This is a genomic window from Pseudomonas sp. Leaf434 (assembly GCF_001425545.1).
In the GTDB taxonomy this organism is placed as follows: Bacteria; Pseudomonadota; Gammaproteobacteria; order Pseudomonadales; family Pseudomonadaceae; genus Aquipseudomonas; species Aquipseudomonas siliginis.
On record NZ_LMQZ01000008.1, the window covers coordinates 230687 to 286693 of the forward strand.

52 protein-coding genes, 4 tRNA genes and 1 pseudogene (2 of these 57 only partly in view) are annotated in these 56007 nt (G+C 61.4%); 35 read left to right on the plus strand and 22 right to left on the minus strand.

Annotated features, from left to right (window positions below; all coding sequences use genetic code 11):
• Positions 1-447, plus strand: the end of a protein-coding gene (locus ASG55_RS15855) for an ATP-binding protein (RefSeq protein ID WP_041479566.1). Its footprint begins 1164 nt before the window's first position; 447 of the gene's 1611 nt are visible here — the last part of the coding sequence; its start codon lies off the left edge, out of view; its stop codon occupies positions 445-447.
• A 107-nt stretch (positions 448-554) separates the two neighbouring features.
• On the opposite strand, the gene ASG55_RS15860 is transcribed toward ASG55_RS15855, so the two are convergent.
• Together ASG55_RS15860 and ASG55_RS15865 are read right to left on the minus strand one after the other, a co-directional pair.
• A complete protein-coding gene (locus ASG55_RS15860) occupies positions 555-1280 on the minus strand; it encodes a 4'-phosphopantetheinyl transferase family protein (RefSeq protein ID WP_056788098.1) in 726 nt (241 codons plus the stop codon).
• A gap of 152 nt (positions 1281-1432) precedes the next feature.
• The gene (locus tag ASG55_RS15865; protein ID WP_056788101.1) at positions 1433-2224 is read right to left on the minus strand and encodes a dienelactone hydrolase family protein; all 792 of its coding nucleotides are present in this window, start codon (positions 2222-2224) and stop codon (positions 1433-1435) included.
• A gap of 143 nt (positions 2225-2367) precedes the next feature.
• Between ASG55_RS15865 and ASG55_RS15870 the strand changes: the two genes are divergently transcribed.
• From ASG55_RS15870 to ASG55_RS15880, 3 genes are all read left to right on the plus strand, one after another.
• Entirely contained in the window at positions 2368-2973 is a 606-nt protein-coding gene (locus ASG55_RS15870; protein WP_041479569.1) for a membrane protein, read from the plus strand.
• Between the two features lie 148 nt (positions 2974-3121).
• The gene (locus ASG55_RS15875) at positions 3122-3799 is read left to right on the plus strand and encodes a response regulator transcription factor (protein ID WP_016773623.1); all 678 of its coding nucleotides are present in this window, start codon (positions 3122-3124) and stop codon (positions 3797-3799) included.
• Entirely contained in the window at positions 3796-5142 is a 1347-nt protein-coding gene (locus ASG55_RS15880) for an ATP-binding protein (protein WP_056788103.1), read from the plus strand. The genes ASG55_RS15875 and ASG55_RS15880 overlap by 4 nt, the downstream gene beginning before the upstream one ends.
• A 204-nt stretch (positions 5143-5346) precedes the next feature.
• Here the strand turns inward: ASG55_RS15880 and ASG55_RS15885 are convergent, their stop codons facing one another.
• Positions 5347-6345 carry an AraC family transcriptional regulator gene (locus tag ASG55_RS15885; RefSeq protein ID WP_056788106.1) on the minus strand — a complete coding sequence of 333 codons (999 nt, stop codon included), beginning with the start codon at positions 6343-6345 and terminating at the stop codon, positions 5347-5349.
• Between the two features lie 347 nt (positions 6346-6692).
• Here ASG55_RS15885 and ASG55_RS15890 point away from each other — a divergent pair, with 347 nt between their 5' ends.
• Positions 6693-8027 carry a dicarboxylate/amino acid:cation symporter gene (locus ASG55_RS15890; protein WP_056788109.1) on the plus strand — a complete coding sequence of 445 codons (1335 nt, stop codon included), beginning with the start codon at positions 6693-6695 and terminating at the stop codon, positions 8025-8027.
• Positions 8028-8172: 145 nt separating this feature from the next.
• Positions 8173-9354, plus strand: coding sequence for a CaiB/BaiF CoA transferase family protein (locus ASG55_RS15895; protein ID WP_056788111.1), 1182 nt, complete (start codon positions 8173-8175; stop codon positions 9352-9354).
• A 107-nt stretch (positions 9355-9461) separates the two neighbouring features.
• Here ASG55_RS15895 and ASG55_RS15900 read toward each other — a convergent pair whose 3' ends face one another.
• Entirely contained in the window at positions 9462-9956 is a 495-nt protein-coding gene (locus tag ASG55_RS15900; RefSeq protein WP_024013976.1) for a SprT family zinc-dependent metalloprotease, read from the minus strand.
• A gap of 148 nt (positions 9957-10104) precedes the next feature.
• Entirely contained in the window at positions 10105-10707 is a 603-nt protein-coding gene (locus ASG55_RS15905) for a Yip1 family protein (RefSeq protein WP_016773629.1), read from the minus strand.
• 425 nt (positions 10708-11132) lie between these two features.
• Between ASG55_RS15905 and ttcA the strand changes: the two genes are divergently transcribed.
• Both ttcA and ASG55_RS15915 read left to right on the plus strand, forming a co-directional pair.
• Positions 11133-11957 (plus strand): tRNA 2-thiocytidine(32) synthetase TtcA, encoded by an 825-nt coding sequence (ttcA, locus tag ASG55_RS15910; RefSeq protein ID WP_056788114.1) that lies wholly within the window; start codon positions 11133-11135, stop codon positions 11955-11957.
• Positions 11958-12091: 134 nt separating this feature from the next.
• Positions 12092-12766 carry a DNA-3-methyladenine glycosylase I gene (locus ASG55_RS15915; protein ID WP_056788117.1) on the plus strand — a complete coding sequence of 225 codons (675 nt, stop codon included), beginning with the start codon at positions 12092-12094 and terminating at the stop codon, positions 12764-12766.
• Between the two features lie 88 nt (positions 12767-12854).
• On the opposite strand, the gene ASG55_RS15920 is transcribed toward ASG55_RS15915, so the two are convergent.
• Genes ASG55_RS15920 through arsC form a run of 3 tightly spaced genes read right to left on the minus strand, consistent with a single transcriptional unit; the run spans position 12855 to position 14226 of the window.
• Positions 12855-13280 (minus strand): DUF2069 domain-containing protein, encoded by a 426-nt coding sequence (locus tag ASG55_RS15920; protein WP_056788119.1) that lies wholly within the window; start codon positions 13278-13280, stop codon positions 12855-12857.
• A complete protein-coding gene (wrbA, locus tag ASG55_RS15925; protein WP_041479575.1) occupies positions 13280-13876 on the minus strand; it encodes an NAD(P)H:quinone oxidoreductase in 597 nt (198 codons plus the stop codon). Before wrbA ends, ASG55_RS15920 begins: the two co-directional genes overlap by 1 nt.
• On the minus strand, positions 13873-14226 hold the full coding sequence (gene arsC, locus ASG55_RS15930) for an arsenate reductase (glutaredoxin) (protein ID WP_056788121.1): 354 nt from the start codon (positions 14224-14226) through the stop codon (positions 13873-13875). The genes wrbA and arsC overlap by 4 nt, the downstream gene beginning before the upstream one ends.
• Positions 14227-14339: 113 nt before the next feature.
• Between arsC and ASG55_RS15935 the strand changes: the two genes are divergently transcribed.
• Entirely contained in the window at positions 14340-14807 is a 468-nt protein-coding gene (locus ASG55_RS15935; RefSeq protein ID WP_056788124.1) for a TlpA disulfide reductase family protein, read from the plus strand.
• 238 nt (positions 14808-15045) lie between these two features.
• Here the strand turns inward: ASG55_RS15935 and ASG55_RS15940 are convergent, their stop codons facing one another.
• Both ASG55_RS15940 and ASG55_RS15945 read right to left on the minus strand, forming a co-directional pair.
• Entirely contained in the window at positions 15046-15450 is a 405-nt protein-coding gene (locus ASG55_RS15940; protein ID WP_041479578.1) for an META domain-containing protein, read from the minus strand.
• On the minus strand, positions 15450-15884 hold the full coding sequence (locus ASG55_RS15945) for a hypothetical protein (protein WP_056788127.1): 435 nt from the start codon (positions 15882-15884) through the stop codon (positions 15450-15452). The genes ASG55_RS15940 and ASG55_RS15945 overlap by 1 nt, the downstream gene beginning before the upstream one ends.
• A gap of 134 nt (positions 15885-16018) precedes the next feature.
• Here ASG55_RS15945 and ASG55_RS15950 point away from each other — a divergent pair, with 134 nt between their 5' ends.
• Positions 16019-16477 (plus strand): hypothetical protein, encoded by a 459-nt coding sequence (locus ASG55_RS15950; protein WP_024013970.1) that lies wholly within the window; start codon positions 16019-16021, stop codon positions 16475-16477.
• A gap of 6 nt (positions 16478-16483) precedes the next feature.
• Here ASG55_RS15950 and ASG55_RS15955 read toward each other — a convergent pair whose 3' ends face one another.
• On the minus strand, positions 16484-17473 hold the full coding sequence (locus tag ASG55_RS15955; RefSeq protein WP_056788129.1) for a 2-hydroxyacid dehydrogenase: 990 nt from the start codon (positions 17471-17473) through the stop codon (positions 16484-16486).
• Between the two features lie 81 nt (positions 17474-17554).
• On the minus strand, positions 17555-20308 hold the full coding sequence (locus tag ASG55_RS15960; protein ID WP_056788622.1) for a response regulator: 2754 nt from the start codon (positions 20306-20308) through the stop codon (positions 17555-17557).
• Positions 20309-20514: 206 nt separating this feature from the next.
• On the opposite strand from ASG55_RS15960, the gene ASG55_RS15965 reads away from it, so the two are divergent.
• From ASG55_RS15965 to ASG55_RS15995, 7 genes are all read left to right on the plus strand, one after another.
• Positions 20515-21237, plus strand: a complete 723-nt coding sequence (locus ASG55_RS15965; protein ID WP_056788132.1) for a response regulator transcription factor — start codon at positions 20515-20517, stop codon at positions 21235-21237.
• Positions 21224-22648, plus strand: a complete 1425-nt coding sequence (locus ASG55_RS15970) for a sensor histidine kinase (protein WP_056788135.1) — start codon at positions 21224-21226, stop codon at positions 22646-22648. The genes ASG55_RS15965 and ASG55_RS15970 overlap by 14 nt, the downstream gene beginning before the upstream one ends.
• 209 nt (positions 22649-22857) lie before the next feature.
• Positions 22858-23760 (plus strand): cysteine synthase CysM, encoded by a 903-nt coding sequence (gene cysM, locus ASG55_RS15975; RefSeq protein WP_041479583.1) that lies wholly within the window; start codon positions 22858-22860, stop codon positions 23758-23760.
• Positions 23760-25136, plus strand: coding sequence for a 23S rRNA (uracil(1939)-C(5))-methyltransferase RlmD (gene rlmD / locus ASG55_RS15980; RefSeq protein ID WP_056788138.1), 1377 nt, complete (start codon positions 23760-23762; stop codon positions 25134-25136). Before cysM ends, rlmD begins: the two co-directional genes overlap by 1 nt.
• Positions 25137-25237: 101 nt before the next feature.
• Positions 25238-27481 carry a GTP diphosphokinase gene (relA, locus tag ASG55_RS15985; protein ID WP_041479585.1) on the plus strand — a complete coding sequence of 748 codons (2244 nt, stop codon included), beginning with the start codon at positions 25238-25240 and terminating at the stop codon, positions 27479-27481.
• A 133-nt stretch (positions 27482-27614) separates the two neighbouring features.
• Positions 27615-28448 carry a nucleoside triphosphate pyrophosphohydrolase gene (gene mazG / locus ASG55_RS15990; protein WP_024013963.1) on the plus strand — a complete coding sequence of 278 codons (834 nt, stop codon included), beginning with the start codon at positions 27615-27617 and terminating at the stop codon, positions 28446-28448.
• Positions 28449-28474: 26 nt separating this feature from the next.
• Positions 28475-29017 (plus strand): DUF2058 domain-containing protein, encoded by a 543-nt coding sequence (locus tag ASG55_RS15995; RefSeq protein WP_016773645.1) that lies wholly within the window; start codon positions 28475-28477, stop codon positions 29015-29017.
• Between the two features lie 68 nt (positions 29018-29085).
• Here ASG55_RS15995 and ASG55_RS16000 read toward each other — a convergent pair whose 3' ends face one another.
• The 6 genes from ASG55_RS16000 to ASG55_RS16025 all read right to left on the minus strand — a co-directional run bounded on the left by ASG55_RS16000 (position 29086) and on the right by ASG55_RS16025 (position 36641).
• Positions 29086-29274, minus strand: a complete 189-nt coding sequence (locus tag ASG55_RS16000; RefSeq protein WP_016773646.1) for a hypothetical protein — start codon at positions 29272-29274, stop codon at positions 29086-29088.
• Between the two features lie 461 nt (positions 29275-29735).
• Positions 29736-30956 carry a beta-ketoacyl-ACP synthase I gene (gene fabB, locus ASG55_RS16005; protein WP_016773647.1) on the minus strand — a complete coding sequence of 407 codons (1221 nt, stop codon included), beginning with the start codon at positions 30954-30956 and terminating at the stop codon, positions 29736-29738.
• Positions 30957-30967: 11 nt separating this feature from the next.
• Positions 30968-31483, minus strand: a complete 516-nt coding sequence (fabA, locus tag ASG55_RS16010; protein ID WP_024013962.1) for a 3-hydroxyacyl-[acyl-carrier-protein] dehydratase FabA — start codon at positions 31481-31483, stop codon at positions 30968-30970.
• A 247-nt stretch (positions 31484-31730) separates the two neighbouring features.
• A complete protein-coding gene (locus tag ASG55_RS16015; RefSeq protein WP_056788141.1) occupies positions 31731-33635 on the minus strand; it encodes an ATP-binding protein in 1905 nt (634 codons plus the stop codon).
• Positions 33632-34564: a hypothetical protein gene (locus tag ASG55_RS16020; RefSeq protein WP_056788143.1), complete on the minus strand. Its 933-nt coding sequence runs from the start codon at positions 34562-34564 to the stop codon at positions 33632-33634. Before ASG55_RS16020 ends, ASG55_RS16015 begins: the two co-directional genes overlap by 4 nt.
• A gap of 1 nt (position 34565) precedes the next feature.
• Positions 34566-36641 carry a TonB-dependent receptor plug domain-containing protein gene (locus ASG55_RS16025; RefSeq protein WP_056788146.1) on the minus strand — a complete coding sequence of 692 codons (2076 nt, stop codon included), beginning with the start codon at positions 36639-36641 and terminating at the stop codon, positions 34566-34568.
• A 245-nt stretch (positions 36642-36886) separates the two neighbouring features.
• On the opposite strand from ASG55_RS16025, the gene ASG55_RS16030 reads away from it, so the two are divergent.
• From ASG55_RS16030 to ASG55_RS16070, 9 genes are all read left to right on the plus strand, one after another.
• Entirely contained in the window at positions 36887-37912 is a 1026-nt protein-coding gene (locus ASG55_RS16030) for an NAD(P)H-dependent glycerol-3-phosphate dehydrogenase (RefSeq protein ID WP_024013958.1), read from the plus strand.
• A gap of 30 nt (positions 37913-37942) precedes the next feature.
• Positions 37943-38290 carry a DUF4389 domain-containing protein gene (locus ASG55_RS16035; protein ID WP_016773653.1) on the plus strand — a complete coding sequence of 116 codons (348 nt, stop codon included), beginning with the start codon at positions 37943-37945 and terminating at the stop codon, positions 38288-38290.
• The gene (gene sixA / locus ASG55_RS16040) at positions 38287-38739 is read left to right on the plus strand and encodes a phosphohistidine phosphatase SixA (protein WP_056788149.1); all 453 of its coding nucleotides are present in this window, start codon (positions 38287-38289) and stop codon (positions 38737-38739) included. The genes ASG55_RS16035 and sixA overlap by 4 nt, the downstream gene beginning before the upstream one ends.
• A gap of 203 nt (positions 38740-38942) precedes the next feature.
• Positions 38943-40598, plus strand: a complete 1656-nt coding sequence (locus ASG55_RS16045; RefSeq protein WP_056788151.1) for an AMP-binding protein — start codon at positions 38943-38945, stop codon at positions 40596-40598.
• A gap of 31 nt (positions 40599-40629) precedes the next feature.
• Positions 40630-41073 carry a hotdog fold thioesterase gene (locus ASG55_RS16050; RefSeq protein ID WP_016773655.1) on the plus strand — a complete coding sequence of 148 codons (444 nt, stop codon included), beginning with the start codon at positions 40630-40632 and terminating at the stop codon, positions 41071-41073.
• A 152-nt stretch (positions 41074-41225) separates the two neighbouring features.
• Positions 41226-42032 carry an alpha/beta fold hydrolase gene (locus ASG55_RS16055; protein WP_056788154.1) on the plus strand — a complete coding sequence of 269 codons (807 nt, stop codon included), beginning with the start codon at positions 41226-41228 and terminating at the stop codon, positions 42030-42032.
• On the plus strand, positions 42029-42883 hold the full coding sequence (locus ASG55_RS16060) for an alpha/beta hydrolase (RefSeq protein WP_056788155.1): 855 nt from the start codon (positions 42029-42031) through the stop codon (positions 42881-42883). Before ASG55_RS16055 ends, ASG55_RS16060 begins: the two co-directional genes overlap by 4 nt.
• 115 nt (positions 42884-42998) lie before the next feature.
• Positions 42999-43805, plus strand: a complete 807-nt coding sequence (locus tag ASG55_RS16065; protein WP_056788158.1) for a DUF4892 domain-containing protein — start codon at positions 42999-43001, stop codon at positions 43803-43805.
• A 69-nt stretch (positions 43806-43874) separates the two neighbouring features.
• Positions 43875-44915, plus strand: a complete 1041-nt coding sequence (locus ASG55_RS16070; protein ID WP_056788161.1) for an AI-2E family transporter — start codon at positions 43875-43877, stop codon at positions 44913-44915.
• A gap of 726 nt (positions 44916-45641) precedes the next feature.
• On the opposite strand, the gene ASG55_RS16075 is transcribed toward ASG55_RS16070, so the two are convergent.
• Positions 45642-46724: an ATP-binding protein gene (locus tag ASG55_RS16075; RefSeq protein ID WP_056788162.1), complete on the minus strand. Its 1083-nt coding sequence runs from the start codon at positions 46722-46724 to the stop codon at positions 45642-45644.
• A complete protein-coding gene (locus ASG55_RS16080; protein WP_056788166.1) occupies positions 46724-47473 on the minus strand; it encodes a response regulator in 750 nt (249 codons plus the stop codon). The genes ASG55_RS16075 and ASG55_RS16080 overlap by 1 nt, the downstream gene beginning before the upstream one ends.
• 262 nt (positions 47474-47735) lie before the next feature.
• On the opposite strand from ASG55_RS16080, the gene pyrF reads away from it, so the two are divergent.
• Positions 47736-48434: an orotidine-5'-phosphate decarboxylase gene (gene pyrF / locus ASG55_RS16085; protein ID WP_056788169.1), complete on the plus strand. Its 699-nt coding sequence runs from the start codon at positions 47736-47738 to the stop codon at positions 48432-48434.
• Between the two features lie 126 nt (positions 48435-48560).
• On the opposite strand, the gene ASG55_RS16090 is transcribed toward pyrF, so the two are convergent.
• Positions 48561-49565, minus strand: coding sequence for an NADP-dependent oxidoreductase (locus tag ASG55_RS16090; RefSeq protein ID WP_016773662.1), 1005 nt, complete (start codon positions 49563-49565; stop codon positions 48561-48563).
• Between the two features lie 237 nt (positions 49566-49802).
• Here ASG55_RS16090 and ASG55_RS16095 point away from each other — a divergent pair, with 237 nt between their 5' ends.
• From ASG55_RS16095 to ASG55_RS27710, 4 genes and pseudogenes are all read left to right on the plus strand, one after another.
• Positions 49803-50564 carry an SDR family oxidoreductase gene (locus ASG55_RS16095; RefSeq protein WP_016773663.1) on the plus strand — a complete coding sequence of 254 codons (762 nt, stop codon included), beginning with the start codon at positions 49803-49805 and terminating at the stop codon, positions 50562-50564.
• A 191-nt stretch (positions 50565-50755) separates the two neighbouring features.
• Complete coding sequence (locus ASG55_RS16100) at positions 50756-52156, plus strand: aminotransferase-like domain-containing protein (RefSeq protein WP_056788172.1); 1401 nt, start codon at positions 50756-50758, stop codon at positions 52154-52156.
• Between the two features lie 990 nt (positions 52157-53146).
• Positions 53147-53371: pseudogene (locus ASG55_RS27705) on the plus strand (HAMP domain-containing protein); the annotation flags it as partial.
• Complete coding sequence (locus ASG55_RS27710) at positions 53369-54232, plus strand: methyl-accepting chemotaxis protein (protein ID WP_371699606.1); 864 nt, start codon at positions 53369-53371, stop codon at positions 54230-54232. The pseudogene ASG55_RS27705 and the gene ASG55_RS27710, both read left to right, overlap by 3 nt.
• Before the next feature lie 254 nt (positions 54233-54486).
• Here ASG55_RS27710 and ASG55_RS16110 read toward each other — a convergent pair whose 3' ends face one another.
• A complete protein-coding gene (locus ASG55_RS16110; RefSeq protein WP_039764159.1) occupies positions 54487-55245 on the minus strand; it encodes a hypothetical protein in 759 nt (252 codons plus the stop codon).
• Positions 55246-55629: 384 nt separating this feature from the next.
• Between ASG55_RS16110 and ASG55_RS16115 the strand changes: the two genes are divergently transcribed.
• From ASG55_RS16115 to ASG55_RS16130, 4 genes are all read left to right on the plus strand, one after another.
• Positions 55630-55705: transfer RNA gene (locus ASG55_RS16115), tRNA-Glu, on the plus strand.
• Between the two features lie 2 nt (positions 55706-55707).
• A tRNA-Gly gene (locus ASG55_RS16120) sits at positions 55708-55783 on the plus strand.
• A 104-nt stretch (positions 55784-55887) separates the two neighbouring features.
• Positions 55888-55963, plus strand: a tRNA-Glu gene (locus tag ASG55_RS16125).
• 3 nt (positions 55964-55966) lie between these two features.
• Positions 55967-56007: transfer RNA gene (locus ASG55_RS16130), tRNA-Gly, on the plus strand; it runs 35 nt beyond the window's last position.

The window sequence follows — 56007 nt, forward strand, 5'->3', positions numbered from 1 at the left end:
AATCAGGTGATCGCAGAATTGGCGCCGCTGCGCGCCGAGGTCACGGTGCAGCGCGGTTTGTGTCTTTCATCTGCCGACAATGACGGCGCCTGGGTCGAGGCTGAACCGCGTTATCTGCATCGGGCGCTGCAGAATCTGGTGGGCAACGCGATGCGCCATGCGCATTCGCAGGTGACGGTGAGTTATCAGGTCGGCCAGTTGCGTTGCCGGATCGACGTCGAGGATGACGGGCCGGGCGTGCCGGAAGTGGCGTGGGAGCGGATCTTCACGCCGTTTCTGCGCCTCGACGATAGCCGCACGCGGGCCTCGGGCGGGCATGGTCTGGGGTTGTCGATTGTGCGGCGGATCATTCACTGGCACGACGGCCGCGCGATCATTGGCAAGAGCAAGAGCCTCGGCGGGGCGTGTTTCAGTCTGAGTTGGCCGAGGAATCAGGAGCGCCGCTGAGATTCGGTATACCGCCTTCGCGAGCAGGCTCGCTCCCACATTTGAAATGCAATCCCCTGTGGGAGCGAGCCTGCTCGCGAAGGCGCCATAACAGACAATGCAAATCCTCAGGCTTGAATACTGACCAGGCTCAACAACTGCCCATCCTGCACGCCGAACTGCGCCTCCAGCTCCGATCCATTGCGCCATTCGCTCGACAGATCCGTCAACAACCGCAGCCTGACCTGTCCCGCCTCAGTCCACTCCAGCACTTCGGCATGCTCGAAATAAAAGCGCTGCTGCACGATCGGGTACAGCGCCTTGAACAAACTCTCTTTGACCGAAAACGTCAGGGTCACCCGCAGCGCCAGTTGCTCCTGAGAACCCGCCGCCATGCGTTGCAGTTCCGCTGGCGTGAGGATTTCCCCGGCCAAGCGTTCGGCGCGCTCATGGCTCAACAGGTTTTCCAGATCCATGCCCAAGCCGCGCCAGTGCTGCTTGTTGGCAACAATCGCCGCCGCACGGCCGGTGCTGTGAGTGATCGAACCGCAGATATGCGCCGGCCACACCGGGGCGCGGTCTTCGCCGATCGGCGGGACGATACACAGACCTTCGAGTTGTTGCAGCGCGGCCCGGGCGCAGATGCGTCCAGCGAGAAACTCGGCCTGACGCTTGGCCACCGAGCGCTGGATGCTCAGTGGCGCCAACACAGCGCTGCGCTGGAAGTCATCGCCAAGCAGGCGTGCCGGGTCGAAGTGGGTACTGAGCAGCACGGTATCGGCCAGGACCGTCGGCAACGGCCAGTGGCTGTCGAGCGCGGAGCAGCAGGCGGGCAGGGCGGGGGTGAAGTTCATGGCGGGCATTTTGCCGGTTAGTCGGGGCGAGGTCGAGATCGGCGGTGAAGCCTTCGCGAGCAGGCTCGCTCCCACAAGGGATCTTCTGGGCGACAGATATCCGGTGTGGGAGCGAGCCTGCTCGCGAAAGCCGCGCCTCGGTCGTTACTGACTCAACCGAAAATCTTCTTGAAGAACGCCTGCATATCCGCCCACGACTTTTCATCCGCCGCCTTGTTGTAACCAATGTCCGGCCCGCCATGCTCGCCATGGCTCAAGCGATCGGCATCCGGATTGCTGAAACCATGCTTGGCGCCATCCAGACTGACGAACTTGTAGTCCGCCCCGGCCTTGTCCATTTCTGCCTTGAACGCGGTGACATTGTCCTGAGTGACCATGCTGTCCAGCGCCCCATGCTCGACGAGGATTTTCGCCTTGACGCTGCCCGGAGTCGCCGGGGTCTTGGTTGCCAGCGCGCCATGGAAACTCACCACACCGGCCAGCGGCACACCCTGACGCGCCGCATTCAGCACCACGGCGCCACCGAAGCAATAGCCGACGGCGGCGATTTTGTTCGGGTCGGTCTGCTTTTGCTTCTTCAACAGATCGAGCCCGGCGGCGAAGCGTTTACTGGCGGCATCGGCGTCCTTGGTCGCCGCCTGCATGAAGGCCATGGCGTCTTTCGGGTGCTCGGTGTTCTTGCCTTCGCCATACATGTCGATGGCCAGCGCGCTGTAGCCGAGTTCGGCGAGATCCCGCGCGCGGCGCTTGGCGTAATCGTTCAGCCCCCACCATTCGTGGACCACGACAACGCCGGGGCGTGGGCCTTTGATCGCGTCGTCATAGGCGTAGTAGCCGATCAGTTGGCTGCCGTCGGCGCTTTGGTAGGGGATTTCTTCAGTCTTGATCGCAGCCTGGGTAAGGCTGCTGACTGCCAGCAAAGTGAGGGCGAGGAACAGGCGCATGGTCGGGTGTCCTTATTGAAAGTGGTCAGAACAGCCTAGTCGATCTGGTTCAGGTCAGGTTCAGAGACGGTTCAGGGGCCGTACAGGGGCGGCTCAGTAACCTTGCGCCATACCCAAACAGCACTGTGAAAGAGGAAATACCCATGACTCGTTTAAACAAATTGCTGCTGGCTTTTACCCTGTTAGGCTCCAGCATCGCGGCGAATGCCGACGACACCAGCAACTTCGCCGGCCTGACATTCGGCCAGACCAGCGACAAGATCGACAAGTCCCACGCGCTCAACAACAACCTCGGCAACCCCAACGTCACTGGGGCCATCGACGGCAACAACACCTACGGCATGCGCCTCGGTCAGCAAAACAGCCAGGGCCGCTACTACGCCACCTATGACAACGTTTCCGGCTCGCACAATGGCGTTAAACTGCGCCAGGAAAATCTGCTCGGCAGCTATGACCTGTTCTATCCAGTAGGCGGCAGCACCAAATTGTTCGGTGGCGCCACGGCCGGTCTGACCAAACTGACGCAGGATTCGCCCGGCTTCAGCCGTGACAGCGACATCGGTTACGCCATCGGTGGCCAGGTCGGTGTGTTGCAGCAAGTTTCGCAGAACACCTCGGTGGAACTCGGTTACCGTTACCTTCGCAGCAACGCCAGCACCGAAATGAAAGAAAGCGGCGGCAGCAAACAGGGCTCGCTGGACTTGACCAGCAGCGCGCAGACCTACCTGTCGGCCAACTACTATTTCTAAGCGGTTGTCGCAGTTTGAAGTGTGGGAGCGAGCCTGCTCGCGAAAGGGGTGTATCGGCCGACACTTGCTTGGCTGATCCACCGTATTCGCGAGCAGGCTCGCTCCCACAGGTAGTTGCCTGGAGAGTTCAAGTGATAGGGAGAAAGGCATGAAACTGTTGGTCGTCGAAGACGAGGCGCTGTTGCGTCATCACCTGCAAACCCGTCTGACGGAGAGCGGTCATGTGGTCGAGTCCGTGGCCAATGCCGAGGAGGCGCTGTACCAGACCGGCCAGTACAACTTCGATCTGGCGGTGATTGATCTCGGCCTGCCGGGCATGGGCGGCCTCGACCTGATCCGCCAGTTGCGCTCGGGCGGCAAGACCTTCCCGATCCTGATCCTCACCGCGCGCGGCAACTGGCAGGACAAGGTCGAAGGGCTCGCCGCCGGTGCCGACGATTACGTGGTCAAGCCGTTCCAGTTCGAAGAACTCGATGCGCGCCTGAACGCATTGCTGCGGCGCTCCAGCGGCTTCACCCAGTCGACCATCGTCGCCGGGCCGTTGCTGCTCGACCTCAATCGCAAACAGGCCAGCCTCGATGAACAACCGCTGGCGCTGACCGCTTACGAATACCGCATCCTCGAATACCTCATGCGCCACCATCAGCAGGTGGTGCCCAAGGATCGCTTGATGGAGCAGCTCTATCCGGACGATGACGAGCGCGATCCGAATGTCATCGAAGTGCTGGTCGGCCGTCTGCGCCGCAAGCTCGAAGGCCCGGCCGGGTTCAAGCCGATCGACACCGTGCGCGGCCTCGGCTACCTGTTCAATGAGCGCTGCACTTGATCCGTTCCCTTCGCGTACGCTTGATGCTCGCCGCCACCACGTTGGCGGTGTTGTTCATGCTTGCCTTGCTGCCGGCGATGCAGGGTGCCTTCAGCCTTGCCTTGCAGGACTCGATCGAGCAACGTCTGGCCTCCGATGTCACCACATTGATCTCCGCCGCCCGGGTGGAAAACGGTCGGCTGGTGATGCCGTCGCAATTGCCGGACGAACGCTTCAACCTCACCGACTTCCGTTTGCTCGGCTATATCTACGACCGCGACGGCAAACTGGTGTGGCGCTCGAAAGCCACCCAGGAAGAGCAGATCAACTACAAACCGCGCTACGACGGTCTCGGCAATGAGTTCGCGCGGATTCGTGAAGCCAGCGGTCAGGAGTTCTTCGTCTACGACGTCGAAGTCAAATTGCTCGGCGGCAAAAGCGCGGCATTCAGCATCGTCGCTCTGCAACCGGTGCGTGAATACGAAACCACCCTCGAAGGCCTGCGCGAAAATCTCTATCTGGGCTTCGGTGCGGCGTTGCTGGTATTGCTGGCGCTGCTATGGATCGGCCTGACCTGGGGCCTCAAGGCCTTGCGCCGTTTGAGCCAGGAACTCGACGAAATCGAAGGCGGCACCCGCGAAAGCCTGACGGAAAAACACCCGCGTGAACTGCTGCGCCTGACCGGCTCGCTCAACCGCTTGCTGCTCAGCGAACGCCAGCAACGCAGCCGCTACCGCGACTCCCTCGACGACCTCGCCCACAGCCTGAAAACCCCGTTGGCGGTGCTGCAAGGCGTCAGCGAAGACATGGCCCAGCGTCCCGCAGACCGCGACCAGGCCTGGGTTCTGCAAAGCCAGATCGAACGCATGAGCCAGCAGATCAGCTACCAACTGCAACGGGCCAGCCTGCGCAAAAGCGGTTTGGTGCGCCATCAGGTGCGCCTGCGACCGGTGCTCAAAAGCCTGTGCGATACGCTGGATAAGGTCTACCGCGACAAACACGTGCGCGTGACCTTTGATCTGCCGGAGCACTGCTACGTGCCGATCGAGCAGGGCGCCTTGCTGGAAATGCTCGGCAACCTGCTGGAAAACGCCTATCGCCTGTGCCTCGGCGAAGTGCGGGTCAGCGTGCGCGAATTACTGGCCGGGATCGAGTTATGTGTCGAGGATGATGGCCCGGGTGTTCCACTCGATCAGCGTGCGCGGATTCTCGAACGCGGCGAACGCCTGGATGCCCAGCATCCCGGGCAGGGCATCGGGCTGGCGGTGGTCAAGGACATCATCGAAAGCTACAACGCGCGTTTGGCCTTGGGTGATTCACCGATGGGCGGGGCGGCGTTCAGGATTGATTTTCCTGCGGTGTGATTGCGAGCTGCCCTCACCCTAACCCTCTCCCAGAGGTAGAGGGGACTGACCGAAGTGTCTTTGGAAAATTATCGACCTGAGCGATTTGCAGCGAATATGGATTCAATAGAGAGCTTGCAGGTCGGCGTATTTCTCAAGCATCCCCCAATCAGTCCCCTCTCCCTCCGGGAGAGGGTTAGGGTGAGGGGCTTTTGATTTAGCGCCTCATTGCTCCTGCGACCGATAAGCCCCCGGTGTCAGCCCCGTCCATTTCTTGAACGCCCGATGAAACGCCGAAGGCTCAGAGAACCCGAGCTGCTCGGCAATCTGTTGCAACGACAGCTCCGCCCGGCCCAGATGGTAGATGGCGATATCCCGCCGCAGCTGATCCTTGAGCTCCTGAAAACTGCTGCCTTCCTCGCGCAAGTGCCGGCGCAAGGTCTGCGGGCTGATATGCAGATGCGCCGCAACCGCTTCCAGATCAGGCCAGTGCGCAGCGTCGCGACTGAGCAAGCGGCGCAGGCGGCTGCTCAGGCTGTCGCCGTCGTCCGGGCGCGAGAGCAGGTCGGCGGGGGAGCGTTCGAGAAAATGCTTGAGCGTGCGTTCGTCCTGCAACAGCGGCATGGCCAGATAGCGACTGTGAAACAGCAGACTGCTCTGCTCGGCATCAAAGGTCAGCGGGCAGGGGAACAGCAGGTCGTATTCGCTGCCGTGCTCGGGGCGCGGATAGCTGAAGGTTGCCTGCTCGAGGCGAATGCGCTGGCCGATCAGCCAACTGCCGAGGCGGTGCCAGATCACCAACAGGCTCTCGCTGAGAAAATGATCCGGGTCCCACGACTGCGCGTCGTCCAGGCTCAAACGCACCCATTCGTCTTCGCGACGCAGGGTCAGGCGTGGGGCGTCGGGGAACAGGCTGTAAAACAACAAGCCACGTTGCAGAGCCTTCTCCAGGTTGCGGCAGTGAATCGAGGCGTGGCACATCATGGCGAAGCTGCCGGGCTTGCTCGGGGCGTTACCGAAACCCAGGTATTCGTCGTCCAGCGCCAGCCACAGCCCTTGAATCAGCCGGGTGAACTGCTCAGGGGCAATCCGCGCGCGGGGCTCGTCGAGCAACTCCGGGCTGATCCCCAGTTGCTGCAACAAGCCTGAATAATCCAGGCCGCGCCGGCGCGCACCGCCAAGGGCGGCACGGGCGAAATGGCTGGCGATGGTGCGTTCGCGCATAAGCGGCAATCCTTGTTCAGGCACCGATCGTAATGGCGGGCCGGCAACGCCACAAGGCGGATTTCCGCCAAATTGCAGGACGCTGAACGCTCAGTTGGCGGAAATCCGCCATGACTCAAGTCGCTGATTGGTGACAGGAAAATCCCGCAGCCCCTGATATCAAAAGGCTTGCTGCCATTCGCACCAATCTGGCACGACGTTTGCGATACAAGCGACAGAAGCGTGCACTTCTTCCGCCCGGAAGGATGCCGTTCCAACAACAAATCCCTCCAGTGCAGGAGGGTTCGCAATTAAGGTTCGGCGCTCGACAGATGGATGTTGCCGCTGGACGCTTGAGGAAACCTGCAATGACGACTCGTCAGCCACTGTACAAATCCCTGTATTTCCAGGTGATCGTTGCCATCGCCATCGGCATCCTGCTTGGTCACTTCTATCCGCAGACCGGTGTGGCCCTCAAGCCACTGGGTGACGGCTTCATCAAGCTGATCAAAATGGTCATCGCCCCGATCATCTTCTGTACTGTTGTCAGCGGCATCGCCGGCATGCAGAACATGAAGTCGGTAGGCAAGACCGGCGGCTACGCGCTGCTGTACTTCGAAATCGTTTCGACCATTGCCCTGCTGATCGGTCTGGTCGTGGTCAACGTTGTGCAACCGGGCGCCGGCATGCACATCGACGTCACCACCCTCGACGCCTCGAAAATCGCCACCTACGTGACGGCCAGTAAAGACCAGAGCATTGTCGGTTTCCTTCTCAATGTGATCCCGAACACCATCGTCGGCGCGTTCGCCACCGGTGACATCCTGCAAGTGCTGATGTTCTCGGTGATCTTCGGCTACGCCCTGCATCGCCTGGGCTCGTACGGTCGTCCGCTGCTGGACATGATCGATCGCTTCGCCCACGTGATGTTCAACATCATCAACATGATCATGAAACTGGCGCCACTGGGTGCGTTCGGTGCCATGGCGTTCACCATCGGTGCCTACGGTGTCGGCTCGCTGGTGCAACTGGGCCAGTTGATGATCTGCTTCTACATCACCTGCATCCTGTTCGTCGTGCTGGTGCTGGGTGCGATCTGCCGGGCTCACGGTTTCAGCGTGTTCAAACTGGTGCGTTACATCCGTGAAGAGCTGTTGATCGTACTGGGTACGTCCTCGTCGGAATCGGCACTGCCACGCATGCTGATCAAGATGGAGCGTCTGGGCGCGAAGAAATCCGTCGTGGGTCTGGTGATCCCGACCGGTTACTCGTTCAACCTCGACGGTACTTCGATCTACCTGACCATGGCCGCCGTGTTCATCGCTCAGGCGACTGACACGCACATGGACATCACCCACCAGATCACTCTGCTGCTGGTGCTGCTGCTGTCCTCCAAAGGCGCGGCGGGTGTGACCGGTTCGGGCTTCATCGTGCTGGCCGCGACACTGTCGGCGGTAGGTCACCTGCCGGTTGCCGGTCTGGCGCTGATCCTCGGTATCGACCGTTTCATGTCTGAAGCCCGCGCCCTGACCAACCTGGTCGGTAACGCTGTAGCGACCATCGTCGTGGCCAAGTGGGTCAAGGAGCTGGACACCGATCAACTGCAGACCGAGCTGGCTTCCGGCGGTCGCGGTATCTCCGATGAGCGTGAAGAAGACGACCTGGGTGTGGCTGAAGGCCCAACCCCGAGCAATGTGAAGTAAGCATCGCTTGGACAGAAAAACCCGCTTCGGCGGGTTTTTTCTTGCCCGGAATTTGAGCGCAACGGTCACACCTGCTGACATTTGCGGTGATTGCCGCATCGCCGATGGCTGCCTAGGCTGAGTACATCGCCCAAGGAGTTCGCCCATGTCTGCACCGCTGGCCTCACTGAAGATTCTCGATTTCTCGACCTTGCTGCCGGGGCCGTTCGCCTCGTTGCTGCTGGCGGACATGGGCGCCGAGGTGCTGCGCATCGAATCGCCGACGCGTATGGATCTGCTGCGGGTGCTGCCGCCGCATGATGGCGGGGTCTCGGCCAGCCACGCCTATCTGAACCGCAACAAGCGCAGTCTGGCGCTGGACCTGAAACAGCCCGAAGCGCTGCAGATCATCAAGCAACTGCTGGGCGAATACGACATCGTGCTCGAGCAGTTTCGCCCCGGGGTGATGGAGCGCCTGGGCCTGGGTTATGAAGCGTTGAAAGCGATCAATCCAAAGCTGATTTATGTGTCGATCAGCGGTTACGGCCAGACCGGGCCGTACAAGGAGCGCGCCGGGCATGACATCAACTATCTGGCGCTGGCCGGGCTGGCTAGCTACACCGGTCGCGCCGACAGCGGGCCGTTGCCGCTGGGCATGCAGGTGGCAGACGTGGCGGGCGGCTCGCTACACGGCGTGATCGGCTTGCTGGCAGCGGTGATTGCCCGTCAGCAAACCGGGCAGGGCACCCATCTGGATGTGAGCATGACCGACTGCGCGTTCAGCCTGAACGCCATGGCCGGCGCTGGCTATCTGGCCTGCGGCGCGGAACCGGGCCGCGAAGATCAGATGCTCAATGGCGGCAGCTTTTACGATTATTACCGCACCCGGGATGGGCGCTGGATGTCGGTGGGCAGTCTGGAGCCGGCCTTCATGCAGCAATTGTGCACGGCGCTGGGCCGGCCGGAGCTGGCGGCGCAAGGGTTATCGCCCAGGCCCGAGCAACAACAAGCCTTGAAAGAGGCGTTGCGCATCGAATTCGAGCGGCACGATTTTGCAGAACTGTGTGAATTGTTCGCCGGGGTCGATGCCTGTGTCGAGCCGGTGTTGAGTCTGGGCGAGGCGTTGCGCCATCCGCAGTTACAGGCGCGGGAGCTGGTGACCCAGGTGCCGCGCGGCGATGGCACGACGCAGGCGCAGATGGCCTGTCCGTTGAAATTCTCTGAGGCGTTGCCGGAGCCAAGGCATGTTGGCGCGGGGTTGGGGCAGCATACGGACGAGGTGTTGGGGGAGTTAGGGTTGAGTGCTGAGCGGATCGCCGAGTTGCGTTCGGCCAGGGTGATTCTGTAGCGCTCATGCCGCCGCCTTCGCGAGCAGGCTCGCTCCCACATTGAAATGCATTCCCCTGTGGGAGCGAGCCTGCTCGCGAAGGGGCCCGCCGATACTCTACAAAACTGTCATTCCACCCGCATTTCACCACTGAACACCAGCGTACTGCGGCAGCGCCGGCATAAATACCGCCGCCCTTGCCGCACCAGGCCATGGCGCTGGGCGGTAAACGGGAAATCACTGTCGGGGCACGGGCATTTGTAGATATAGCGGGTCACGCTGCGCCGCTTGATTTCATAGGTGTGGCAGCGATCCGGCGGCAGTTCGTAGACGCCGCGCATGATCAGTTGCCACTCCTCGCCATGGGGCTGGATGCGGTCGCCGAACAGTTGATGAGCGATCAGGTGGGCGACTTCGTGGGCCACGGTCTGCTTGAGGAAGTGTTCGGTGTTTTCCCGGTACAGCTGCGGGTTGAAGCGCAGCAGGTTCTCGTGCAGATGCGCGACACCGGCTTTCTGCCCGCGCAGCTTGAGACTGACCACGGGGCGTTTGAAGGAACGTTTGAAAAAGGATTCAGCGAGTTGGTAACAATCTTCGACGCGGGTATTGAGTTGCTCGGGCATGCTTGATGGATCTCCAGAGACGCCGAGTATGCCGCAACCCCGGCGACTTGCGAATCGCCGACCTGCCGAATGGTCGTCGCCCCAACGAGAAGGCCGCCTTGCGGCGGCCTGTATTGGCAGATGTTGTTTTTCTCAGGGAGGAAACAGGTCAGTTGGTATAGACCGGCCCGACACCCAGGCCCCAGACAATCACAGTGAACGCCATGATCGCCACCAGCACCACCAGCCCAACCGCGAGCACCGAGCTGGAAAACAGAAAGCCTTCATCCGAAGGGATGTTCATGAACGTCGGCAAGCCGACATACAAAAGATAGACCGTGTAGCAGATGGCCGCCGTACCGACGATCATCCCCAGCCACATGTGCGGATACAGCGCCGCCAGACCGCCGACGAACAACGGTGTCGCCGTGTAAGTGGCGAATGCCACGCAGCGGGCCAGGCTTGGATTGGCGTCATAGGTGCGCGCCATCCAGTGCACGAAGGCGCCCATTACCGCGACCCCGCCGAGCATCGCCAGGTAGGACATGATGGTCATCCACAGAGCGCTTTCAAACGTGAGCATTACCGGCGCGCGGTTGCCGATCACCCAGCCGACCTGGGTCGTGCCGATGAACGCCGAAACAGCGGGGATCGCCGCCAGAATCAGCGTATGCGTCAGGTACATGTGGCTGATGCTTTCCTCTTGGTCGCCACGGATCTCCTTCCATTCCTGATCGGGGTGGGTAAACAGTCCCACTACGTGATGGATCATGCCATTCACTCCTCTTGTCATTGCCATCGCCCCCCAACGGAGCGCCTACGGGCCAAGATGGCCGAGCAAATACAGGTCTTCAGATGTGTGCGACCTTATGTCGCAGTATAGAAAGGAGTCCAGCGCACCGGTATGCCGGGCTTAGAGCAAATCGCGCTGTAAACATTGCAGGTAATCGCCTCGGGGTCTTGAGGGGAAGGCATTTTTGGGGTTGAAACACTTTTGTGGCGAGGGGATTTATCCCCGTTCGGCTGCGCAGCAGTCGCCAAGCCATACACCGCGCAGTGTCAGGCAATACGAGTTCTCAGGTTTTGGGGCTGCTTCGCAACCCAGCGGGGATAAATCCCCTCGCCACAGATGCTTCGCGCTACCGGGGTTTTTGCGTAAAATGCCGGCCTTTCGTCACACCTCACGGATTTCGCGTCATGGGCACTCTTACGGTCAACCAGAACAAACTGCAAAAGCGCCTGCGCCGCCTGGCCGGCGAAGCGATCGCCGATTTCAACATGATCGAAGACGGCGACAAGGTCATGGTCTGCCTGTCCGGGGGCAAGGACAGCTACACCATGCTTGACGTGCTGATGCACCTGCAGAAGGTTGCACCGATCAAGTTCGACATCGTCGCGGTGAACATGGACCAGAAACAGCCGGGCTTTCCCGAGCACGTGCTGCCGGCCTACCTGAAAGAACTGGGCATCGAGTATCACATCGTCGAGAAGGACACTTACTCGGTGGTCAAGGAACTGGTGCCGGAAGGCAAGACCACCTGTTCGCTGTGCTCGCGCCTGCGTCGCGGCACGCTGTACACCTTCGCTGACGAAATCGGCGCGACGAAAATGGCCCTCGGTCATCACCGCGACGACATCGTCGAAACGTTCTTCCTCAACATGTTCTTCAACGGCACCCTCAAAGCGATGCCGCCGAAGCTGCGCGCCGACGATGGCCGCAACGTGGTGATCCGCCCGCTGGCGTACTGCAACGAGAAGGACATTCAGGCCTACTCGGACCTCAAGCAATTCCCGATCATCCCGTGCAACCTCTGCGGCTCGCAGGAAAACCTGCAGCGCCAGGTGGTCAAGGAAATGCTTCAGGACTGGGATCGCAAGACCCCGGGCCGTACCGAATCGATTTTCCGCAGCCTGCAGAACGTGGTGCCGTCGCAACTGGCCGACCGCAACCTGTTCGACTTCACCAGCCTGAAGATCGACGAGACTGCAGCTTCGCGCTTCGTTAACGTCGTCAATCTGTAAACACCTTCAAATGTGGGAGCGAGCCTGCTCGCGAAAGCGGTGTGTCATTCAACTGATTGGTTGACTGAGACTCCCTCTTCGCGAGCAGGCTCGCTCCCACATTGGTTTCTTCGCTTCATTCAATAGGAGAGGGCATGCGCGATTACAAGTGGCTGCACGAATACTGTCTGAACCGTTTCGGTTCGGCGGCTGAACTGGAAGCCCATCTGCCCGTTCCCAAGACCCCCACGCAACTGCGCAAGATCCGCGATGACCGCTATCTCTCGACCATGGCCTTGCGGGTTTTTCGCGCCGGGCTCAAGCACAGCCTGGTCGACGCCAAGTGGCCGGCGTTCGAAGAAGTGTTCTTCAAGTTCGATCCGGAAAAAGTCGTGCTGATGAGCGCCGAGCACCTTGAGCGGCTGATGCAGGATGCGCGGATCATCCGCCATCTGGGCAAGCTGAAAAGTGTGCCGCGCAATGCGCAGTTCATTCTCGATGTGGAAAAGGACAAGGGCAGCTTCGGCGCATTGATCGCCGACTGGCCGGTGACCGATATCGTCGGCCTGTGGACGTACCTGAAAAAGCACGGCCACCAACTTGGCGGGCTGTCGGCGCCACGCTTTTTGCGCATGGTCGGCAAGGACACGTTCGTGCCGAGCTACGACGTGGTCGCGGCGCTTAATGCGCAGAAGATCGTCGACAAAGTGCCGACCAGCCAGCGCGATCTGGCGACGGTGCAGAACGCGTTCAACCAGTGGCATGAGCAGAGTGGCGGACGGCCGATGAGCCAGATTTCGATGATGCTCGCCTATACCGTCAACCATTAAAACCGCGTCGCTGCATTCGCGAGCAGGCTCGCTCCCACCTCTGGAATGCATTCCCTGTGGGAGCGAGCCTGCTCGCGAAAGCGGTTGGTCAGGCGACGCTGATCTCGCCTTCGCCAGCCAATTTGCGATTCAACTGATAGCGCCAGCGCACATACAGCAGCGCCGAGCAGAACACCGCCAGGCTCGCGGCCATTTCCAGCAGGCCGAACAGCTGCCGGTTGGGGTCGTACGCCGCCAGAGCGCCTTTGATGAAGTACAGGTTCACCACAAAACACATCCACGAATGGCCACGGGCGCTGCCCATGATCATCGACGGGGCGAGGACCAGCCACGGGATCAGTTCGACCAGCAGAATCACCCAAGGCCGCGCGCCATGCAGATCGGCGAACAGCAGGTAATAAACAGCGAGCAGACCGGCGAGGGCGAAAAAGCTCAGCAGGCTGAGCACGCGCATCGCCTTCACCCGTGGCTCTAGCCACTCTATCGAGGGCAGGACTTTCGGCTTCTTCGCCATCAGCCCACCAGCTTCTGTGCGGTTTTCGCCAGGCGCAGACCAAGTGCGCGACACAGCGCCACTTCGTGCTGATCAAGACCGTTCTTGCCGTCGGCACCGGCGTGATGGCTGGCCCCGTAAGGCGTGCCGCCACCTTCGGTTTCGAGCAGGGCCGATTCGCTGTAGGGCAGGCCAGTGATGAGCATGCCGTGGTGCAGCAACGGCAACATCATCGACAGCAGCGTGGTTTCCTGACCGCCGTGCAGGCTGGCGGTGGAGGTGAACACGCCGGCCGGTTTGCCGACCAGCGCGCCGGTCAGCCAGAGGTTGCTGGTGCCGTCGAGGAAGTACTTGAGCGGCGCGGCCATGTTGCCGAAACGCGTCGGACTGCCCAAGGCGAGGCCGGCGCAGTTCTTCAGATCATCGAGGCTGGCGTAGAGCGCGCCTTCAGCGGGAATCTCCGCCGCTACCGCTTCGCATTCGGTGGAAATCGCCGGCACTGTGCGCAGACGCGCTTCCATTCCGGCCTGCTCGATGCCACGGGCGATTTGCCGGGCCATCTCGTTGGTCGAACCGTTGCGGCTGTAATAGAGAACCAGAATGTACGGCGTGCTCATGGCAACAACTCCAGCACGTTTTCCGGTGGGCGACCGATGACGGCTTTGTCGCCTGCTTCAAGAATCGGCCGCTCCATGAGTTTCGGGTGCGTGGCGATGGCGTCGATCAGCTGCTGCTCGCTGAGGCTGGCGTCGGCCAGGTTCAGGGTTTTGTATTCGTCTTCACCGCTGCGCAGCAGCTGTCGCGCGCTGATCCCGAGCTTGCCGAGCAGGGCCTTGATCTGCGCGGCGCTGAGCGGCGTTTCCAGGTAGCGCACGACATTCGGATGCAAGCCGCGGGCTTCGAGCAGTTCCAGCGCGCCGCGGGATTTCGAGCAGCGCGGATTGTGATAAAGCGTCAGATCGGTCATGGCGGGTCGCTTCTGGCGTAAAGTGGCGGCTATTCTAACTGTGCGGCGCGCAATCCAGAACCGTCAGAGGCGATGGGTCGCAGGCGCTTTCGAATTTTCACAAGGAACACGACATGACACGGCGATTGGCAGCGGCATTGACGATAATCGGGGCGTTGATGCTGGGGGGCTGCGGTAATGATTACGGCATCGACCAGAACGGCCAGAAGGTAGCGTCCGAACGTCTGGACAAGCAGTGGGTGGTGCTCAATTACTGGGCCGAATGGTGTGGCCCGTGCCGCACGGAAATTCCCGAGCTGAATCATTTGGCTGATGAGCTCAAGAGCAAGAATGTCGGGGTGTTCGGGGTCAATTTCGACAACGTGCAGGGCGCGGAGCTGAAAGAGGCGAGCGAGAAACTCGGCATCAAGTTCACCGTGCTGGCGCAGGATCCGGCCGAGCTGTTCGACCTGCCGCGCAGTGAGGCGCTGCCGGTGACGTTCATTATTGATGACAAGGGCAAGGTGCGTGAGCAGTTGCTGGGTGAGCAGACGGCGGCGGGGGTGATGGCGAAGCTGGAGGCGTTGCAGGCTACGAAGTAAACCGCCAGAAGCCCCTCACCCCAGCCCTCTCCCGGGGGGAGAGGGGGCCGACCGAGGTGTCTTTCGTCGTACATCGACCTGAGACACCGAGTTGATTATGGTCCCGTCAGACAGAATCCAGTCGATTATGGATTCGGCGAAGAATTACCACGTCGACATAACTCTTCAATATCCCCCAATCAGTCCCCTCTCCCTCTGGGAGAGGGCTAGGGTGAGGGCCTTGGCGATCCAGGGCGGATCAACCCTCTTCCAGCCACCAGCGCAACGGTTTGCCTTCAGCCGGCCAGAAGCGTATCTGCTCGATTGGCGAAATGTCCCAGCGCTCGACTTTTTCCAGCGCCTGCAAGAAGCGTTGTTCCTGCTCCATCAGCGCCGGGGCGCAGAGCTTGCGGGTCTTGCCGATCTTGCCGAAGCTCAGCTTGTCGCCGTCCTGCGTGTACGGCGCGAACCAATGATTACAGCCGCCGTTGCCGTAGGCGCGGCCGTCATCGCCGAGGGTCACGGTCAAATGGCTGTAATCCATCAGTGGCCGCTCGCCGATCCATTCCAGAATGTAGCTGCGGTTGTGCTGCAGTTGTACCGGCTCTGCGGCGCAACCAGCCAGGCCGACACCGATCAGTGCGGTCAGGGCGAGGCGTTTCATCATGCAGGCTCCTGGCATTTCGGGCACAGGTGCTTGTCGCCAGCGGTTTTCCAGCCGAGCTCGGCGATGCGCGCAGTGGCGGCGGGTTTCTCGGCGGACTTGCCGAGTTTGGCATCCACGGCGAATTCGAAGCTCAGCTCTTTCGCGCAACTGTCGCAGTTGACCTGCCAGGTGTGAATGGCCAGTTCGCCGAACACCGGGCCTGTGGTCATCGCGGTCCATTGGCCTGGCGGATTGATCAGGTGGCGCACCGTGTCGACGGTCAGGCGCATGGACAAATCCTTGCTGCCTTTGAGCGTGACCAACAGGGCATCGCCGATACGGATCGAGCCACCGTTGCCGGTCACCTGATAGCGGCCTGGAACCAGGGCGCGGCATTCGGTGAGGGTGTGTTGCGGGTTCATCAGGGTGTAGCGGAAATCGTGTTCGACCATGGGTCCTCCAAATATGCGCGACATGCTAGCACGGGCTCGATTGCAGAATGATGCACGCGTGCGACCTTCGATCCGGTTCAAATGCGCCGACAGTCATGGCAAACTGCCGGCCCCCGAATCTGAAGGAACGGAACATGGCGCTGATCGAATGTTATGAATGCAAGCGGAGCATCAGTTCCGAAGCGCTGGTGTGCATTCACTGCGGCGCGCCGATGGCCGAGCACGCCGCCATGCAGGCGCAATCGACGGCGGCACCGGTGCAAGCCGCGACTATTTCCTTCGGTAGCCTGCCACGCAACAACGCAGTGCCCGAGGCGGTTGCGGCGCCAGTGTCCGAGCCTTTACCCAAAGTGATGCCGGCAGCGGCGGGGCGCCGACGTCGTCAGCAGGCTGCGGAACAGGCACGCCAGGAACAACAACCGCTCAACGCCGATGGCAGTCGCCCGGTGGAAGGCTGGCTGAAAATCATGGTGTTTCTGTTGCCAGCGTTTTTCGTCTGGTTCCTGCTGCGCAACGGCCATTCGAGCAAGCAGCGCCTGCTCGGTTTTGGCTGGCTGGGCTTGCTGATCCTGGCGTCTTCGCTGTCCAAGTAAAACCGTTCAACCCTCGACCTGGTTCTGCGGCGCACCTGCCGCCCAGGTCGCGATGTTGTGCAGGGTGGTCGCGGCAATCGCGCCCAGCGCCTCGCGGGTCAGAAACGCCTGATGCGCGGTGATGATCACGTTGGGAAACGTCAGCAGACGCGCCAACACATCATCCTGCAACGGCAGGTCGGAGCGATCCTCGAAAAACAGCTGCGCCTCTTCCTCGTAAACATCCAGCCCCAGATAACCGAGTTGGCCGTCCTTCAGCGCGTCGATCAGTGCCGGCGTGTCGACCAGCCCGCCGCGCCCGGTGTTGATCAGCATCGCCCCGGCCTGCATGTGCGCCAGTGAGTCGCGATTGATCAGGTGCTTGCTCTGTTCGTTGAGCGGGCAATGCAGGCTGATGATCCGCGACTGCGCGAGCAATTCCGGCAGGCTCAGATAACGTGCGCCCAACGCCAGCACCTCGGGATTGGGATGCGGATCGTAGGCGAGCAATTCACAGCCGAAGCCGTGCATGATTTTCGCGAACGTTGCACCGATCTGTCCGGTGCCGACGATGCCGACGGTCTTGCCGACCAGATCGAAACCAGTCAGGCCATGCAGGCTGAAATCGCCTTCGCGGGTGCGGTTGTAGGCGCGATGCAAGCGACGATTGAGGGCGAGGATCAGCGCCACGGCATGTTCGGCTACGGCATGCGGCGAGTAGGCCGGCACACGCACGACGGCCAGGCCGAGGCGTTTCGCCGCCGGCAGGTCGACATGGTTGTAACCGGCCGAACGCAGGGCAATCAGCCGCGTACCGCCAGCAGCGAGGCGTTCGAGCACCGGTGCGCTGAGGTCGTCATTGATGAACGCGCAGACCACTTCGTGCTGCTCGGCCAACGCCGCCGTATCGAGGCTCAGTCGCGCCGCTTGAAAATGCAATTCGAGCCCGGCCGGGCAGTCGGCGCCGAGAAAGCTGTCGCGATCGTAGGTCTGACTGCTGAAAAAGATTGTGCGCATGAATCCTCCTGGAACATCGACGCGGGCCGCAATGGCCCGCGACAACTGTAGCGCTTTGCGCGTGCAGCGCCTTGCCGTGGATCAGGCGCTGATGCGCGCCTGCGCTGCGAGTCGATTGATCGAGCGCTCCAGTTCATCCAGCGCGGCGGCGGCTTTCGGATCGTCCTGCTTGAGCAGGGTTTCGCTGCGCTGGCAGGCGGCGCGCAGTTGCGGCACGCCGCAATAACGGGTCGCGCCGTGCAAGCGGTGCACGCGTTCAAGCAGGGCATTCTGGTCGTGGCTGTCACGGGCGGCGCGAATCGCTTCGCGGTCGGCTTCCAGCGACGCCAGCAGCATGGCGAGCATGTCCGCCGCCAGATCCGCCTTGCCGGCCGCCAGACGCAAGCCTTCTTCGTGATCGAGCACCGGCAGTTCCTGCTGACTCGCCGCGCTGTCGCCGTTGCGCTCCGGCGCCTGATTGCGCAGGGCCAGCCCGGTCCACTTCAACACCACCTGCGCCAGTTGCCGCTCGCTGATCGGTTTGGTCAGATAGTCGTCCATGCCGCTTTGCAGCAGCGCGCGTTTTTCGTTGGCCATGGCGTGGGCAGTGAGGGCGACGATCGGCAGCGGCGTGCAATGCCGCTCGCTTTCCCACTGGCGAATGGTTTCAGTGGTCTGGCGACCGTCCATGCCCGGCATCTGCACGTCCATCAGCACCAGGTCGAAAGATTCGCTCTGCACGGCTTTGACGGCCGCGTAACCGCTTTCGACCGCGAGCACTCGAGCGCCCATGTCTTCGAGCAGGGTCTGCACCAGCAACAGATTGGCCGGGTTGTCGTCGACACACAGCACGCGCGGCGCACGGCTGGACAGCGGCTCGCCCGGTTCGCTGCGGGTCTGGCGCGGATTGACCAGATCGGACAACGCTCGGCGCAGCTTGCGCGTACACGCCGGTTTGGCTTGGAGCTGGCTGTGCGGGTTGGGCACCGACAGATGAAACAGCGTCTGTTCGGTGGTCGGGCACAGCACCAGCACTTTGCAGCCCAGATGTTCAAGGTCCCAGATGTGCTGATTCAAACGTTCCGGGAGCATGTCGTTGCTGGTGATGCCGATCACCGCCAGATCGATCGCCTGATCGGTCTGATGCGCGCCGGTAACGCCATTGCTCAGGCTTTCCAGGGTATTGAACGGCGTAACTTGCAGTCCGCAGTCTTCCAGCTGATGTTGCAAGGCCTGACGCGCCAGTTCGTGATTTTCCAGTACTGCCACGCGGCGTCCGAGCAATGGCGCGGCGGGCAGGTCTTCGGCGTCGTCGCGAGTCTTGGGCAGGCTCAGGCTGATCCAGAATTCCGAACCTTCGCCCGGCGTGCTGTCGACGCCGATCTCGCCGCCCATCTGTTCGATCAGACGCTTGGAAATCACCAGCCCCAAGCCGGTGCCGCCGGGTTGACGCGACAGCGAATTGTCGGCCTGACTGAAAGCCTGGAACAGCGCGCGCACATCCTGATTCGACAGGCCGATGCCGGTGTCCTGAATGCTGATGCGCAGTTGCACGCTGTCTTCGTGTTCGTCTTCGAGCATCGCCCGGGCGACGATGGTGCCTTCGCGGGTGAACTTGATCGCGTTGCTGACCAGATTGGTGAGGATCTGCTTCAGGCGCAGCGGATCGCCGACCAGCGACAGCGGCGTGTCGCGATAGACCAGACTGACCAGCTCAAGCTGCTTGGCGTGCGCGGCCGGGGCGAGAATGGTCAGGGTGTCTTGCAGCAGGTCGCGCAGGTTGAACGGAATGTGATCGAGCACCAGTTTGCCGGCCTCGATCTTCGAGAAGTCGAGAATCTCGTTGATGATTCCCAACAGGCTGTCGGCAGACTTTTCGATGGTGCCCAGATAGTCGAGCTGGCGCGGGGTCAGTTCGCTTTTCTGCAACAGGTGAGTGAAACCGAGAATGCCGTTGAGCGGCGTGCGGATCTCGTGGCTCATGTTGGCGAGGAATTCGGATTTGATCCGACTGGCTTCCAGCGCTTCTTTGCGCGCCAGGTCCAGTTCGATGTTCTGGATCTCGATGGTTTCCAGATTCTGCCGCACGTCTTCGGTGGCCTGATCGACGCTGTGCTGCAATTCTTCGCGAGCATTCTGCAGGGTGCCGGCCATGCGGTTGATGCCCGAGGCCAGTTCGTCCAGCTCCTGGCTGCCGAGGGGCGGCAAGCGGGTTTCCAGATGACCGTCCTTGAGTTGCGCGACTGCCTGTTTGATCTGGCTCAGCGGACGGTTGATGGTGCGGCCCATGCGCAACGCGAGGAGGGCGGCGCCGGCAAGTCCGGCGGCGATCAGCAGCAGGCTGGCGAACAGGCTGCGATAGCCGCGCAGCAACATGCCGTTGTGCGACAGCTCCAGCTCGACCCAGCCGAGCAGGCGTTCGGATTCTTCGGGAATGATTTCACCGGCGAGATTGCGGTGCTTGCCGAACACCGGCATCAGGTAGCGCGTCGCGTCATTGCCGCTGCGTCTTTGCAACAGCGCGCTGTCGCCGCTCGGGGCCTGATTGAGCATGGTCGGGCCGGCGTGGGCCAGTGGCGAGCGGTCCGCCGCGAGGAAGGTCACCGCACGCACGTCGGGTTGTTCAAGGGACTGGGTGGCGATGCGTTCGAGCAGATCGGCGTCGCCGTGGCCCATCGCCGGCGCCACCAGCGGCGCCAGTTGCTCGGCGATCATTTCGCCGCGCTGCATCAATTGGCTGTGCAGGTCGGTCTGCTGCGTCCAGGTGAAATAGCCACCCAGCACCAGCGCCATCAGGCTGGTCGGCAACAAGGTCAGCAACAGCACGCGACCTTTGATTCCCAGTTTCTTGAGCACGCCTATCTCCCGCATCCCGCTGATCTGTTGACACATGCGTGCATCCGGCACGCGACATGGGCGCAGTGTAGCGATTTGCAGGCGGGCAATCTTGCGGAAAATGCAGCGCCGCCGACGCACGCGCTCGTCCGACAGGCCAAGCTTGTGTTGCCCGCTGTCGGACAATCTTGAATAATCCGCCAACTGAGAATTACTTGCAGATACTCATGACTCCTGTTTCCGTTGGCCAGCCACGCATCCTTTCCATTGAAGACGACCCGGTCCTCGGCGCGTATGTGCACGAGCATCTGGGCCGCAGCGGTTTTCAGGTGACCTGGTGCCAGAACGGCCAGGAAGGTCTGAACATCGCCCAGCGTCAGCCTTTCGACGTGGTGCTGATGGATATTCTGCTGCCGGGGCTCGATGGTCTGCAGTTGTTGACGCAATTGCGGCAGAGCCATTCGACGCCGGTGCTGCTGATGTCGGCGCTGGGTGCCGAGGCCGATCGCATCAGCGGTTTCCGCCTCGGTGCCGATGACTATCTGCCCAAGCCGTTCAGCATGGCCGAGTTGCATGTGCGCATCGAAGCGATCCTGCGCCGGGTGGCGCTGGATCGGCGCCCGCCTGCGGTTACCGCTGCGGTGGTCAGCGGCACCCTGCGTTTCGATGACGAACACTGCGACGTGTTCTTCGGCGAGCAAGCGGCCGGGTTGACCCGCAGCGAATTCCGTCTGCTGGAAACCCTGCACCGCAACAACGAGGAGGTGCTGAGCAAAGCCTTCCTTTATCAGCATGTCCTGCAACGCGGCTTTGCGGCGCACGACCGCAGCCTCGACATGCACATCAGCCAGATCCGCCGCAAACTCAAAGCCATCGGTTACACCGAGCGCGAAGTGCGCACGGTGTGGGGCAAGGGCTATGTCTTGAGTGGCGCCGATGAAACTGTCTGAGCTGCCGGGGCGGCATTCGCTGTTCTGGAAACTGGCGTGCCTGCTGGTGGCGTTCTGTCTGCTGATGATCTGGCTGAGCTGGTCGTGGGGCCGCTACATGGAGGAGCGCAATCAGTTCCTCTCCAGTGACGCCCGCAGCACCCTCAGCCGTTACGCCGCGCAAGCCGAACAGGCGTGGCAGCGCGGCGCGCGCAGTGGCGTCGATGACTGGTTGCAAAGCATGGAATTGCGCGAGGCCAGTTGGGTCGGCGTGATCGGCGCTGATTTGCAGTCGCTGAGCAGCCAGCCGTTGAACGCCGCGGAGGTGCAGCACCTGACCTTCCTGCGCGGCCTCGACTGGCCGATCCACAAGAAGGGCCGACCTTGGCTGCGGGTGCCGTTCCCGCAGGATCCGGCCGCCGGCATTCTGGTCATCGAGTTGCCCGAGCGCTTTGTTCCGGGCAAGTACCGGGTGTTCTGGCGGGTGATCACCAACGGCGTGATTCCCGGGCTGTTCACCCTGTTGCTCTGTGTCGGCCTGTATCGCCTGCTGGTGGTGCCGCTGAACAACCTGCGCGAACAGGCCAACGCCTGGCGCGCCGATCAGTTGAACGTGCGCCTGTCGAGCGGCATCACCCAGCGCCCGGATGAACTCGGTGAGCTGGCGCGGGCCTTCGATTCCATGTCCGAGCGCCTGCAAAGCACAGTCGCCTTGCAGCAGCAGTTATTGCGCGACTTGTCCCACGAACTGCGCACGCCGCTGAGCCGTCTGCGTGTGGCCAGCGAAAGCGAACAAGGTCTGCCGCAGCTACGCGAGCGCATCGGCCGCGAGGTCGACGGCATGCAGCGGCTGGTCGAAGACACCCTGCAACTGGCCTGGCTCGACACCGACCGCTCGCCGTTACCAAATGAAGCGATCCAGATTCAGGCACTGTGGGAAATGCTCACCGACAACGCCTGTTATGAAAGCGGCTGGCCGAGCCTGCAATTGCAATGCTCGGTCGAAGCTTCGTGTTGGGTGCGCGGCAACCTCAATACCCTCGCGCAAGCGCTGGAAAACATCCTGCGCAACGCCATTCGTCACTCGCCCGAGGGCGGGATTGTGCGGCTCGATGGACGGCGCGATGGCGAGTATTGGCATTTGTGGCTTGAGGATGAGGGCGGCGGCGTGGCTGACGAAGATCTGCAGCGGATCTTTTCGCCGTTCATTCGATTGGACGGATCGAGACCCGGGGATGGTGGCTTTGGCCTGGGCTTGAGCATTGCGCGTAATGCGGTGCAGCGCCAGGGCGGGTTGCTCTGGGCGCAAAACACCGGGGCGGGGCTGCGGTTGAATTTGCGCTTGCTGGCGGATGATGGCGTCGCCCATGCGGACGCCTTCGCGAGCAGGCTCGCTCCCACAATGGCTGTGCATTCACCGCAGATCGCATAAGCAAAATTCATCCCCTGTGGGAGCGAGCCTGCTCGCGAATTCAAGCATCACCACAAGAACTGAGTGTTACTCAAATAAAAGTCGCACCACTGGCGCGACTTTTATTTGCTTATTCCCATAAACCATAAGCACCGCACTTTGCGTGATATGGCCTGCGCGGGTTTGCCGGTATGATAGGCGCCCCCGCACGTCTGGATTGCGAATACGCCATGACCTTGCAGTACCCAACCATCGCCGATTGCGTCGGCAACACGCCGCTGGTGCGTTTGCAGCGCCTGCCCGGCGCCACCAGCAACACCCTTTTGCTCAAGCTCGAAGGGAACAACCCGGCGGGTTCGGTCAAGGACCGCCCGGCGTTGTCGATGATCACTCGCGCCGAGTTGCGCGGGCAGATCAATCCCGGCGATACGCTGATCGAGGCGACCTCCGGCAACACCGGCATCGCGCTGGCGATGGCCGCTGCGATCAAGGGTTACAAGATGATCCTGATCATGCCGGACAACTCCAGCGCCGAGCGTAAAGCGGCGATGACCGCTTACGGTGCCGAGCTGATTCTGGTGACTCAGGAAGAGGGCATGGAAGGCGCCCGCGATCTGGCCCAGCGTATGGAAGCCGAAGGCCGTGGCAAGGTGCTCGACCAGTTCGCCAATGGCGACAACCCCGAAGCGCACTACACCACCACCGGCCCGGAAATCTGGCGTCAGACCCAGGGCAGCATCACCCATTTCGTCAGTTCGATGGGCACCACCGGGACCATCATGGGCGTGTCGCGCTACCTCAAAGAACAGAGCGACAGCGTACAGATCGTCGGCCTGCAACCGATGGAAGGCTCGGCCATTCCCGGCATCCGCCGCTGGCCGCAGGAATACCTGCCGAAGATTTACCAGGCCGACCGCGTCGATCGCATCGTCGATATGGCGCAAAGCGAAGCCGAAGACGTGACCCGGCGCCTGGCCCGCGAAGAAGGCATCTTCTGCGGTGTGTCCTCGGGCGGTGCGGTGGCAGCGATGCTGCGCCTGTCCAGAGAAGTTGAAAACGCGGTGATCGTTGCGATCATCTGCGACCGTGGCGACCGTTATCTGTCGACCGGCATTTTCGACGCGCCGAACTGATGGCCAAGCACGAACGAGGCCTGCGCTTCCAGCCCACCGGCGGGAGCAAGGCGCCACAGATCCCGACCGGCAAAAAGCAGCGCTTGAGTATCGAGCGCCTGGCCAATGACGGTCGCGGTATCGCGTTTTTCGAAGGCAAAACCTGGTTCGTCCTCGGCGCCCTTGCCGGTGAAGAGGTCGAAGCACGGGTGCTCGGCGCCCACGGCAAAGTGGTCGAGGCGCGTACCGAGCGCGTGTTCACGGCCAGCGACGTGCGGCGCCCGGCAGCATGCCCACACTTCGGCCGCTGTGGCGGTTGCAGCGTTCAGCACTTGCCCCACGACGAACAGCTCGCCCTGAAACAGCGCATGCTCGCCGAGCAATTGTCGCGGGTGGCCGGTGTCGAACCTGGAGAGTGGGCGGCGCCGCTGAGCGGCCCGGAATTCGGCTACCGTCGGCGCGCGCGCATCGCCGTGCGCTGGGACATGAAGGCAAAAAAAATCGAAGTGGGTTTCCGCGCTGCCGGCAGTCAGGACATCGTCGCGATCAGCGAATGCCCGGTGCTGGTACAGCCCTTGCAACCGATCATGACCCGCTTGCCAGAGATGCTGCGGCGCTTGAGCAAACCGCAGGCGCTGGGCCATGTCGAGTTGTTCAGCGGCTCATCTCTGGCGCTATTGCTGCGGCACATGGCGCCGTTGTCCGAAGCGGATCTGACCATTCTCAAGGATTTCTGCCAGTTCCATGAAGCGCAGTTGTGGCTGCATGGCGAAGGTGAACCGCAACCGGTCGAAGCCGGTCAGAGCCTCGGCTATCGCCTGGAACAGTGGGATCTCGAGCTGGCGTACCGGCCGGGTGACTTCGTTCAGGTCAACGCCGGGGTCAACGAAGCGATGATCGCTCAGGCGCTGGACTGGCTTAAACCGACGGCTGAAGAACGTGTGCTCGACCTGTTTTGCGGGTTGGGAAATTTTGCGCTACCGCTGGCCAAAAGCGTCCGTGAAGTGGTGGCGGTGGAGGGTGTGCAGACCATGGTCGAGCGGGCCGCTGCCAACGCCGTCAGTAACAATTTGCATAACACAAAGTTTTTTCAAGCCGATTTATCCCAGCCTTTGAGCGATGCCCAGTGGATCGGAAACGGCTTTTCTGCGGTACTCTTGGACCCACCGCGTGACGGTGCTTTCGAGGTGGTGCGCAAGCTCGCGACCCTGGGTGCCAAGCGGTTGGTATATGTGTCGTGCAACCCGGCCACGCTGGCGCGCGACACGCAGGAATTGATCAAGCAGGGCTACCGGTTAAAACGTGCCGGGATTCTCGATATGTTTCCTCAGACGGCACATGTCGAGGCCATGGCGTTATTTGAAGCGAGCCAGGACGGCTCGTCTGAATCCGTCTGATCTGTCCGCGCAGCGCTCGCCTGAGCCCCGCGAGCGCGAACGGACACTGAGGATCAGCGATTTGACGCATTGAATCTGCGTCGTAGGGAAGGTAAAGCAGCATGGTACAGGTGAGAGCACACCAGCCGATCAACACCGACGGCAGTATCAATCTCGAGGCCTGGCTCGATCACGCGGTCAGTGTCGATCTGGCACTGGATCGCGAGGCCTTGAAAGAAGCCTGCGAGTTCGCTCGCGAGGCCGAACAGCAGTCCAATGCGAAGAAGAATCTGTGGGCCGAAGGCTCCGGCAGTTTCAGCACTGGCCTTGAGATCGCCGAGATCCTCGCCGACCTCAAGCTCGATCAGGATTCGCTGGTCGCAGCCGTTTTGTATCGCGGCGTGCGCGAAGGCCAGATCGAGCTGGCGGCCATCGGCCAGCGCTTCGGTCCGGTAGTGGCCAAGCTGATCGACGGCGTGCAACGCATGGCGGCCATCAGCGCCAGTCTCAGCCCACGGCAATCGATGGTCATGGGCACCCAAGGGCAGGTCGAAAACCTGCGCAAGATGCTCGTGGCGATGGTCGATGACGTGCGCGTTGCGCTGATCAAACTGGCCGAACGCACCTGCGCCATCCGTGCGGTGAAAACCGCCGACGATGAAAAGCGCAACCGCGTCGCTCGCGAAGTCTTCGACATCTATGCGCCGCTGGCCCATCGCCTCGGCATCGGTCACATCAAATGGGAACTGGAGGACTTGTCCTTCCGCTATCTCGAACCCGATCAATACAAGCAGATCGCCAAGTTGCTCCACGAGCGGCGGCTGGACCGCGAGCGCTTCATCAGCGACGTGATGACCCAGCTCAAGGACGAACTGCAGGCCACTGGTGTCGATGCCGACATCAGCGGCCGGGCGAAACACATCTACTCGATCTGGCGCAAAATGCAGCGCAAGGGTCTGGAATTCAGCCAGATCTACGACGTTCGCGCCGTGCGCGTGCTGGTGCCGGAAATGCGCGACTGCTACACCGCGCTCGGTATCGTCCACACCCTGTGGCGGCACATCCCGAAAGAATTCGACGACTACATCGCCAACCCGAAAGAGAACGGCTACCGCTCGCTGCACACGGCGGTGATCGGCCCGGAGGGCAAGGTCCTCGAGGTACAGATCCGCACCCACTCCATGCACGAAGAAGCCGAACTTGGCGTCTGCGCGCACTGGCGCTACAAGGGCACCGACGTCAAATCCGGCTCGAACCATTACGAAGAGAAAATTTCCTGGCTGCGTCAGGTGCTCGAATGGCATGAAGAGCTGGGTGATATCGGCGGTCTGGCCGAACAGTTGCGCGTCGACATCGAGCCTGATCGCGTTTACATCTTCACTCCCGACGGACACGCCATCGACTTGCCGAAAGGCGCGACGCCGCTGGATTTCGCCTATCGGGTGCACACCGAAATCGGCCACAACTGCCGGGGCGCGAAGATCAACGGGCGTATCGTGCCGTTGAACTACAGCCTGCAGACCGGCGAGCAGGTCGAGATCATCACCAGCAAGCACGGCACGCCGAGCCGCGACTGGCTGAACCCGAACCTCGGTTACGTCACCACCTCGCGGGCGCGGGCGAAGATCGTTCACTGGTTCAAATTGCAGGCTCGCGATCAGAACGTTGCGGCCGGTAAAACCCTGATCGAGCGCGAACTCAATCGCCTCGGCCTGCCGGCGGTGGATTTCGACAAGCTGGCCGAAAAGGCCAACATGAAAACCGCCGAAGACATGTTCGCCGCCCTCGGTGCCGGCGACCTGCGTCAGGCGCATCTGGTCAACCTTGCGCAGCAATTGGTCGAACCGGAGCGCGGCAACGAGCAACTGGAGCTGATCCCGCGCAAGGCCACCGGTTACAAGCCGGGCAAGCGCGGCGATATCCAGATCCAGGGCGTCGGCAACCTGATGACGCAAATGGCCGGTTGCTGCCAGCCACTGCCGGGCGATGCGATCGTCGGTTACATCACCCAGGGCCGTGGGGTGAGCATTCACCGCCAGGACTGCGCCTCGGTGCTGCAACTGGGCGGGCGCGAGCCGGAGCGGATCATCCAGGTCAGCTGGGGCCCGGTGCCGGTGCTCACCTATCCGGTGGACATCATCATTCGCGCCTACGACCGTTCCGGGCTGCTGCGTGACGTCTCGCAGGTGCTGCTCAACGAGCGCATCAACGTGCTGGCGGTCAACACCCGCTCGAACAAGGAAGACAACACTGCGCTGATGTCGCTGACCATCGAGATCCCCGGTCTGGATGCGCTGGGGCGGTTGCTGGGGCGGATTTCGCAATTGCCGAACATCATCGAAACGCGGCGTAACCGTACCCCGTGATGCAATTGATTGTTCCCTGTGGGAGCGAGCCTGCTCGCGAAGAGGGCGTGTCAGTCGACATCTTTGTTGCAGACACAGCGCTTTCGCGAGCAGGCTCGCTCCCACAATGGTTTTGTGGTGAGACAGAAAAATGATGTACAGCCTCGAAGACCTGCTCCATCTGATGTCCCGTCTGCGCGATCCGCAGTTCGGTTGTCCGTGGGACATCAAGCAAACCTACGCGACCATCGTCCCGCACACCCTCGAAGAAGCCTATGAAGTGGCCGATGCCATCGAGCGTGGCGATCTCGACCATTTGCAAGGCGAGTTGGGCGATCTGTTGTTTCAGGTGGTGTATTACAGCCAGTTGGCCAAGGAAGAAGGGCGGTTCGAATTTGCCGGGGTGATCGACAGCATCACGCGTAAACTGATCCGCCGTCATCCGCATGTGTTCCCGACGGGCGACCTGTACGCGCCGCTCGACGTGCCGCGCTTGAGCGAAGAGCAGGTCAAGCAGCGCTGGGAAGAGATCAAGGCCGAAGAGCGTGCCGAGAAAGCCTCGGCGCCCGAGCAGTTGTCCTTGCTCGACGACGTGCCGGCCACCTTGCCGGCACTGTCGCGCTCAGCCAAGTTGCAAAAACGCGCCGGGCAGGTCGGTTTCGACTGGCCGGACGCTTTGCCGGTGCTCGACAAGGTTCGCGAAGAGCTCGATGAAGTGCTCGAAGCCATGTCCGAAAACGATCCGGTGGCGGTGGCCGACGAGATCGGCGATCTGCTGTTTTCCGTGGTCAATCTGGCCCGGCATCTGAAGGTCGATCCGGAAACCGCCTTGCGCGGCGCCAACGGCAAGTTTGAAAGACGTTTCCGTTTTATCGAACAGGCATTGCGCGACACCCACCGTCCCATGGAAGATTGCACCCTCGAAGAGTTGGACGCCCTGTGGGGCGAAGCCAAACGCCAGGAAAAGAATGAGCCCAGCTGCGGCTGAGCCGTTGCCCAAGTGAGTAAGCATTGATGAGCCTTTCCCTTCGCGACCAGTTGCTCAAAGCAGGCCTGGTCAACCAAAAGCAGGCCAAGCAGGTCAGCAAAGACAAGCAGAAGCAACAGCGCCTGGCCCACAAAGGCCAGGCCGAGCTGGACGATTCGCAGCAGCGCGCCGCCCAGGAAGCCATGGCCGAGAAGGTCAAGCGCGACCAGGAACTGAACCGTCAGCAGCAGGAGAAGGCCGAGGCCAAGGCCCGCGCTGCGCAGGTCAAGCAGTTGATCGAAGTCTCGCGTCTGCCCAAGCTGACCACCGAGGACTACTACAACTTCGTCGACGACAAGAAGGTCAAGCGCATCTCGGTCAACACGCTGATGCGCAACAAGCTCAGCAGCGGTTCGCTGGCGATCGTGCACCACAACGGCGGCTACGAAGTGATCCCCCGTGAAGCTGCGCTGAAGATCCAGGAGCGCGACCCGCAGCGCATCGTCCAGCTCAACGTGCAGACCGAAGAGGTCAACGCTGAGGACGATCCGTACGCGGCGTACCAGATCCCTGACGATCTGATGTGGTAAATCCACGGCTGTAAAAACGACGAACCCCGCTCATGGCGGGGTTTGTCGTTTTCAAATGCTGTGTTGTTTCAGGCGGACTTCAGTTCTCTTTGCTGTTCCTGCACTTCCAGTTCAGCCTTGTAGTTGTGGGCATCGATCTCGTTGTGGAACATGCCGACCAGCAAGTCTTGTTGATGCACATCCCAGATACGGATGCCGGCGGCCAGGCCTTCGTGGGACATGTGTGAATCGTCGCGTTCAGTTACTTTTACAGTCATCTGCTAGCTCCAGATCTCAAGTTACTGCACCAAGGCGTGTGCAGGACTCTGTTATAGGATTTGTTAGTCAGCTAAGTAAACTGCCAATTGGCGCAAGGTGTTGTTGCGAATTTCGCAACAAAGCTGCAGGCCGCGTAAACCGCGACATTCGGTCGCAGGATAGTAAGTTTCATGACAGAAGTTTCATCTCCCGAACGCTTTGGATCCCTGTCTTTGATCGTTCCCACGCAGAGCGTGGGAACGATCAAAGTTTCATCTCCAGAACACACTGAAACCCACTGTGGGAGCGAGCCTGCTCGCGAATTCGGTGGGTCAGACGACGATAGGGTGACTGGAATATCGCCTTCGCGAGCAGGCTCGCTCCCACAGGTTTTATCTTGAAATGCGGGGAGTTTTTGACCTGCCAAAAAAAACGCCCCGAACCAGTCGGGGCGTTTTTTGTGTGGCTCAGCAGCGGGAAATTATTTGCCTTCCCAGCGCTTCAGTACCAGCGTGGCGTTGGTGCCGCCAAAGCCGAAGCTGTTGCTCATCACGGTGTTGATGGTGGCGTTCTCGCGGGTCTTGGTCAGCACCGGCAGATCGGCCACTTCCGGGTCGAGCTCGTCGATGTTGGCGGAGCCGGCGATGAAGTTGCCTTCCATCATCAGCATGCAGTAGATCGCTTCGTGCACGCCGGCGGCGCCCAGGGAGTGACCGGACAGGCTCTTGGTCGAGCTGATCGCTGGAGCCTTGTCGCCGAACACTTCACGCACACCTTTCATTTCCGCAACGTCGCCGACCGGAGTCGAAGTGCCGTGGGTGTTCAGGTAGTCGATCGGGGTGTCGACGGTGGACAGCGCCTGCTGCATGCAGCGGATCGCGCCTTCGCCGCTTGGGGCAACCATGTCGTAGCCGTCGGACGTTGCGCCGTAGCCAACGATCTCGGCGTAGATCTTCGCGCCACGGGCCAGAGCGTGTTCCAGCTCTTCGACGACAACCATGCCGCCGCCGCCAGCGATGACGAAACCGTCACGGTCCTTGTCATACGCGCGGGAAGCTTGTTCCGGGGTGTCGTTACGCTTGCTGGACAGGGCGCCCATCGCGTCGAACAGGAACGACTGGCTCCAGTGCTCTTCTTCACCGCCACCGGCGAAGACGATGTCCTGCTTGCCCATCTGGATCTGTTCCATGGCGGTACCGATGCAGTGAGCACTGGTGGCGCAGGCAGAAGCGATGGAGTAGTTCAGGCCCTTGATCTTGAATGGCGTGGCCAGGCAAGCGGAAACGGTGCTGCTCATGGTCCGCGTTACACGGTATGGGCCAACGCGCTTCACGCCTTTCTCGCGGAGGATGTCCAGCGCTTCCATCTGGTTCAGCGTGGAAGCACCACCGGAACCAGCGATCAGGCCGGTGCGCGGGTTGGACACCTGCTCTTCGGTCAGGCCGGAGTCAGTGATGGCGTCTTTCATGGCCAGATAGGCGTAAGCCGCTGCATGACCGACGAAGCGATAGATCTTGCGATCGATCAGCTCTTCAAGGTTGAGGTCGATGGAGCCGGAAACCTGGCTACGCAGACCCATTTCAGCATATTCCGGGTTGAACCGGATGCCAGGGCGGCTTGCACGCAGGTTAGCGGAGACGGTCTCTTTGTCATTGCCCAGGCACGAAACGATGCCCAGACCAGTGATAACGACGCGGCGCATGCGAATAACCCTTAGAAGTTGTCAGTGGAGGTGAACACGCCGACGCGCAGGCCTTCGGCGGTGTAGATTTCGCGTCCGTCGACACTGACCGAACCATCGGCGATGGCCATGTTCAGCTTGCCCTTGAGGACGCGTTTGATATGAATGTTGTAAGTGACTTTCTTGGCGGTCGGCAGCACCTGACCGAAGAATTTCACCTCGCCCGAACCCAGCGCACGGCCGCGGCCCGGCAGGCCTTGCCAGCCCAGGAAGAAGCCGACCAGTTGCCACATGGCATCCAGACCCAGGCAGCCCGGCATTACCGGATCGCCTTCGAAATGGCAGGCGAAGAACCACAGGTCAGGGTTGATATCCAGCTCGGCGACCAATTCACCTTTGCCGTACTTGCCGCCTTCTTCGCTGATATGGGTGATGCGATCCACCATCAGCATGTTCGGGGCGGGCAGTTGCGCGTTACCCGGGCCGAACAGCTCACCGCGACTGCAGCGCAGCAGGTCTTCCCGAGTAAAGGCGTTTTGTTTGGTCATGCGAGCTCCTCAATAATCCCATGCGGCAGGTGGGGCAGATCTTCCCGACCGTTCAAAGCGTTCATGCCTCGAACCGGCAGCCTACTCATAGACTATTGCGTTGTGGTGAAAGTCACAGCACCAAGGACATGAATGTACACTTGTGCACTGAAATTTTTAATCAAGCCCCTTTTGGGGCTCGTTCGGGTGCCTAAGACTGCCGCACTTTCGCTTTTCACGCCAGTCGCAGATGGTCGAAAGGCCCACACTACGACACCCAGCGCTGCAAAATCTGCTGCAGGTCATTGCGTTTGAACGGCTTGGCCAGGTAATCGTTCATCCCCGCTGCCAGACAGGTTTCGCGATCGCCCTGCAAGGCGTTGGCGGTGAGCGCGATGATCGGCACATCGCGGCGTCCGGGCAGGTCGCGGATCTGCCGCGTGGCCTCGTAGCCGTCGATGATCGGCAGCCGGCAGTCCATCAAAATCACTTCGAACTCGCTGCCCTCGGCACTGCGCACCGCCTGCGCGCCATCGGTCGCCACGCTGACGGCAAAACCCAGACTGCGCAGCATCGCTTCGATCACGGTCTGGTTGACCGGGTTGTCTTCGACCAGCAACACATGGCGTCCTTCACCCTGACCACTACCGTTCGGCGCTCGCGGCGCGGCCAGCGCTGGCATTGCCTGCTTATATAGCGCCAATGGAATTTCCAGAGTGAATACCGAACCGCGTCCTTCCTCACTCTGCGCGCGCAACGTACCGCCCATGCGTTCGGCCAGGGTCCGTGCGATCGGCAGACCAAGACCGGTGCCACCATAACGACGGGAGATCGAACTGTCGGCCTGCTGGAAGGCATTGAACATCAGCTCCAGACTTTCCGAAGAAATGCCGATGCCGCTGTCACGCACCGAGCAGGTGAACCACAGCAGTTCATGATCCAGCGATTGCCATTGCGCCTCGATGCTGACCCGGCCCTGCTCGGTGAACTTCAAGGCGTTGCCGACCAGATTGACCAGAATCTGCCGGATCCGCGTCGGATCGCCCTGCACCTGCAAGCCGCGCATGTCGTCGGGAATGCGCAGATTCAGTGCCAGGCCTCGCTGCACCGCGCTGTGCTGGAACGATTGCGCGCAGGCGCCGATCAGCTCGGCGAGATTGAACGGGATGTGCTCCAGCTCCAGCTCCGAACGCTCGATTCGCGAGAAGTCGAGAATGTCATTGATGACCTTGAGCAGATGTTCGGTCGACTCCGAAGCAAGCGCGGCGTATTCGACCTGCTCCTCGGTCATCTCGGTGGTTTCAAGCAACTGCAACATGCCCAGCACGCCGTTCATGGGCGTGCGCAATTCATGGCTCATCATCGCCAGAAAGTCGGATTTGGCGTTGTTGGCCTTCTCCGCTTCTTCGCGGGTCTGGATCAGTTGCGCCATCGCTTGCTGCTGTTCGCGACTGGCCTGCTCCAGCGCCTGAGCAAGGTTGTTGATGTGTTGTGACAGTGCGCCCAGTTCGGTGTCGTCGACAATCGGCAGCGGGGTTTTGTAATCGCCTTCCTGAATCGCCTTGACCGCATCGCCTATGTCGCGGATCGGCTGCGACAGACTGCCGGCCAAACGACGGGCGACGACAAAAGTGAAGAGCAGGGCGAACAGCGCGAGAATCCCGGCCTTGAACAGGATCTCCTGCTGGCGCTGACTGAAAGCGTCATTGGACAGCCCGACGATCACTCGCCCGAGATAATCCTCGCCGGCGGCGCTGTTGCTGACCTTGCCGTCCTGGAAAAAATCGTTGTGCAAGGCGATCCGTTGCAGACGCACCGGGGCCTGGAACACTTCGACCTGATGCGGGCGACTGTGGCTGTCGGCCGGTTGTTCGACATACACCAGAATCCGGTTGGCGCTGTCCTGCACTTCGAGAAAACGCACGTTGGGCGTGGCGAGTGTCGCCTTGAGCAGGCTTTCCAGCACTTCGTTGTTGCCGGAGATCACTCCGTATTCCGTGGCCGGGGCGAGTTGGTTGGCGATCAGTTGGCCGGTGTGATTCAGCTCCTGACGCAAATCCTGGATGCGGACGAAGGTAAAGAAACTGATCAACAGCAGCGTCAGCAGCAGCGCCGGGCCGAGGCTGATCAGCTGCGTGCGGGTGTTGATGTCCCAACGGCGGCGGAAATTCATGGGCGGCGCTCTCCTTCGGCCAAGGCACTGGCGACAGATGCTTCATTCAACGGTTCGATGCCTAAGGAACGAGCCACCTGCGCATTACTTGAGACTTTGAAACGAGCGGGGTAAAGCGTTCGCGGCCATGCGCTGGTGGGCTGATCGAGTAAATGATCGAGAATCGCCAGCCAGTCGCTCTGGTCGCTGTAGGTACTGGCGAGGCTGCCAGCGCGAACGAATGCAATGTTGGGGCCGATCAGCGCAACCTGCCGCGAGTAGCTGCTGAGCAAAAGGTTTTTCGCCGTTTGCGAGTTGTACAGATCGGGGTCATCGAGGCCGAGCAAGACGTCGCTGCTTTTCAGCACCGCTTGCAGCGGACGGCTGTCGTGAATGTTGTCCCAGCGCTGACTGACAATCTCCAGGTTCAATGGCCGCGCAGCCACGCGCAATTCGTCGAGCAGGAACTCGCCGTGTTCATCGAACAGCACACCGACCCGCCGGGCCTGCGGCAAGATCCGCCGGATCAGTTGCAATTGCCGGCTCAGCGGTGGGTCGCTCCAGAGCAGACTCAGGCGCGCCGGTTGGGCATCGGCGAAACGCTGGCGCGCCTGCAAGCGGCTGATGCGCAACACCAGCGTCGATGGGCCTTGTGAGTCTTGCAGGCGCCAGTCGAGGCTGGGCAGGTCGAGCAGAATCAAGCGCAGACTGGCCGGTAATTTGCCCGGTGCCGGCAAACTGGCCAGCGGCTGGAACCGCACATTGTCGGTCGGGCGCAGTTCACTCAGTGCTTGTACGAAAGCCTGCACGCCGGGGCTTTCCTCGGCGCCGGTCAACAAAATATCCGCCGCTTGCACCGCGACCCCGTGCAGCCACGCGGTCAAGAACAGGCAGAGCCCCGCCAGCCAGTGGCCAAGGGTTGGCGTCTTCCGTGACGGGCCGTTGCGCATCCTAGAACTCCAGCTCGGCACTGAAATACATTACCCGGCGTTCATCGTAATTATTGTCGACGAAGGTATTCGGCTGATGATCGAGGCGCTGTTGCAGCACGCCGGCCAATTGCAGCTGAGCTTTGCCAATGGCGATGCGTTTGGCGATGCGCGTGTCGACGCGTTCGAAGCGATAGCCGTTGAGCGCGTTGTCACCGTAATAGAAGAGGGCGCTGTTCCAGCCATGCCCCCAGTTGCGCAGCCAACCGGCGGAACCGCTGTTGCGCGAGGTCAACTGCTGATCCAGCGGATTGCTCGCCTCGGCGTCGACGAAGGCGTAGGTCAAACGCAAACGGTCGGCGCTATTGAGGCGCCAGTCGAGTTGCGTTTCGGTGCCGCGAAAGCGCGAGCTGTTGGCATTGCTGGCGATGTACTGATTGTTGCGCAGCGGCTCACTGATCATCCCAGTGATTTCGTCGTAGAACAGCTTCACGTCGACGGCCAGTCCGAGCTCGGCGAAGTAGCCGTTGTAGCCCAATTCCCGCGAGCGCATGTGTTCCTGATCGAGATCGCCGGGGCCACGGGTCTTGACGAAATACCGCGCCGACGACTGGCCGTAGGCCGAGGGTCGCAGGTTGCTGACCTGATAGCTCCAGTTGACGTTGTTTTCGAACATGTCCGGCGAACGGATCGCCTCCGAGTACACCGCGCGCAGGCCGTGACGCGGGTTGATCAGGTAGTTGACCGCGAAGCGCGGGGTCAGCGAACTGCCGATCAGTTGCGTGTCTTCGAACATCGCCCCGCCCTGCACCAGCCAGTGCTCGGTAGCGCGCCATTCCAGTTGGCCGAAGGCGCGCCAGGTGGTGTCGTCGAGGGTGCCGTTGAAGTAGGTTTCGGAGTCGGCGCGGTCGTAGCGGTAATTCAGGCCGCTGACCAGACGCAGGCTGTCTGCCAGGCTGAGGGTGTCCTGCAGTTCGAGGTCGTAACGCGACTCGCGGGCGCTCTGGTCGATATCGCCGCACAAGGTCTGGCTGGCGCCGTTGCGCCATTGCTCGAGCACTTGATTGGCCAGCGCCATTTCCTGCGGCGTGCCGGGCGCCGCGCCGGGGCCGGTGAACCGGGTGATGTTGCGCGCCAGCCGTTCGGTGTAATTCGGGTTGAGCTGCCACAGCTGCGTCAGTTCAGGGCTGAACGACACTTCGGCATCGCAGGCGCGCCAGACCTGCTGGCGATCCCAGTGCTGCGCCGAACCTTGCACATAAAGGCTGTGTTCGGGATTGATGTCGAGGTTCCAGCGCACCGAACCGGCGTAATCCTTGGCCACCACGTCGGAATTGTTCCCGGCGTCGGTAATCCCCGAGAACACCGGGCGGTAGGTATAAGGCCGCTGATTGCTGCCGTCTTTGGCGTTGAGCTGCCAGTCGAGGCTTTGATCTTCATTGAGATCATGGCTGACCGCCAAGCTCAGACGGTTCAAGCGCCGACTGTCGCGATAATCGGCGCCGTTACGGTCGCTGTCGAAACCGTCATCTTCCTGGCCGGACAGCGACAGGCGCAGATCGCCGCCATCCAAACCGGTGCCCTGACTGGCATAAAAGTCGTTGATGCCACGCTGGCCGCGAGTGATCTTCAAACGCGTGCCATGGCTGTCGGCCGGGTGGCGGGTGATGATGTTGATCACCGCCATCAACGCGTTGGCGCCATAGCTGACAGTGTTCGGACCGCGAAACACCTCGATCCGCTCGATATCTTCCATCGCGACCGGAATATCGCTCCAGTCCACCGTCGCCAGCCCGGCGCGATACACCGAACGGCCATCGATCAACACCTGCATGCGCCGTGCTTCGCTGGCGTTGGTGCCGTGGTAATTCACCGCCGGCTGATTGCCGTTGATGCTGCCAACCATCATCCCCGGTACCAGTCGCAGCAATTCGCTGATGTCGCGGGCGCCGCTGGCGCTGATCAATTCGCTGTCGAGAACGGTCATGCTCCCCGGTACTTCGGCCGGGGTCTGCTTCAGGCGCGTGGCCGTAAGCACCGGCGGCAGCGTCTGGCTGTCGACGAACAGATCGTCCGCCAGCACCAGCGGGCTGAACATCAGCGCGAGTAACAGGGGCGAGCGCGGGGAAGGAGGGCCAGAAAACACGACACAGCCTGCAGAGAGAAGAATTGGCGCGCATGTTAACCGAGGGCTGCGACTTTTCCAGTGACGTTGCAGGCATTTTCCTAGGTTTTATTGGTCTTCTTCCTACAAATGTCGGTAATTGTTGCTGGGGCTGGCCGCCACCGGGTCGCCCCGTATAATGCCCGGCATCGCCACTGGTATGGATTAACGGATTGCATATGACTGAACAGCGCCCGATTGCGGTCCTGGGAGGCGGAAGTTTTGGTACCGCCGTGGCCAATCTGCTGGCCGAGAACGGCCATCAAGTCCTTCAGTGGATGCGTGACCCCGAGCAGGCCGAGGCCATCCGGGTCAATCGCGAAAACCCGCGTTACCTCAAAGGCATCAAGATTCTCCCGGGGGTGACCGCTGTCACCGACCTGCAAGCCACTCTCGATGCCTGCGATCTGTGCTTTGTCGCGCTGCCATCCAGCGCCTTGCGCACGGTACTCGCCGCCCACGCCGAGCGCCTGAGCGGCAAGATGCTGGTCAGCCTGACCAAAGGCATCGAAGCGCAGACCTTCAAGCTGATGAGCCAGATTCTCGAAGAGATCGCCCCGCAGGCGCGGATCGGCGTGTTGTCCGGGCCGAACCTGGCGCGGGAAATCGCCGAGCACGCGCTGACCGCCACGGTGGTCGCCAGCGAAGACGAAGAACTGTGCAAAGCGGTGCAAGCCGCCCTGCACGGTCGTACCTTCCGCGTTTACGCCAGCGCCGACCGTTTCGGTGTCGAGCTGGGCGGGGCGTTGAAAAACGTTTACGCGATCATCGCCGGCATGGCGGTGGCGCTGGAAATGGGCGAGAACACCAAGAGCATGCTGATCACTCGCGCCTTGGCCGAGATGACCCGCTTTGCGGTGAATCAGGGCGCCAACCCGATGACCTTCCTTGGTCTGGCCGGGGTTGGCGATCTGATCGTCACCTGTTCATCGCCCAAGAGCCGCAACTATCAGGTCGGCTTCGCCCTCGGTCAGGGCTTGAGCCTCGACGAAGCGGTGTCGCGTCTCGGCGAGGTCGCCGAAGGGGTTAACACCCTCAAGGTGCTCAAGGCCAAGTCCCAGGAAGTCGGCGTGTACATGCCGCTGGTCGCCGGGCTGCACGCGATCCTGTTCGAAGGACGCACGCTGGAGCAGGTGATCGGTCTACTGATGCGTGCCGAGCCGAAAACCGACGTCGACTTTATTTCCACCAGCGGTTTCAACTGATTCAGCTGTTACACGGACAGGAAGCAAGCCATGAACGATCCGAAAAGCGAAACCCAGTACGAATCCATCCTCCTGCGGGTGTTGTGGATGATCGTTTATCTGCTGGTCTGGCAAGTCGCGCAGTTCATCCTCGGCGCGGTGGTATTGGTGCAACTGATCTACCGCCTGATCTACGGCGCACCGAGCGCCAGCCTGATGAATTTCGGCGACAGCCTCAGCCAGTTCCTCGCGCAGATCGGCCGCTTCGGCACGTTTCACAGTGACCAGAAGCCCTGGCCGTTCGCCGACTGGCCGGCGCCGCGCACCCCGGAAGGTGAAGCGCCGCACACCGTCGCCCCGGCCGCGCATCCGGTGCGCGATGAGGAGCCCAAACTATGAAACTGTGGGTATTGCGTCATGGTGAGGCGGTGCCTCACGGCTCGAAAATCGATTCCGAGCGCGAGCTGACCGAGCATGGTCGTAAAGAAGTCCTGAGCAGCGCCGCGCATCTCATGGGCCAGCCGCTGACGGCGATTTACGCCAGCCCTTATCTGCGCGCGCAGCAAACCGCGCAGATCGTGCGCGACGCATTGGGTTTCGAGCCGGAGATTCGCACGGTCGAGTGGCTGACGCCGGAGAGCGATCCGGACAAGGTCGCCGAGCAATTGGTGTCCGTCAGTAATGTTTTGCTGGTCAGCCACAACCCGTTGGTGGGCAACCTGCTCAGCTATCTGCAGCACGGCGCCGGACATCCGCCGGAGCGGGTGAGTACGGCGGGGCTGGCGGAGCTTGAGCACAGCGAGCTGCTGATTGGCTCGATGAAGCTCAACAGCCTCAAGCACCCTTAACGCCATATCCCTGTGGGAGCGAGCCTGCTCGCGAAGGCGGCGTGTCATTCACCCTTTTTGGGGCTGACATACTGCATTCGCGAGCAGGCTCGCTCCCACATTGATTTCTGCCAACCCATGAAATTATTTGTTTGAAAATTCCAACCAAGCACTTGCTTGGTTGACTACGCTTGCTCCAGACCAAAAAAACAGGAGCGAGTCGCATGTCTGCCGCCTTCCGTTTGCCGCTGGACGTGTTCTACGAACGGGAAGCCCGGCACCCGCGCCAGCGCTTTCTTGTGCAGCCCATCGGCGGCGGTCAGGTCGAGACGCTGACGTGGGCCGATGTCGGCCATCAGGCCCGCTGCGCCGCGCACTGGTTGCGCGCGCGGGAGCTGCCGCCCGGCAGCCATATCGCCCTGATCTCGAAAAATTGCGCGCACTGGATCATTGCCGATCTGGCGATCTGGATGGCCGGGCATGTGTCGGTGCCGCTGTACCCCAATCTCACCGCTGAATCCGTTGCGCAGGTGCTGACTCACTCGGAAAGTGCGCTGGCGTTCATCGGCAAACTGGATGACTGGGCGGGCATGTCGCAAGGTGTGCCGGCGGGCCTGCCGACCATCAGCCTGCCGCTGCATCCGCCCGGCGAGTTCGATTACAGCTGGGCGGACCTGCAGAGCTGTTCGCCAATCCAGGACGATCCACGTCCCGCCGCCGAGCAATTGGCGACGATCATTTACACCTCCGGCACCACCGGCCTGCCCAAAGGCGTGATGCACAGTTTCGCCAATCTTGGTTTCGCCACCAGTCGCGGCACGCAGCTGTTCGGGCTCAACGAGAACGATCGGCTGCTGTCGTATCTGCCGCTGTGCCACGTCGCCGAGCGCATGTTTGTCGAATTGGCATCGATCTATACCGGCCAGACCGTTTTCTTCGCCGAAAGCCTCGAGACTTTCATCACCGATCTGCAGCGCGCGCGGCCGACGGCAATGTTTGGCGTGCCGCGTATCTGGACCAAGTTCCAGATGGGCGTATACAGCAAGATTCCGGCGCAGCGTCTGGACTTCCTCCTCGGGTTGCCCTTCATCGGCAAGCGGGTCGGCCACAAAGTGCTGGCCGGGCTCGGCCTGGATGCCTTGCGCGTAGCGTTGTCCGGTGCCGCGCCGGTGCCGCAGACCTTGCTCGCCTGGTATCAGAAACTCGGCCTCGATGTGCTCGAGGTGTACGGCATGACCGAGGGCTGCGGCTATTCGCATATCTGTCTGCCGGGGCGATACAAACAGGGCTGGATCGGCCAGCCGTGCCCGGAAGTCGAGGTGCGCATCGATGGGTCCGGCGAAGTGCAGGTGCGCAGCCAGGCCAACATGCTCGGCTATTTCAAGGAACCGCAGAAAACCGCCGAGACGCTGACCGCAGACGGCTTTCTGCGCACCGGCGACAAGGGCGAGCAGGACAGCGAAGGGCGCCTGCGCCTGACCGGGCGACTCAAGGAAATCTTCAAGACCAGCAAGGGCAAATACGTCGCGCCGGCGCCGATCGAAAACCGTCTGGCCGTGCATTCACGCATCGAACAAGTATGCGTGGTGGGCGATGGCCTGAGTGCACCGCTGGGGTTGTGCGTGCTGTCGGCGGTCAATCAGCAAGAGCCTCGTGCCAGCCTGCACGCGAGCCTGGAAAAATTGCTGGAGGAGGTCAACGCCGCCCTCGACAAGCACGAACGCCTGCACCGACTGGTAGTGGTCAAGGACAGTTGGGCGGTGGACAACGGCTTCCTCACGCCGACCCTGAAAATCAAACGCAACGTCATCGAAGACCGCTACGGCGCACGCTTCGAAGAATGGAGCGCGCGCAGCGAGGCAGTGCTGTGGCAGGATTGAGCGTCGATTACAACAACAAAGGAAGTCTGCGATGAGCTTGTGGCGTACTACTCCCGACATTGAACAGTTGAACGCAATCCAGAAGAACACCATTGGCGAAGTGCTGGATATTCGCTTCGAAGCCTTCGACGAACAGTCGCTGACCGCGAGCATGGTCATCGACCATCGCACCCACCAGCCTTACGGTCTGCTGCATGGCGGCGCATCGGTGGTGCTGGCGGAAACCGTCGGCTCGATGGCCAGTTATCTGTGCATCGATGCCAGCAAATTCTATTGCGTCGGCCTGGAGATCAACGCCAACCACTTGCGCGGCTTGCGTAGCGGAAGGGTGACGGCGGTGGCCACGCCAATTCATATCGGCCGCACCACGCATGTCTGGGACATCCGTTTGACCAGCGACGAAGGCAAGGCCAGTTGCGTGTCGCGCCTGACCATGGCGGTGGTGCCGCTGGGGGAACAGCCGCCGCTGCGTTGACAGGTTGTAGATCAAAAGATCGCAGCCTTCGGTGTTGTGGTCTTTTGCTTGCGAAGCGTCTCCACCACCATTTCTGGCAGTTATGGTCATTGCTGCGGCGCCGGGTCTTGCGGACAATCAACGCCACGATTCCCGCTCATGGATTTGCCCGCATGTCGCAACCGATCTTTTTCGCCCACGCCAACGGTTTCCCCTCGGGGACCTATGGCAAGTTGTTCGCGGCGCTGGCGCCGGAGTATCGGGTCGCGCATCTGGAGCAGCATGCCCATGACCCGCGTTTTCCGGCGGACGACAACTGGTACAACCTGGTCGATGAACTGATCCATCACCTCGAGCAGCAGGAGCAGCCGGTGTGGGGCGTCGGCCATTCTTTTGGCGGTCTGCTGCATTTGCACGCGGCGTTGCGTTGTCCCGAGCTGTATCGCGGCGTGGTCATGCTCGACTCGCCAGTACTGACCCGCACTGATCAGTGGGTGATTCGCGCGGCCAAGCGCTTTGGTTTCATCGACCGGCTGACACCCGCCGGGCGCACCCTCGGGCGGCGTGAAGAATTCGCCGATCTCGACAGTGCACGCAGTTACTTTTCCGGCAAAACCCTGTTTCGCGGCTTCGATCCGGAATGCTTCGATGCCTACCTGCAACACGGTTTGCATCAGGTCGACGACAAGCTGCGTCTGCGTTTTGACCCGGCCACCGAAATCAGCATTTATCGCGGCGTGCCGCACACCAGTCCCGGGCGCACCCGGCAGTTGCAGGTGCCGCTGGCCATCGTGCGCGGGCACAAGAGCCGGGTGGTCATGCGCCATCACACACGTTTCGTCTCGCGCCTGCCCCAGGGCGAGGCGCTGAGCATGCCCGGCGGGCACATGTTTCCGCTGGAGCGCCCGCAGGACACGGCGCGATTGCTCAAGAGCCTGTTCATGCGTTGGGAACAGCGGCAGAACAAGGATTGCGCATGAGCCCGACCTGCGAAGAAGTGCGCCTGAACCTGCCGCATATCGAGTTGGCCGCTCATCTGTTCGGCCCCGAGGACGGCTTGCCGGTGATCGCGTTGCACGGCTGGCTCGACAACGCCAATAGCTTCGCCCGGCTGGCGCCCAAGCTTGATGGCTTGCGCATCGTCGCGCTGGACATGGCCGGCCACGGTCATTCCGCTCATCGACCAAGCGGCGCCGGTTATGCGCTGTGGGACTACGCCCATGATGTACTGCAAGTCGCCGAGCAGCTGGGCTGGAAGCGTTTCGGCCTGCTCGGGCATTCGATGGGCGCGATTGTCTCGATGGTGCTGGCCGGTTCGCTGCCCGAGCGCATCAGCCATCTCGCGCTGATCGACGGCGTGATTCCTCCGACAGACAAGGGCGAAAACGCTGCCGAGCGCATGGGCATGGCGTTACAGGCGCAACTCGCTCTGCGGGACAAGCGCAAACCGGTCTATACCACCCTCGAGCGTGCCATCGAGGCGCGGATGAAAGGCCTGGTGGCGGTCAGTCGCGAAGCCGCTGAACTGTTGGCCCAGCGCGGTTTGATGCCGGTGCCCGGCGGTTACACCTGGCGCACCGACAATCGCCTGACCCTGCCATCGCCGCTGCGCCTGACGGAAGAACAGGCGATGGCGTTTGCCTCGCGCGTCAGTTGCCCGGCGCATCTGGTGGTCGCGGCGGATGGCATGTTGGCCAGGCATCCTGAGTTGCTGGAGCGTCTACCCTTCAGCCACGAACAGTTGCCGGGCGGGCATCATTTGCACCTGAATGACGAGGCTGGCGCAGGTCTTGTAGCAGACTGTTTCAATCGCTTCTTCGCCATGCCTTGACTTGCAGCGGGCAACTGTCGAGGCTGGGCGGGTTGAAATGGGAGACAAACTCGATGGATTTCTATACCGCTGCGACCCCGACCCGCCCAGCCATGACCGTCCGGTGAGGCTGACTATGCGGTCACTCAGTCTCTTCGCGCTGTGCTGCTTCAGCTCCTTGTCCTTCGCTGCCGATGTGCCGGGCAGCCAGGATCTGCAAATCGTGCCGCGTCTGGCCGATGCTCAGATCGTCGACTATCGCCCGGCGGCCGAGCTGGAGCGCATCTACCCGCTGGGCTCGATCCGCAAGATCAGCGGCCAGTTGCGGTTCGACGGTCAGGTCACCGCCCGCGGCCAGACTACCTCGGTGACCTACGAGTTGCCGCCGGAACATTCCGCCACCGAAGCCTTTACTGCCGCCCGCGAAGCCCTGCAACAGCAGGATGCCGAATTGCTGTTCTGGTGCCAGGCCCGCGATTGCGGCGAAAGCAGCCTGTGGGCCAACGAGGTGTTCGGCAACGCCAAGCTGTATGGCTCTGACGAGCAACAGGCTTATCTGTTGTTGAGGCTGGCGGCGCCAAAGGACAACACGCTGGTGGCGCTTTACAGCATCACTCGCGGCAATCGCAAAGCCTATCTGCATGTCGAGCAATTCGAGGCTGCGGCGCCGTTGGGCGAATTGCTGCCGACCTCGGCGACCCTGCTGCGTCAGTTGAAAAGCACCGGCGAGCTGGATTTTCCGAAACTGGTCGATGAACCGGATGCCACCTGGTTGCGCCTGATTTCCCGTGGTCTGAATCTCGACACGACCTTGCGGGTCACGGTTTCCGGGCCCAAGGCCGAAGCCTGGCGCCAGGCGCTGATCAATCAGGGCGTACGGGCGGCACGTCTGGAAGCCGGCAATCTCGAAGGCTCGGGCCTGCGCATCGACTTGTTGCGATAAGCTGTGCCGGGCGAGCACGCACACAGTGTTCGCCTACTCTTTCGCTGACTGACTTTGCCGGGACTTCCCATGCTCAATAACGATCGCCTGCTGGTGCAGATTCTGCTGCTGGTGTTGTTTGGTGCCAGCCTTTGGGTGATGGCGCCGTTCTGGTCGGCGCTGTTCTGGGGCGCGGTGCTGGCGTTTGCCAGTTGGCCGCTGATGCGTTTGCTCACGCGCTGGCTCAATGGCCGCGAATCGCTGGCCGCGTTGATCCTGACACTGGGCTGGATGTTGCTGGTGGCGGCGCCACTGGTGTGGCTGGGTTTCAACCTCGCCGATCATGTGCGCGATGCCACGGCATTCATCAAGGATGTGCAGGTCGACGGTTTGCCGGAAGCACCGACCTGGCTTGGCAGCGTGCCTTTGATTGGTGAGCGGCTGGTGTCGATGTGGGACAGCATCGATCAACAGGGCGCGGCGTTGATGGTCTCGATCAAGCCGTATCTGGGGCAGGTCGGCAACTGGTTGCTGGCACGCAGCGCGCAGATCGGCGGGGGGATTCTCGAGCTGACGCTGAGTCTGGTGTTCGTGTTCTTTTTCTACCGTGACGGGCCGCGACTGGCGGCGTTTGTGCACAGTCTGCTGCAGCGCTTGATTGGTGATCGTGCTGGCTATTACATCGAACTTGTCGCCGGTACGGTGCAGCGGGTGGTCAACGGTGTGATTGGTACAGCGGCGGCGCAGGCAGTGCTGGCGTTGATCGGCTTTTTCATTGCCGGGGTTCCCGGGGCGCTGGTGCTGGGGATCGTCACGTTTCTGCTGAGTCTGATTCCGATGGGGCCACCGCTGGTGTGGGTGCCGGCCACGGCGTGGTTGGCGTGGAAGGGCGAGTACGGGATGGCGGTGTTTCTCGGGATCTGGGGGACGTTCATCATCAGTGGCGTGGACAACGTGCTCAAGCCGTATCTGATCAGCCGTGGCGGTAATCTGCCGTTGGTGATTGTGTTGCTCGGGGTGTTTGGCGGGTTGATTGCGTTTGGCTTTATCGGGTTGTTTATTGGGCCTACGTTGTTGGCTGTGGCTTATAGTCTTTTGACGGATTGGAGTAAGAGTCAGGCTCGGGTCTAGGGGGGGGCTTGGCGGCCTTTGGGCCGACCATGCTTGGGTTTGTTTGGTGTGAATATCCGAATGTTTCGCTGCGGCGGCTGGCGGTTCCGCCCTTACGGCGGGTCACCTTTTTCAAACGCCAAAAAGGTAACCCAAAAGGCTTGCTCCTGCGTTCGGCCCTCGCAGGCTCGGGTTCCTTCGCTGCGGGATCGATCTGGGCGCAGCGGCTCCGGTTTGCTTCGCTGCACCTACACTCGCTGTGTACGACTGCGTCGTACGGTCGCTGCGCTCCCACGCCCGGATCAATCCCTCCGCTCAGCCTTCCGACGTCGCCGCACCTACACTCGCTGTGTACGACTGCGTCGTACGGTCGCTGCGCTCCCACGCCCGGATCAATCCCTCCGCTCAGCCTTCCGACGTCGCCGGTGGATCAAGATCAAAAGCAGTACTCGAGCTTGCGCTCATTGTTGAGTGGGGCGGCTTCGCCGCGGGCAGCTGCGCTGCTTTGCTTTTGCTTTTGCTTTTGCTTTTGCTTTTGCTTTTGCTTTTGCTTTTGATTTTGTGGGAGCGAGCCTGCTCGCGAAGGCGGCCTGACAGCCGACCTGTTTCTTGAGGTTGTACCCAGTCCAAGTGTAGGAGTGAGCCTGCTCGCGATGACGTCCTCACTGCCAACCCATCGCCCTCTGAGATCACTCGATCCCCTGTGGGAGCTGGCTTGCCAGCGATAGCGCCCTCACAGCCAACCCATTATCCCGGATGAACACCACTCCAATGTGGGAGCGAGCACCGCGGCAACCGAACAATTGCGGTCAACCCGCCGCCCGGTGTGTCTTCCAGCGTCAATTGCCCACCCAACCGCTGCGCGGCTTCGCGGGCGATGGTCATGCCCAGCCCTACGCCGCCGGAGTTGCGATTACGCGATCCCTCCAGTCGATAGAATGGCTCAAAAACCGCTTCCCGCTGTTCTTCAGCAATACCCGGTCCGTGATCAATCACCCGAATCAGCAGTTCTTCGCGCTGTTCCAGCAGTTCAATCTGTGCCTGTCCGGCGTAGCGCAGGGCGTTGTCCAGCAGGTTGTTGATGCACGAACGCAGCGCCATCGGTTGCACTGGCAAAGGCGCGCAGTGGCCGCTGACCTGTACATCGGCGCCCTGGTCCTGGGCGTTTTCGCACAGCGATTCGACCAGCGCCTGCACGTCCAGCAACTGCAAGGCTTCGCTGGTGCGTTGTTCGTGCAGATAGGTGAGGGTGGCGTCGAGCATGCCGATCATGTCGTCCAGGTCCTGGCGCATCTGGCTTTGCAGTTTGTCGTCGCTGATGTTTTCCAGACGCAGTTTCAGGCGTGACAGTGGCGTGCGCAGGTCGTGGGAGACGGCGCCGAGCATGCGCGCGCGTTGCTGGACCTGTTCGCGGATGCGCCGTTGCATGAGGTTGAAGGTGTGCGCCGCTTGCCGGGCTTCGCGCGGGCCGGATTCGTCGAGGGGGGCGCTGTCGAGGTCTTCGCTCAGGCGCTCGGCGGCGTCGCTCAGGCGCTGGATCGGCCGGGTGAGCAGCTTGGCACCGTACCAGGCGGCGATCATCAGCGTGATGAATTGAAAGGTCAGCGGCACCACCGGGCCACCGAACCATGGGCGCGCTTGTCTCGGTGGATAAGCGGCGTCGTGCATGGGCGGTTGGCCGTCGATGTTCGCTGAGAACTCGGGCGGTGGTGGGGGCGGAGGAGGGCCGTAGAGCCTGAACCAGGCGAAGGCCAGCAGGTGCGCCAGGACAATTGCCGCGAACAGCACCCCGAACAGGCGACCGAACAGGGTGTTGAAGCGCGCCTTCATCAGCCTATGTCCCGCGCGTCGAACAGGTAACCCTCGCCGCGCACGGTCTTGATCAACTGCGGGGCTTTCGGGTCGTCGCCGAGTTTTTGCCGCAGGCGCGAGACCAGCAGGTCGATGCTGCGGTCGAAGGCTTCGATCGAGCGACCGCGAGCGGCGTCAAGCAGTTGTTCGCGGCTGAGCACGCGGCGCGGGCGTTCGATGAAGACCCAGAACAGGCGGAATTCGGCATTGGACAACGGCACTACCAGGCCGTTGTCGGCGACCACTTGGCGCAGGACGCTGTTGAGGCGCCAGTTGTCGAAGCGAATGTTGGCGCGCTGGTCAGTGCGGTCGTCGCGCACGCGGCGCAGGATGGTCTGGATGCGGGCGACCAGTTCGCGTGGTTCGAACGGTTTGGCCATGTAATCGTCGGCGCCCAGTTCCAAGCCGATGATGCGGTCGGTGGGTTCGCAGCGGGCGGTGAGCATCAGGATCGGGATGTCCGATTCGGCGCGCAGCCAGCGACACAGCGACAGGCCGTCTTCGCCGGGCAGCATCAGGTCGAGGACGATGACGTCGAAATGTTCGCCCTGCAGCGCCTGGCGCATCGCCGCGCCGTCGGTGACGCCGCTGGCGTGAATGTTGAAACGGGCGAGGTAATCGATCATCAGCTCGCGGATCGGCACGTCATCGTCGACGATCAGCGCGCGGATGCTCCAGCGCTTGTCGTCTTTGCTTTCATCCGTCACGGTTGTCGGGGTGTTGTGCATGGGGCTGTTCACTGCCAGGGGTGGTTTCAGCATAGGCGTCCGGCCGGGGGGCGGGAAGTGCTGTTGTAAGGACGTGTTGCGCCGGGCGAGGCTAACCCGGGTGCGTGTTGCGGGCGTGTCGGTTGTGTATCGGAGTCGACACAATAGCCGCGCCGGCTAAGCTGATAACCGCCAGCGCGACGATTTACCGATCATCGGGTGCCGCGCAGCCGCCGGTTCCGCTACAATGCGCGCCGTTTTCGACCAGCCTGAGAGCCCATCCATGTCCGCCTGCCAGACTCCTATCATCGTCGCCCTGGATTTCCCCACCCGTGACGCCGCACTGAAGCTGGCCGACCAGTTGGACCCGAAACTGTGCCGGGTCAAAGTGGGCAAGGAACTGTTCACCAGTTGCGCGGCGGAAATCGTCGGCACCCTGCGTGACAAGGGTTTTGAAGTGTTTCTGGATCTCAAATTCCACGACATCCCCAACACCACTGCGATGGCTGTGAAAGCCGCTGCCGAGATGGGTGTGTGGATGGTCAACGTGCACTGCTCGGGCGGTCTGCGCATGATGGCCGCCTGCCGCGAGGAGCTGGACAAGCGCAGTGGTCCGCAACCGTTGTTGATTGGTGTGACCGTGCTGACCAGCATGGAGCGCGAGGATCTGGCCGGTATCGGTCTGGATATCGAGCCGCAGGAACAAGTGCTGCGTCTGGCGGCACTGGCCGAGAAGGCCGGGATGGACGGTCTGGTGTGTTCGGCGCTGGAAGCGTCGGCGCTGAAAGCCGCGCACCCGTCGCTGCAACTGGTGACCCCGGGGATTCGCCCGGCGGGCAGCGCGCAGGACGATCAACGGCGCATTCTGACCCCGCGTCAGGCGCTGGATGCCGGTTCCGATTATCTGGTGATCGGCCGTCCGATCAGCCAGGCGACAGATCCGGCGCAGGCGTTGGCCGCAGTCGTAGCCGAAATTGCCTAAAGCTTATTGAAGATCCAACTGTGGGAGCGAGCCTGCTCGCGAAGAGGGAGTGTCAGTCGGCATCATTACCGACTGATCCACCGCTTTCGCGAGCAGGCTCGCTCCCACATTGGTTTCAGGCTGGCCTTAAACCTTCAGAACCAACTTGCCAAAGTTCTCGCCGTTGAACAGTTTCATCAGCGTCTCCGGGAACGTCTCCAGCCCTTCAACCACATCTTCCTTGCTCTTCAGCTGCCCGTTGGCCATCCAGCCGGCCATCTCCTGCGCGGCGCTGGCGAACTGCGCGGCGTAGTCCATCACCACAAAACCTTCCATGCGCGCGCGATTGACCAGCAGTGACAGGTAATTGGCCGGGCCTTTGACCGCTTCTTTATTGTTGTACTGGCTGATGGCGCCGCAGATCACCACTCGCGCCTTCATGTTCAAGCGGCTCAGCACCGCGTCGAGAATGTCGCCGCCGACGTTATCGAAATACACGTCCACGCCCTTCGGGCATTCGCGCTTCAGACCGGCCACGACGTCTTCGGCCTTGTAATCAATGGCGCCGTCGAAGCCCAATTCGTCGATGAGGAATTTGCACTTGTCGGCCCCGCCGGCAATGCCAACGACGCGGCAGCCTTTGATTTTGGCGATCTGCCCGGCCACGCTGCCCACCGCACCTGCGGCGCCGGACAGCACCACGGTGTCACCGGCTTTCGGTGCGCCTACGTCGAGCAAGGCGAAGTAGGCGGTCATGCCGGTCATGCCCAGTGCAGACAGATAGCGTGGCAATGGCGCGAGTTTCGGGTCGACCTTGTAGAAACCGCGCGGCTCGCCGAGGAAATAATCCTGCACACCGAGGGCGCCATTGACGTAATCGCCGACGGCGAAGCCAGGATTGTTCGAAGCGATGACTTTTCCCACGCCCAGTGCGCGCATGACCTCACCGAGACCGACCGGCGGGATGTAGGACTTGCCTTCGTTCATCCAGCCGCGCATGGCCGGGTCGAGGGATAGGTATTCGTTTTTCACCAGAATCTGTCCCGCCTGTGGCTCGCCGACCGGTACTTCCTGGTAAGTGAAAGTCTCGCGGGTCGCGGCGCCCACCGGGCGTTTGGCGAGCAGGAACTGGCGATTGGTCTGGTTGGTCATGACAGGCACTCGAATGGAATGAAGCCTTGTTGATAGCTCTTCAACGGCGATGTCGCAAGGTTGGCTGATACGGCGAATGCGAGTCCATCCAGTGCAGTGATGGTTACGGGGCGGGTTTCATCACTGCGGCGCATGCGCCGGTAAACAGCGATTGCATAGTGCTGACGTGCTTTCGCTGCCCTTGGCTATGCTGCGACGCCAACATCTCCCAGTTTTTTTGCATTCGAGGACATCTCCATGAGCATGACGTTTTCCGGTCAGGTGGTTGTAATCACGGGAGCCGCCTACGGCATCGGTCGCGCGACAGCCCTGGCGTTTGCCGCCGAAGGCCTGAAAGTGGTGGTGGCTGACCTCGACGCGGCTGGAGGCGAAGGCACGGTGGCGCTGATTCGTACCGCCGGTGGCGAAGCGTCCTTCGTGCGCTGCGACGTGACGGTGGAAAGCGATGTAAAAAATCTGATGGATGAGGTGATCAATACCTACGGTCGTCTCGACTATGCCTTCAACAACGCCGGGATCGAAATCGAGAAGGGCAAACTGGCCGACGGTACGCTGGACGAGTTCGACGCGATCATGGGCGTCAACGTCAAAGGCGTCTGGCTGTGCATGAAGTATCAATTGCCGTTGCTGTTGGCGCAGGGCGGTGGCGCGATCGTCAACACGGCGTCGGTAGCCGGGCTGGGTGCGGCGCCGAAGATGAGCATCTACGCGGCGTCGAAACATGCGGTGATCGGCCTGACCAAATCGGCGGCGATCGAATACGCGAAGAAGAAAATCCGCGTCAACGCAGTGTGCCCGGCGGTAATCGACACAGACATGTTCCGCCGCGCCTACGAAGCTGACCCGAAGAAAGGCGAATTCGCCAATGCCATGCATCCGGTCGGACGCATCGGCAAGGTCGAGGAAATCGCCAGCGCGGTGCTGTATCTGTGCAGCGATGGCGCAGCGTTCACCACTGGGCACTCATTGGCGGTGGACGGCGGCGTGACGGCGTTCTGAAAGTTGCCGAAATACAAAGAACCCGCCTGCGTGCGGGTTTTTTTGTACCTCGCGGTCGGTCCCTGTGAATACCGTTAAACAATGTGTATCAAACCGTTAGAACTGGCGCATTTGGCGGTGTTGTCGCACAGCCTCGGCGGTGCGGCTGTGATTTACTGCTGCCAGCAAAACTGACAGGAGTTTGCGAGCTCATGGAACTGAGAATTGACCGACAGGCAATGGTGCCGGTCGTGCAGCAGATCGTCGACGGAATGACTGACTGGATTGTGCAAAGCGGCATCCCGCCGGCCACCCGGTTACCCTCCGTACGGCAAATCGCCCGGGGGAATCTGCTCAGCCAGTCGTGCGTTGTCGAAGCCTGCGAGCGCCTGGTTTCGCAAGGCGTATTGACCACACGCCAGGGCGCGGGATTCATCGTCGCGGCCTCGCCGGCATTGCGCGAAACGGACTCGGAACTGGCAGTGTTCGAGGGCCGCCATGCGTGGTGCGATGAGGTGAGCGCTTCGACGGGTCGCTTGATCTTGGGGCAAGGAGGCTTGCCGCCGAGCTGGCGTGAGCCCGACGACCTCAGCTACGCGCTGCGCGAGGTGGCACGCACCGACATGGCCAGCCTGTTCAATTACAGCTCGCCACTGGGGTTGCCAGCGTTGCGCGAGCAAATTGCCAAGCGTCTGAAACTGCTGAATATCGACGCCTGCAATACCCGGCTTATGAGCACCAGCGGTGCCAGTCATGCGCTTGACCTGATCGTGCGCACCCTGTTCAAGGCTGGCGATTGCGTGGTGGTGGAAACGCCCGGTTATGCACCGTTGTTTGACCTGTTGCGTCTGCACGGCGTACAGATGCTCGAAGTTCGTCGTACGCCGAGCGGGCCGGACATCGACATGCTCGAGTCGGTGCTGCGTCAGTTTCGTCCCGGCGCCCTGTTCATCGGCAGTCATCACCACAATCCCACCGGCAGTTGCCTGACGCCTGCGGTGGCCCAGCGTATCGTGCAGTTGAGCAAGACCTACGACCTGCGCGTGATCGAAGATGACGTCTACGCTGATCTGCACACCGGCAACGGTACGCGGTTGGCGGCGCTGGACCATGGCGGCCGGGTCATTTATGTCGGCAGCTTCTCCAAGACACTGAGCAGCTCGTTGCGGGTCGGTTTTGTCCTGGCGGACAGCGAACTGCTGAAGCGCCTGGCGGAGGTCAAGATGATCAGCGGCCTGGGCTGTTCGAGGCTGGCCGAGGCGGTATTGGCCAGACTGATGGCGACCGGCGCCTATCGCAAACTGGTGCAGCGCCAGCGTCAGCGCTTGAATGCCGATCGCGCGGCGGCCTTGCAGGCACTGGAAGACGCCGAGTGGGAAGTGTTCGGCAAGCCGGTTGGCGGGCTGTTTATCTGGGCGCGGGCACGCTTGCGCGACCAGGCGTCGGTGCGCAGGCAGGCCCAGCACTGCGGGCTGGAGTTGTCAGCAGCGGACGCTTTCAGTCCCAGCGGTGAGTGCGGTGACTGGCAGCGCATCAATGTGGCCTGTGCCTGCGACCCACGGGCGCGGCAGTTTTTTCGCAATACCTGCGCGGATCGACCTCCAGCATTCTGAAAACGACGCGGGCGTAGCTTTTTGCCATTATTCCGACGCCAGAGTCTTGTGCTGGTTCGAGCCCGTTGCGAATCTTCGGCAACAGACTTTGGCAGGGGACTACGCGCAATGATTTCGGCCGTGCAAGGACGTTTTGCCAACCTCGGTATGGCGAAAAAACTGGGTATCGGATTTGTGCTCGTCTTGTTGCTGACTGCGTTGGTGGCGGCGATCGGCGTCTGGTCGCTGCAAACCATCAGTCTGCGTTTCGACGGCTTGAAGCAGATGTCCGCGCTCAACAGCGGCCTGCTCAAGGTGCGCCTGCTCGAGCAGGAATACGCCCTGCGCGGCAATCCGAAAACCGCCGATGCCTTGCGCGAAGGCGTCGATGGGCTGGTTGTTCTAGCCGGCGCGCTCAAGGCACATTCCCCGGCCAATGTGCCGGTGATGAGCGATGTCGAGCAAGCGCTGGGCGCGTATCGCAAGGCCTTCGATGAATTCGTCTCGCTGAGCCAGGCCAAGGACCTCGCGCTGGAGATGGCCAGTTGGTCGGTGTCCAGCGTGGCCAATAACCTCGACGTGTTGCAGAGCGGGCTGGCCGATGATGGCGCCTATACGTTGAAAGACACCGAGGGCAAGGACGGCGCCCAGTTCATCGAACAGGCGAATCAGGTCAGTCAGGTCTCGCGACTGATGCTGCAGGCGATGAACGAAGCGCGGGTGCGGCTGGATCAAAGCCGCAAGGGCGATGCCGACAATGCCGGCCAAGGCAACATCGAGCAGGCCGCGCAAGCGCAGGAGCAGGCCGAGGCGCTGAAAACCACGGTCAAGGACGAGGGCTATCTGACTGTGCTCAACGAAGTGTCGGGGCATATCGCCGGATTCAACGAGAAACTGGCTGAATACACCGGTTTGCTGGCGCAAGAAAAAACTGTGTACGAGCAACTGCATCAGCGCGCTGCACAGGTGGTGGACCGGGTCAATCAGGCCTATGTCGCCGAAGATGCTTCGATGCAGGCGGAGCTGAAAAAGAACACGGTGTTGATCATTGGCTCTTCGGCGCTGGCCTTGTTGGTCGGATTGCTCGCCGCGTGGGTGATCACGCGCCTGATCGTGGCGCCGCTGCGCAGTGTGATTCGCGTGGCGCAGCAGATTGCTGCGGGTGATCTGACGGCGAAGGTCGAGGTGACGCGCCGCGATGAAATGGGTCAGCTGATGTTGGCGATGCAGCAGATGGCTGCCGGCCTCGGCACGATTGTCAGCGGCTTGCAGGCCGGCATCGAGCGCTTGGCCGGTTCCGCGCAATCGCTGTCGGCAGTGACCGAGCAGACCAATCTGGAGGTCAACAGCCAGAAGGAGGAAACCGAGCAGGTCGCCACCGCCATGAACCAGATGACCGCCACCGTGCATGACGTCGCGCGCAATGCTGAAGAGGCAGCTCTCGCGGCGCAGACGGCGGATGACAAGGTCGAGAGCGGCCAGCAGGTGGTGCGTCAAAGCATGGCGCGGATCGAGCAGTTGGCGGATTCAGCGACCTCGGCCAGTTCCAGCATCGAGAGCCTCAGCGCCGAAATTCAGAATATCGGCACGGTGCTGGAGGTGATCAAGAGCGTGGCCGAGCAGACCAATCTGTTGGCGCTGAACGCGGCAATCGAAGCCGCGCGCGCCGGCGAGCAGGGCAGGGGGTTTGCGGTGGTGGCCGATGAGGTGCGTGCGCTGGCACGGCGTACGCAGCAATCGACCGAGGAGATCGAACGCTTGGTCAGTGCCCTGCGCGCGGCGGCGCAGTCGTCGGTGCAGCAGATTCGCAGCAGTGGCGAACTGGTGAAGCTGGCGGTCAGTGATGCGTTGCAGACCGAGAGTGCGCTGGGGAGTATTGCCGCGGCGGTGTCGTTGATTCAGCAGATGAATCAGCAGATCGCGGCGGCGGCGGAGGAGCAGAGTTCGGTGGCGGAGGAGATCAATCGCAGTGTTACGCAGATTCGTGCGAGTGCGGATCACTCTTCCGTGGCCATGCGCGGGAATGCGGCTTCGAGTGTTGAGCTGGCGCAGTTGGGTGGCGAGTTGCGCTCGATGGTTGGGCATTTTCGGCTTTGAGCCTTGGCGGCCCTCGGGCCGGCCAGGCTCTCGGCTTCGCCGCGTGGGGATGGCCCAGTCTTGCTTTTGCTGTTCTGTGGGAGCTGGCTTGCCAGCGACGGCGGCCTGACACCCGACCGATTTTTACCTGAGAACACTGCTTCCCAATGTGGGAGCGAGCCTGCTCGCGAAAGCGGCCTTCAATTCACATTCTCTTTCAAGTCGCCCACAAAAAAGCCACCAATAACGGTGGCTTCTCTTCCAGCATTCCCGCCTCAGTCGTAAATCACTTTTTTCTTCCAGTCCGCATCGGCTTCGACATCCTTCAAACCGGCGGTCAGTTGGTTTTCTTCACCTTCCACCGGGGCAATCTTGTCCATGACCTGGGCGTTCGCTCGGGCGAGGAGTTTTTCCAGGTATTGCAGTTGCTCCGCGTACATCTGCGGGTCCTGCTGTTTGCGCAGATATTGCACGCCGCGTTCGAAGGCGAGGCGGGCCTGGCCGGGTTGGTTTTGTTGCAGGGACTGTTGGCCGAGGTTGTTGAAGAATTCGATGTGCAGCAGCACGAGGATGTGGCGCACTTCGCGGATCCATTGTTTGGCTTCGTTCGGTGGCAGGAAGCCGTCGTGGGCGGCGCGGGTGATCTGGCCGTGCAGGGCTTCGAGGAGGAAGCGCACGTCTTTGGCTTTGGCTTCGGTGAGGATCGGCGCGGGCGGGTTGTTCACCGGGATCGATTCGCCTTGGGCAACGAGGGCGCTCAGTTCGGTAATGCGGGCCTTGGTGGTTGCGCTGGTTTTTTCCAGATTGAGCAGGCGCTGGCAGACGTTGAGTTCCAGGCGGGTCAGCAGCAGCTTGAGCGCCGGGGTCATGAACTGGCCGGGGAAGGTTTCGGTCAGTTCGCCGCAGCGGCGCAGGCGGTCGTTGAGTTCGACTTTGGTGCGGGCCTTCTCCAGTTTGTTGTTTTCCACCACATGGTTCATGTAGCCAATGGCGATCAGAATTGCGATCCCGGCTACGACTAGCAGGGTGATCATGAGTGGTGTCACCGGTAAGACCTCTTTATAGGGTTCGCATGCGAGTGTAGTGGCTGGGCATTTAGGCGCCTAGCGCCGCTCGACGGGTTTGATCGGCTGCTGCAATCTGTATCGGCCGCCAGCGGTATAGATGAATGCTGGCGCTTGATGTGCAGATTGCCATCACTGTGCGGTGGACTATAACGTCTTGGCGAGTGGCGGAATATAGGCGTCAGGTTTCGGACGACGGAAAAGCCCTACGCGGCCCGGAATCCAGGTCGAAGTCATTGATTTAAATAAATTTATATCAGGGGGTTGACGACCCCTCAATCCATCCATAGAATGCGCGCCACTTGCAGCGTAAAGCACACAGCGAAACGCGGCAGGCAGTGAATGTTGTAGTGTGTCCCCTTCGTCTAGTGGCCTAGGACACCGCCCTTTCACGGCGGTAACAGGGGTTCGAGTCCCCTAGGGGACGCCAATGCGGGAATAGCTCAGTTGGTAGAGCACGACCTTGCCAAGGTCGGGGTCGCGAGTTCGAGTCTCGTTTCCCGCTCCAATTTTAAACAGCAGTGCTTTCGGGCGGTGCTGAGTGAAACCAGAACCAAATCTTCGGATGCGGATCTGGACACCGAAACACACACCATGTGTTCCGGGTAGCGTGTCCCCTTCGTCTAGTGGCCTAGGACACCGCCCTTTCACGGCGGTAACAGGGGTTCGAGTCCCCTAGGGGACGCCATTTGCGGGAATAGCTCAGTTGGTAGAGCACGACCTTGCCAAGGT

Bases quoted from the DNA above. Each gene is read 5' to 3' on its own strand.
- ASG55_RS16020 (WP_056788143.1), bottom strand. From the start codon at position 34,564: ATGCGCAACGGCCCGTCACGGAAGACGCCAACCCTTGGCCACTGGCTG.
- sixA (WP_056788149.1), top strand. From the start codon at position 38,287: ATGAAACTGTGGGTATTGCGTCATGGTGAGGCGGTGCCTCACGGCTCG.
- ASG55_RS15965 (WP_056788132.1), top strand. From the start codon at position 20,515: ATGACTCCTGTTTCCGTTGGCCAGCCACGCATCCTTTCCATTGAAGAC.
- ASG55_RS16025 (WP_056788146.1), bottom strand. From the start codon at position 36,641: ATGTTCAGCCCGCTGGTGCTGGCGGACGATCTGTTCGTCGACAGCCAG.
- ASG55_RS15995 (WP_016773645.1), top strand. From the start codon at position 28,475: ATGAGCCTTTCCCTTCGCGACCAGTTGCTCAAAGCAGGCCTGGTCAAC.
- ASG55_RS16045 (WP_056788151.1), top strand. From the start codon at position 38,943: ATGTCTGCCGCCTTCCGTTTGCCGCTGGACGTGTTCTACGAACGGGAA.
- ASG55_RS16070 (WP_056788161.1), top strand. From the start codon at position 43,875: ATGCTCAATAACGATCGCCTGCTGGTGCAGATTCTGCTGCTGGTGTTG.
- ASG55_RS15895 (WP_056788111.1), top strand. From the start codon at position 8,173: ATGTCTGCACCGCTGGCCTCACTGAAGATTCTCGATTTCTCGACCTTG.
- ASG55_RS15955 (WP_056788129.1), bottom strand. From the start codon at position 17,473: ATGCGCACAATCTTTTTCAGCAGTCAGACCTACGATCGCGACAGCTTT.
- ASG55_RS15970 (WP_056788135.1), top strand. From the start codon at position 21,224: ATGAAACTGTCTGAGCTGCCGGGGCGGCATTCGCTGTTCTGGAAACTG.
- ASG55_RS16100 (WP_056788172.1), top strand. From the start codon at position 50,756: ATGGAACTGAGAATTGACCGACAGGCAATGGTGCCGGTCGTGCAGCAG.
- pyrF (WP_056788169.1), top strand. From the start codon at position 47,736: ATGTCCGCCTGCCAGACTCCTATCATCGTCGCCCTGGATTTCCCCACC.
- arsC (WP_056788121.1), bottom strand. From the start codon at position 14,226: ATGACCGATCTGACGCTTTATCACAATCCGCGCTGCTCGAAATCCCGC.
- ASG55_RS16035 (WP_016773653.1), top strand. From the start codon at position 37,943: ATGAACGATCCGAAAAGCGAAACCCAGTACGAATCCATCCTCCTGCGG.
- ASG55_RS15890 (WP_056788109.1), top strand. From the start codon at position 6,693: ATGACGACTCGTCAGCCACTGTACAAATCCCTGTATTTCCAGGTGATC.
- ASG55_RS15920 (WP_056788119.1), bottom strand. From the start codon at position 13,280: ATGGCGAAGAAGCCGAAAGTCCTGCCCTCGATAGAGTGGCTAGAGCCA.
- ASG55_RS16050 (WP_016773655.1), top strand. From the start codon at position 40,630: ATGAGCTTGTGGCGTACTACTCCCGACATTGAACAGTTGAACGCAATC.
- ASG55_RS16065 (WP_056788158.1), top strand. From the start codon at position 42,999: ATGCGGTCACTCAGTCTCTTCGCGCTGTGCTGCTTCAGCTCCTTGTCC.
- ASG55_RS15915 (WP_056788117.1), top strand. From the start codon at position 12,092: ATGCGCGATTACAAGTGGCTGCACGAATACTGTCTGAACCGTTTCGGT.
- ASG55_RS16080 (WP_056788166.1), bottom strand. From the start codon at position 47,473: ATGCACAACACCCCGACAACCGTGACGGATGAAAGCAAAGACGACAAG.
- ASG55_RS16060 (WP_056788155.1), top strand. From the start codon at position 42,029: ATGAGCCCGACCTGCGAAGAAGTGCGCCTGAACCTGCCGCATATCGAG.
- wrbA (WP_041479575.1), bottom strand. From the start codon at position 13,876: ATGAGCACGCCGTACATTCTGGTTCTCTATTACAGCCGCAACGGTTCG.
- ASG55_RS15860 (WP_056788098.1), bottom strand. From the start codon at position 1,280: ATGAACTTCACCCCCGCCCTGCCCGCCTGCTGCTCCGCGCTCGACAGC.
- relA (WP_041479585.1), top strand. From the start codon at position 25,238: ATGGTACAGGTGAGAGCACACCAGCCGATCAACACCGACGGCAGTATC.
- ASG55_RS16055 (WP_056788154.1), top strand. From the start codon at position 41,226: ATGTCGCAACCGATCTTTTTCGCCCACGCCAACGGTTTCCCCTCGGGG.
- ASG55_RS27710 (WP_371699606.1), top strand. From the start codon at position 53,369: ATGGCTGCCGGCCTCGGCACGATTGTCAGCGGCTTGCAGGCCGGCATC.
- fabB (WP_016773647.1), bottom strand. From the start codon at position 30,956: ATGCGCCGCGTCGTTATCACTGGTCTGGGCATCGTTTCGTGCCTGGGC.
- ASG55_RS15900 (WP_024013976.1), bottom strand. From the start codon at position 9,956: ATGCCCGAGCAACTCAATACCCGCGTCGAAGATTGTTACCAACTCGCT.
- ASG55_RS15950 (WP_024013970.1), top strand. From the start codon at position 16,019: ATGGCGCTGATCGAATGTTATGAATGCAAGCGGAGCATCAGTTCCGAA.
- ASG55_RS15875 (WP_016773623.1), top strand. From the start codon at position 3,122: ATGAAACTGTTGGTCGTCGAAGACGAGGCGCTGTTGCGTCATCACCTG.
- ASG55_RS16110 (WP_039764159.1), bottom strand. From the start codon at position 55,245: ATGATCACCCTGCTAGTCGTAGCCGGGATCGCAATTCTGATCGCCATT.
- rlmD (WP_056788138.1), top strand. From the start codon at position 23,760: ATGGCCAAGCACGAACGAGGCCTGCGCTTCCAGCCCACCGGCGGGAGC.
- ASG55_RS15945 (WP_056788127.1), bottom strand. From the start codon at position 15,884: ATGGTCGAACACGATTTCCGCTACACCCTGATGAACCCGCAACACACC.
- ASG55_RS15940 (WP_041479578.1), bottom strand. From the start codon at position 15,450: ATGAAACGCCTCGCCCTGACCGCACTGATCGGTGTCGGCCTGGCTGGT.
- ASG55_RS16095 (WP_016773663.1), top strand. From the start codon at position 49,803: ATGAGCATGACGTTTTCCGGTCAGGTGGTTGTAATCACGGGAGCCGCC.
- fabA (WP_024013962.1), bottom strand. From the start codon at position 31,483: ATGACCAAACAAAACGCCTTTACTCGGGAAGACCTGCTGCGCTGCAGT.
- ASG55_RS15870 (WP_041479569.1), top strand. From the start codon at position 2,368: ATGACTCGTTTAAACAAATTGCTGCTGGCTTTTACCCTGTTAGGCTCC.
- mazG (WP_024013963.1), top strand. From the start codon at position 27,615: ATGTACAGCCTCGAAGACCTGCTCCATCTGATGTCCCGTCTGCGCGAT.
- ASG55_RS16075 (WP_056788162.1), bottom strand. From the start codon at position 46,724: ATGAAGGCGCGCTTCAACACCCTGTTCGGTCGCCTGTTCGGGGTGCTG.
- ASG55_RS15905 (WP_016773629.1), bottom strand. From the start codon at position 10,707: ATGATCCATCACGTAGTGGGACTGTTTACCCACCCCGATCAGGAATGG.
- ASG55_RS15865 (WP_056788101.1), bottom strand. From the start codon at position 2,224: ATGCGCCTGTTCCTCGCCCTCACTTTGCTGGCAGTCAGCAGCCTTACC.
- cysM (WP_041479583.1), top strand. From the start codon at position 22,858: ATGACCTTGCAGTACCCAACCATCGCCGATTGCGTCGGCAACACGCCG.
- ASG55_RS15885 (WP_056788106.1), bottom strand. From the start codon at position 6,345: ATGCGCGAACGCACCATCGCCAGCCATTTCGCCCGTGCCGCCCTTGGC.
- ASG55_RS16015 (WP_056788141.1), bottom strand. From the start codon at position 33,635: ATGAATTTCCGCCGCCGTTGGGACATCAACACCCGCACGCAGCTGATC.
- ASG55_RS15935 (WP_056788124.1), top strand. From the start codon at position 14,340: ATGACACGGCGATTGGCAGCGGCATTGACGATAATCGGGGCGTTGATG.
- ASG55_RS16000 (WP_016773646.1), bottom strand. From the start codon at position 29,274: ATGACTGTAAAAGTAACTGAACGCGACGATTCACACATGTCCCACGAA.
- ASG55_RS16090 (WP_016773662.1), bottom strand. From the start codon at position 49,565: ATGACCAACCAGACCAATCGCCAGTTCCTGCTCGCCAAACGCCCGGTG.
- ttcA (WP_056788114.1), top strand. From the start codon at position 11,133: ATGGGCACTCTTACGGTCAACCAGAACAAACTGCAAAAGCGCCTGCGC.
- ASG55_RS16030 (WP_024013958.1), top strand. From the start codon at position 36,887: ATGACTGAACAGCGCCCGATTGCGGTCCTGGGAGGCGGAAGTTTTGGT.